The sequence below is a fragment of the Streptomyces sp. NPDC060049 genome (assembly GCF_042736715.1).
Taxonomy (GTDB): domain Bacteria; phylum Actinomycetota; class Actinomycetes; order Streptomycetales; family Streptomycetaceae; genus Streptomyces.
This window is the reverse complement of sequence record NZ_JBHWVV010000008.1, coordinates 1-57,671: the sequence shown is the minus strand read 5'-3', so window position 1 is coordinate 57,671 and position 57,671 is coordinate 1. Positions and strand designations below refer to the sequence as shown.

Annotated in this window: 44 protein-coding genes and 2 pseudogenes (1 of these 46 running past the window's edge); 17 read left to right on the top strand and 29 right to left on the bottom strand. The window is 72.5% G+C overall.

The window, feature by feature from the left end; all coding sequences use genetic code 11:
* On the bottom strand, positions 1–1,121 hold the 5' portion of the coding sequence (locus ACFWBY_RS16715; protein WP_385332261.1) for a M14 family zinc carboxypeptidase. Its footprint begins 130 nt before the window's first position; 1,121 of the gene's 1,251 nt are visible here — the first part of the coding sequence; its start codon is at positions 1,119–1,121; the stop codon falls past the left edge of the window.
* A 300-nt stretch (positions 1,122–1,421) separates the two neighbouring features.
* On the opposite strand from ACFWBY_RS16715, the gene ACFWBY_RS16710 reads away from it, so the two are divergent.
* Together ACFWBY_RS16710 and ACFWBY_RS16705 are read left to right on the top strand one after the other, a co-directional pair.
* A complete protein-coding gene (locus tag ACFWBY_RS16710; RefSeq protein WP_385332258.1) occupies positions 1,422–8,366 on the top strand; it encodes a ricin-type beta-trefoil lectin domain protein in 6,945 nt (2,314 codons plus the stop codon).
* Positions 8,363–8,857, top strand: a complete 495-nt coding sequence (locus ACFWBY_RS16705) for a hypothetical protein (protein ID WP_385332255.1) — start codon at positions 8,363–8,365, stop codon at positions 8,855–8,857. Before ACFWBY_RS16710 ends, ACFWBY_RS16705 begins: the two co-directional genes overlap by 4 nt.
* Before the next feature lie 104 nt (positions 8,858–8,961).
* On the opposite strand, the gene treY is transcribed toward ACFWBY_RS16705, so the two are convergent.
* A complete protein-coding gene (gene treY / locus ACFWBY_RS16700) occupies positions 8,962–11,184 on the bottom strand; it encodes a malto-oligosyltrehalose synthase (RefSeq protein WP_385332253.1) in 2,223 nt (740 codons plus the stop codon).
* Positions 11,185–11,266: 82 nt separating this feature from the next.
* Between treY and ACFWBY_RS16695 the strand changes: the two genes are divergently transcribed.
* Positions 11,267–12,538, top strand: coding sequence for an MFS transporter (locus ACFWBY_RS16695; RefSeq protein ID WP_385332251.1), 1,272 nt, complete (start codon positions 11,267–11,269; stop codon positions 12,536–12,538).
* Here ACFWBY_RS16695 and glgX read toward each other — a convergent pair.
* Positions 12,523–14,637 carry a glycogen debranching protein GlgX gene (gene glgX / locus ACFWBY_RS16690; RefSeq protein ID WP_385332248.1) on the bottom strand — a complete coding sequence of 705 codons (2,115 nt, stop codon included), beginning with the start codon at positions 14,635–14,637 and terminating at the stop codon, positions 12,523–12,525. The two genes, ACFWBY_RS16695 and glgX, sit on opposite strands and share 16 nt — an antisense overlap.
* 330 nt (positions 14,638–14,967) lie before the next feature.
* On the opposite strand from glgX, the gene ACFWBY_RS16685 reads away from it, so the two are divergent.
* The 3 genes and pseudogenes from ACFWBY_RS16685 to ACFWBY_RS16675 form a co-directional block, all read left to right on the top strand.
* Positions 14,968–16,239 (top strand): SAV2148 family HEPN domain-containing protein, encoded by a 1,272-nt coding sequence (locus ACFWBY_RS16685; protein ID WP_385332246.1) that lies wholly within the window; start codon positions 14,968–14,970, stop codon positions 16,237–16,239.
* Between the two features lie 50 nt (positions 16,240–16,289).
* A complete protein-coding gene (locus tag ACFWBY_RS16680; RefSeq protein WP_385332243.1) occupies positions 16,290–17,024 on the top strand; it encodes an exonuclease domain-containing protein in 735 nt (244 codons plus the stop codon).
* Positions 17,025–17,138: 114 nt separating this feature from the next.
* Positions 17,139–17,405 (top strand): annotated as a pseudogene (locus tag ACFWBY_RS16675) (DUF2867 domain-containing protein); the annotation flags it as partial.
* Here ACFWBY_RS16675 and ACFWBY_RS16670 read toward each other — a convergent pair.
* Positions 17,314–18,060 (bottom strand): hypothetical protein, encoded by a 747-nt coding sequence (locus ACFWBY_RS16670; RefSeq protein ID WP_385332240.1) that lies wholly within the window; start codon positions 18,058–18,060, stop codon positions 17,314–17,316. The pseudogene ACFWBY_RS16675 and the gene ACFWBY_RS16670 overlap by 92 nt on opposite strands.
* Before the next feature lie 23 nt (positions 18,061–18,083).
* Positions 18,084–18,950, bottom strand: coding sequence for a phosphotransferase enzyme family protein (locus ACFWBY_RS16665; protein ID WP_385332238.1), 867 nt, complete (start codon positions 18,948–18,950; stop codon positions 18,084–18,086).
* Between the two features lie 163 nt (positions 18,951–19,113).
* Here ACFWBY_RS16665 and mgt point away from each other — a divergent pair.
* A pseudogene (gene mgt / locus ACFWBY_RS16660) lies at positions 19,114–20,414 on the top strand (macrolide-inactivating glycosyltransferase).
* Positions 20,411–20,965 carry a DUF1697 domain-containing protein gene (locus ACFWBY_RS16655; protein WP_385332235.1) on the top strand — a complete coding sequence of 185 codons (555 nt, stop codon included), beginning with the start codon at positions 20,411–20,413 and terminating at the stop codon, positions 20,963–20,965. Before mgt ends, ACFWBY_RS16655 begins: the two are co-directional and overlap by 4 nt.
* Before the next feature lie 38 nt (positions 20,966–21,003).
* Here the strand turns inward: ACFWBY_RS16655 and ACFWBY_RS16650 are convergent, their stop codons facing one another.
* Positions 21,004–21,861, bottom strand: a complete 858-nt coding sequence (locus tag ACFWBY_RS16650; RefSeq protein WP_385332233.1) for an aldo/keto reductase — start codon at positions 21,859–21,861, stop codon at positions 21,004–21,006.
* A 44-nt stretch (positions 21,862–21,905) separates the two neighbouring features.
* Here ACFWBY_RS16650 and ACFWBY_RS16645 point away from each other — a divergent pair, with 44 nt between their 5' ends.
* The gene (locus tag ACFWBY_RS16645) at positions 21,906–22,907 is read left to right on the top strand and encodes a ketopantoate reductase family protein (RefSeq protein ID WP_385332230.1); all 1,002 of its coding nucleotides are present in this window, start codon (positions 21,906–21,908) and stop codon (positions 22,905–22,907) included.
* Positions 22,908–22,932: 25 nt separating this feature from the next.
* Here the strand turns inward: ACFWBY_RS16645 and ACFWBY_RS16640 are convergent, their stop codons facing one another.
* From ACFWBY_RS16640 to ACFWBY_RS16575, 14 genes are all read right to left on the bottom strand, one after another.
* A complete protein-coding gene (locus tag ACFWBY_RS16640) occupies positions 22,933–23,724 on the bottom strand; it encodes a sirohydrochlorin chelatase (protein WP_385332460.1) in 792 nt (263 codons plus the stop codon).
* 64 nt (positions 23,725–23,788) lie between these two features.
* Entirely contained in the window at positions 23,789–24,688 is a 900-nt protein-coding gene (locus ACFWBY_RS16635) for an ABC transporter permease (RefSeq protein WP_385332228.1), read from the bottom strand.
* Positions 24,675–25,469 (bottom strand): ABC transporter ATP-binding protein, encoded by a 795-nt coding sequence (locus ACFWBY_RS16630; protein WP_385332226.1) that lies wholly within the window; start codon positions 25,467–25,469, stop codon positions 24,675–24,677. The genes ACFWBY_RS16635 and ACFWBY_RS16630 overlap by 14 nt, the downstream gene beginning before the upstream one ends.
* A gap of 37 nt (positions 25,470–25,506) precedes the next feature.
* Entirely contained in the window at positions 25,507–26,649 is a 1,143-nt protein-coding gene (locus ACFWBY_RS16625; RefSeq protein WP_385332223.1) for an aliphatic sulfonate ABC transporter substrate-binding protein, read from the bottom strand.
* Between the two features lie 211 nt (positions 26,650–26,860).
* Entirely contained in the window at positions 26,861–28,201 is a 1,341-nt protein-coding gene (locus ACFWBY_RS16620; protein ID WP_385332220.1) for a sulfate adenylyltransferase subunit 1, read from the bottom strand.
* Positions 28,202–28,203: 2 nt separating this feature from the next.
* A complete protein-coding gene (cysD, locus tag ACFWBY_RS16615; protein WP_385332218.1) occupies positions 28,204–29,142 on the bottom strand; it encodes a sulfate adenylyltransferase subunit CysD in 939 nt (312 codons plus the stop codon).
* On the bottom strand, positions 29,139–29,684 hold the full coding sequence (gene cysC / locus ACFWBY_RS16610) for an adenylyl-sulfate kinase (RefSeq protein ID WP_385332216.1): 546 nt from the start codon (positions 29,682–29,684) through the stop codon (positions 29,139–29,141). The genes cysD and cysC overlap by 4 nt, the downstream gene beginning before the upstream one ends.
* 53 nt (positions 29,685–29,737) lie before the next feature.
* Entirely contained in the window at positions 29,738–30,451 is a 714-nt protein-coding gene (locus ACFWBY_RS16605; RefSeq protein WP_385332214.1) for a phosphoadenylyl-sulfate reductase, read from the bottom strand.
* Positions 30,448–30,627: a DpnI domain-containing protein gene (locus ACFWBY_RS16600; protein WP_214956597.1), complete on the bottom strand. Its 180-nt coding sequence runs from the start codon at positions 30,625–30,627 to the stop codon at positions 30,448–30,450. Before ACFWBY_RS16600 ends, ACFWBY_RS16605 begins: the two co-directional genes overlap by 4 nt.
* The gene (locus tag ACFWBY_RS16595) at positions 30,624–32,336 is read right to left on the bottom strand and encodes a nitrite/sulfite reductase (protein ID WP_385332211.1); all 1,713 of its coding nucleotides are present in this window, start codon (positions 32,334–32,336) and stop codon (positions 30,624–30,626) included. Before ACFWBY_RS16595 ends, ACFWBY_RS16600 begins: the two co-directional genes overlap by 4 nt.
* A gap of 205 nt (positions 32,337–32,541) precedes the next feature.
* On the bottom strand, positions 32,542–32,625 hold the full coding sequence (locus ACFWBY_RS16590) for a putative leader peptide (RefSeq protein WP_312847410.1): 84 nt from the start codon (positions 32,623–32,625) through the stop codon (positions 32,542–32,544).
* A 193-nt stretch (positions 32,626–32,818) separates the two neighbouring features.
* Positions 32,819–33,382: a GNAT family N-acetyltransferase gene (locus ACFWBY_RS16585; RefSeq protein WP_385332208.1), complete on the bottom strand. Its 564-nt coding sequence runs from the start codon at positions 33,380–33,382 to the stop codon at positions 32,819–32,821.
* Between the two features lie 37 nt (positions 33,383–33,419).
* Positions 33,420–34,673 (bottom strand): GAF domain-containing protein, encoded by a 1,254-nt coding sequence (locus ACFWBY_RS16580; protein WP_385332457.1) that lies wholly within the window; start codon positions 34,671–34,673, stop codon positions 33,420–33,422.
* A 362-nt stretch (positions 34,674–35,035) separates the two neighbouring features.
* The gene (locus ACFWBY_RS16575) at positions 35,036–36,679 is read right to left on the bottom strand and encodes an acyl-CoA dehydrogenase family protein (RefSeq protein WP_385332206.1); all 1,644 of its coding nucleotides are present in this window, start codon (positions 36,677–36,679) and stop codon (positions 35,036–35,038) included.
* A gap of 17 nt (positions 36,680–36,696) precedes the next feature.
* On the opposite strand from ACFWBY_RS16575, the gene ACFWBY_RS16570 reads away from it, so the two are divergent.
* Entirely contained in the window at positions 36,697–37,812 is a 1,116-nt protein-coding gene (locus ACFWBY_RS16570) for a YihY/virulence factor BrkB family protein (protein WP_385332204.1), read from the top strand.
* A gap of 52 nt (positions 37,813–37,864) precedes the next feature.
* Here the strand turns inward: ACFWBY_RS16570 and ACFWBY_RS16565 are convergent, their stop codons facing one another.
* Positions 37,865–38,272 carry a VOC family protein gene (locus ACFWBY_RS16565; protein ID WP_385332201.1) on the bottom strand — a complete coding sequence of 136 codons (408 nt, stop codon included), beginning with the start codon at positions 38,270–38,272 and terminating at the stop codon, positions 37,865–37,867.
* Positions 38,273–38,534: 262 nt separating this feature from the next.
* Positions 38,535–39,404 (bottom strand): TetR family transcriptional regulator, encoded by an 870-nt coding sequence (locus tag ACFWBY_RS16560; protein WP_385332199.1) that lies wholly within the window; start codon positions 39,402–39,404, stop codon positions 38,535–38,537.
* A 409-nt stretch (positions 39,405–39,813) separates the two neighbouring features.
* Here ACFWBY_RS16560 and rsgA point away from each other — a divergent pair, with 409 nt between their 5' ends.
* A complete protein-coding gene (rsgA, locus tag ACFWBY_RS16555) occupies positions 39,814–40,920 on the top strand; it encodes a ribosome small subunit-dependent GTPase A (protein ID WP_385332197.1) in 1,107 nt (368 codons plus the stop codon).
* 73 nt (positions 40,921–40,993) lie between these two features.
* On the opposite strand, the gene ACFWBY_RS16550 is transcribed toward rsgA, so the two are convergent.
* From ACFWBY_RS16550 to ACFWBY_RS16540, 3 genes are all read right to left on the bottom strand, one after another.
* The gene (locus tag ACFWBY_RS16550; RefSeq protein ID WP_385332194.1) at positions 40,994–41,371 is read right to left on the bottom strand and encodes a PPOX class F420-dependent oxidoreductase; all 378 of its coding nucleotides are present in this window, start codon (positions 41,369–41,371) and stop codon (positions 40,994–40,996) included.
* 83 nt (positions 41,372–41,454) lie between these two features.
* The gene (locus ACFWBY_RS16545; protein ID WP_385332192.1) at positions 41,455–41,946 is read right to left on the bottom strand and encodes a DUF456 domain-containing protein; all 492 of its coding nucleotides are present in this window, start codon (positions 41,944–41,946) and stop codon (positions 41,455–41,457) included.
* A gap of 24 nt (positions 41,947–41,970) precedes the next feature.
* Positions 41,971–42,948: a helix-turn-helix domain-containing protein gene (locus tag ACFWBY_RS16540; protein WP_385332454.1), complete on the bottom strand. Its 978-nt coding sequence runs from the start codon at positions 42,946–42,948 to the stop codon at positions 41,971–41,973.
* Positions 42,949–43,148: 200 nt separating this feature from the next.
* On the opposite strand from ACFWBY_RS16540, the gene ACFWBY_RS16535 reads away from it, so the two are divergent.
* The 4 genes from ACFWBY_RS16535 (at position 43,149) to ACFWBY_RS16520 (ending at position 50,941) form a co-directional block, all read left to right on the top strand.
* The gene (locus tag ACFWBY_RS16535; RefSeq protein WP_385332190.1) at positions 43,149–46,940 is read left to right on the top strand and encodes a S8 family serine peptidase; all 3,792 of its coding nucleotides are present in this window, start codon (positions 43,149–43,151) and stop codon (positions 46,938–46,940) included.
* Between the two features lie 106 nt (positions 46,941–47,046).
* Entirely contained in the window at positions 47,047–48,540 is a 1,494-nt protein-coding gene (locus tag ACFWBY_RS16530; RefSeq protein WP_385332188.1) for a protein phosphatase 2C domain-containing protein, read from the top strand.
* 66 nt (positions 48,541–48,606) lie between these two features.
* On the top strand, positions 48,607–50,349 hold the full coding sequence (locus tag ACFWBY_RS16525) for a pyruvate dehydrogenase (protein WP_385332185.1): 1,743 nt from the start codon (positions 48,607–48,609) through the stop codon (positions 50,347–50,349).
* 184 nt (positions 50,350–50,533) lie between these two features.
* On the top strand, positions 50,534–50,941 hold the full coding sequence (locus ACFWBY_RS16520) for an ATP-binding protein (RefSeq protein WP_385332451.1): 408 nt from the start codon (positions 50,534–50,536) through the stop codon (positions 50,939–50,941).
* A 34-nt stretch (positions 50,942–50,975) separates the two neighbouring features.
* Here ACFWBY_RS16520 and ACFWBY_RS16515 read toward each other — a convergent pair whose 3' ends face one another.
* Together ACFWBY_RS16515 and ACFWBY_RS16510 are read right to left on the bottom strand one after the other, a co-directional pair.
* On the bottom strand, positions 50,976–52,043 hold the full coding sequence (locus ACFWBY_RS16515) for a DUF2637 domain-containing protein (RefSeq protein ID WP_385332182.1): 1,068 nt from the start codon (positions 52,041–52,043) through the stop codon (positions 50,976–50,978).
* A 258-nt stretch (positions 52,044–52,301) separates the two neighbouring features.
* Positions 52,302–53,156 carry a (2Fe-2S)-binding protein gene (locus ACFWBY_RS16510; protein WP_385332448.1) on the bottom strand — a complete coding sequence of 285 codons (855 nt, stop codon included), beginning with the start codon at positions 53,154–53,156 and terminating at the stop codon, positions 52,302–52,304.
* Positions 53,157–53,271: 115 nt separating this feature from the next.
* On the opposite strand from ACFWBY_RS16510, the gene ACFWBY_RS16505 reads away from it, so the two are divergent.
* On the top strand, positions 53,272–53,934 hold the full coding sequence (locus tag ACFWBY_RS16505) for a GntR family transcriptional regulator (protein WP_385332180.1): 663 nt from the start codon (positions 53,272–53,274) through the stop codon (positions 53,932–53,934).
* A gap of 59 nt (positions 53,935–53,993) precedes the next feature.
* On the opposite strand, the gene ACFWBY_RS16500 is transcribed toward ACFWBY_RS16505, so the two are convergent.
* Positions 53,994–54,770 (bottom strand): hypothetical protein, encoded by a 777-nt coding sequence (locus tag ACFWBY_RS16500; protein ID WP_385409669.1) that lies wholly within the window; start codon positions 54,768–54,770, stop codon positions 53,994–53,996.
* A 200-nt stretch (positions 54,771–54,970) separates the two neighbouring features.
* Positions 54,971–56,650, bottom strand: coding sequence for a PucR family transcriptional regulator (locus tag ACFWBY_RS16495; RefSeq protein WP_385345162.1), 1,680 nt, complete (start codon positions 56,648–56,650; stop codon positions 54,971–54,973).
* A 254-nt stretch (positions 56,651–56,904) separates the two neighbouring features.
* On the opposite strand from ACFWBY_RS16495, the gene ACFWBY_RS16490 reads away from it, so the two are divergent.
* Positions 56,905–57,671: FAD binding domain-containing protein (locus tag ACFWBY_RS16490; RefSeq protein WP_385345165.1), on the top strand; the 767-nt coding region annotated here is incomplete at its 3' end.

The following is a 57,671-nucleotide window of genomic DNA, read 5'->3' as shown; positions in this document are numbered from 1 at the left end:
AGCCGGTCCAGCACGGGCGCCGCCGGATGGCCCTGGGCGCGCAGGACCCGCAGCAGCATCGCCGCGGGGCGCAGCGAGAGGCGGCGGCCGAAGGCGTCGATGCTCCCGATGTAGGCCGCCGTGGCCTCGGCGGGAGCCTGGACGCCCGTCCACTCGGCGGTGATCCGGGGGATCAGCGCGAGCGTCCAGTCCACCGCGCGCAGCAGGGCCGAGGCGCCCGGGTCCGTACCGTGGGCGGCGCCCTCCCGCAGCGCCGAGACCCGCGCCGCGTCGGCGGTGAGGCGCACGGCCAGCAGGCACAGGGCGCCGCGCGGGTCGGGGTGCGGTGCCGGGTCGTCCACCAGGTCCGAGGCCCACATGGGGACCTCGACGATCGCCGTGGTCCCGGCGTGGTGCCAGGTGCTGAGCCGGGTGTCCTCGGGGGGGAAGGCGCCGGCGGCAGCGGTCCCGGGCTCGGGCATCACGAAGATCCCCGCACCGGGGGAGGGCCAGCCCGAGGCGTCGCAGGCGCTGGTCTCGACCGGGATGCGCAGCTCGGCGGCCGATGTGCCGAAGGGTTCGGCGAGGCCCGGTATGTCCCGGGTGAGCTGGATCCACGAGCCGCCGAGGTCGGTGCCGTGGAGGGACACCTGCAGGACGGGGCGGAGCTCGTCGATGAGGGCGGTCAGGGCGAGCGTCTCGGGGGGCAGACGGTCGGGGGCCAGTAAGGACGGGGCCCACTCGGGCTGTTCGGGGCCGGGGGGCCGGAAGAAGGTGCGGTGGTAGTCGAGCAGGGAGTACGGGTGGGGCGTGCGGTGCAGGGCCGCGCCGTCCGGATCGGCACAGAGCAGGAAGTGCCAGTCGGCGCCGTCGGCGGGTTTGCGGACGAGGCGCCGGGCGAGCGCGAGGGCGGTGGCCCCGCCGACGGGTTCGTTGGCGTGCGCCCCGGCGACGACGAGCACGTCGCGCGGGTGGCCGGTGCCGACGGAGAGCAGCCAGAGCGGCTCTCCGGCGCGGGAGGTGCCGGCCTGGCGCAGGCGGACCGCGCCGGGATGCTCGTTCGCCAGCGCGCGGGCGGCCAGGGCGAGTTCGCGGGGGGTCGGGTAGCACATGTCGCGGATGAGGGTCACAGGGAATGCCATGCCCGCCGCGCACGCCCGCTACTGCTCCGGACGTCCCCCACTTGCGCGCCCACCCGACCGGAAACCCCTGGCCAAGGCCCTGCACCCGGTGGGGCCGGCCTCGTCCGGTGAGTCGAGTGATCTGCCTCATAAGGCACTTGTGTGGTGGCTGAGTCCTTTCGGCGTCCCGGACAATGATCGTTGTCGATGTGTCAGTTCCCTGCCCTGCGTGGGATTCCGCGGGCAGAGGTTTTGGGGGGTAACGTGTCGCCGTTCTCGGCGAGTAGATTCCGCCTGCCCGGAAACGGGAGAGCGATCGCCTTGCGCGGTCGCCTGGCGAAGCGCACCGGAGTCACGCTCTCGGTGCTGTTGGTGGTAGGCCTGCTGCCCGCGACGGCTTGGGCGGCACCGCCCGGAAGTCGCAGCGGGGTCGAACTGCCCGGGCTCGAACAGAGCGTGAAGGCGAAGCTCGACAAGGTCGAGGCCGCCAAGTTGGAGGGCTGGTCCGGGGCGCCCGTCGCCCCGCCCGCGGAGTACGAGCCCACGAAGGTGACGCCTCCGGCGGCGGGTTCGGCCGACGTGGCGCTCGCGGCGGGCGCCGGAGGCCAGCTGGTGCAGGCCGGCACGCTGCCGGTGAGCATAGGCAAGGCCTCGCCGACGGAGACGAACCCGACGCCGCCGGACCCGTCCGGCACCTGGTCGGTGTCGGTCGAGGCGCGCGCGGTGACCGAGGCGGCCGACGTGGACGGCGCGATCATCAAGGTGGTGCCGCCGGCGGGCGGTTCGACCCCGGTCGACGTCCAGCTGGACTACAAGAAGTTCGAGGACCTCTACGGCACCGAGTGGTCGACCCGGCTGAAGCTCAAGCAGCTCCCGGAGTGCTTCCTGACCACCCCCGACCTGCCCGAGTGCACCACCGGGAAGGACGTGCCGAGCACGAACGACCCGAACACCGGCACCGTCCGCGCCACCGTCGACCCGGCCGCGACGCCGGGTCAGGGCATGCGGACCATGGCGGTCGGCGGCGGCCCGATGGTGCTGGCCGCCTCCGACTCCGCGTCGGGCGCGGGCGGCACCTACAAGGCCACCTCGCTGAGCCCCTCCGGCTCCTGGGCGGCGGGCGGCAGCAGCGGCGGTTTCACCTGGAGCTACCCGCTCGCGACCCCCGCCCCGCCGGCCGGTCCCGCTCCCAAGATCGCGTTCTCGTACTCCTCGCAGTCCGTGGACGGCAAGACCTCCGTCGCCAACGGCCAGGCTTCCTGGATCGGTGACGGCTGGGACTACCACCCGGGCTTCGTGGAGCGCCGCTACCGCCCCTGCTCCGAGGACCGCAAGGCCACGCCGAGCAAGCCCAACAACGACAACTCCACGGACAAGAAGAAGTCCGACCTCTGCTGGGCCGGCGAGAGCGTGGTGATGTCCCTCGGCGGCAACACCACCGAACTGGTCCTCGACCCCGCGACCGGGCAGTGGATCCCCGCCTCCGACGACGGCTCCAAGGTCGAGCGCAAGACGGACACGGCCGTCGCCAACGGCGCGAAGGACGGCGAGTACTGGATCGTCACCACCCGTGACGGCACCCGCTACTTCTTCGGCCGCCACGACGTGGACGGCGCGGGCACCCGCGCGGTGACGAACTCGGTCTTCACCGTCCCGGTGTTCGGCAACCACCCGGGCGAGCCCTGCCACGCGACCGCCTACGCCGACTCCTCCTGCACCCAGGCCTGGCGCTGGAACCTCGACTACGTCGAGGACCTCCACGGCAACGCGATGATCGTCGACTGGGCGAAGGAGACCAACCACTACGCCAAGAACGAGAAGACGAAGGAGAAGGTCTCCTACGTCCGCGGTGGCCACCCGACCCAGATCACCTACGGTCTGCGGACGGCCAACCTGAGCGGCGCCCCCGCCGGCAAGGTCGAGTTCACCGTCGACGAGCGCTGCGTGAAGGAAGGCTCCGCGAAGTGCTCGGACACCGAGTTCGAGTCGAAGAACTACGCGGACAAGCAGCCCTGGTGGGACACCCCCTCCACGCTCCACTGCAAGGCCGACGCCAAGAACTGCTACGTCGCCGCGCCGACCTTCTGGAGCCGTAAGCGGCTGACCGCCGTCACGACCTACGGCCAGCGCACCGAGGGCTCGACCGCGCTCTCCCTCGTGGACCGCTGGAACCTGACCCAGTCCTTCCCGCGCCAGCGCACGGACACGCACCCGCCGCTGTGGCTCGAGTCGCTCATCCACACCGGTTACGGCACCACCAAGGACGCGAACGGCAACCAGGAGGGCACTCCGCTCCCGCCGGTGTCCTTCCTCGCCAACGTCCAGGACATGCCCAACCGCGTCGCGAAGAGCGCCACCGACGCCACCCCGGACTTCGACCGCCTGCGCGTGGAGACCATCCGCAACGAGTACGGCGGCGAGGTCTACGTCGACTACTCGGCCCCCTGCGCGGTGGGCGGCTCGCACCCGAAACCGGAGGAGAACACCACCCGCTGCTATCCGGTCCACTGGTCCGCCGACGCGGAGGCCGAGACGCCGCCGCTGGAGTGGTTCAACAAGTACGTCGTCGAGAACGTCGTCGAGAAGGACCGCGTCGCGCGCCAGCCCGACGTCACCACCAGCTACACCTACGAGGGCGACGCCGCCTGGGCCAAGGACACCGACGAGTTCACCAAGCCCGAACTGCGCACCTACAACCAGTGGCGGGGCTACGCGAGCGTGGTGACCCGGACCGGCGTCACGGCCGACACGGGCAAGGACGACGCCACCGAGCAGTCGCAGACCCGGAGCCGCTTCTTCCGCGGGATGTCCGGGGACGCGGGCCGCGCCAAGGTGTTCGTCAAGGACTCGGCCGGCGTCGAGACCCTCGGTGAGGACCTGCCCCAGTACGTGGGCCGGACCGCCGAGAGCATCACCTACGACAAGGCCGGCGGCAGCGTCGTGTCCCGGCGGCTGGACTGGCCGTGGAGCCAGCGGACGGTCTCGCGGCCGCGCGAGGGCACCACCCCGCTGGAGGGCTTCCGTACCGGCACGTCCCGCTCGGACGGCATCCGCGCCGTCAGCCAGGGACGGACCCGGATCCTGCGCAGCGAGAAGACGTACGACACCACGTACGGGCTGCTGCTCACGAGCCAGAACGCGGTGCTGGAGTCGACGGGCACCGGTTGGGCGACCTCCGACCCGTCCTGCACCACCACGTCCTACGTGCACAACACGGCGAAGAACCTGATCGGCCTGCCGCAGCGGATCCGGGCCACCGCGGGCGACTGCTCGCAGAGCGCCACCGCGACCGTCCTGGCCGACAGCCGCACCTCCTACGACGCGCTCGACGCCTTCGGAACCGCGCCCGTCAAGGGCCTGGCCCGGCAGGTCGACACCCTCGACGGCGCGGGCACCGGATGGGTCACCTCCGCGCGCGACGAGTTCGACGCGCTGGGCCGCGTCGTCAAGTCCTACGACGCGGCGGGCAACACCTCCTCCGTCGTCTTCACCCCGGCCACGGGCGTGCCGTTCAGCACGAAGATCATCAACGCGGCCGGCCACACGGCCACGACCAAGACCGACCCCGGCCGCGGCTCGGTCCTCGAGCAGACCGACACCAACGGCCGCAAGAGCAGCTCGGCCTACGACAACCTCGGTCGCAACACGGCCGTCTGGGACCCTTCCCAGAAGCCCGGCACCGACAAGGCCGCCGCCACCTTCGAGTACCAGTTCGCCGAGCACGAGGCCCCGGTCGTGACGACCCGGACCCTCCAGGACAACGGCACCTACGCCCGGTCGACCGCGATCTACGACGGTCTGCTGCGCCCCCGCCAGACGCAGACGCAGGCCATCGGCGGCGGCCGCCTGGTCTCGGACACGCTGTACAACGCGAACGGCTCCACCCGCCAGAGCAACAACGGCTACCACGCCGAGGGCGAGCCGGACGGGAAGATCTTCGTCCCGGAGACCGTCTACCAGGTCCCGAACTCCACCAGGACCGCTTACGACGGCCTCGGCCGCGCGGTCCGCAGCACCACGCTCCACGAGGGCGTGGCACAGAACTCCACCACCAACTGGTACCAGGGCGACTTCACCCTCAGCCGCACCGGCATGTCGGCGGACGGCACCGCCCCGCTCAAGGGCAGCCGCGCCGTCAAGACCTGGACGGACGCGCTGGGCCGCACCACCCTGATCCAGAACTACACGGCGACCGACCTGACCACCTGGTCCGACACCGCGTACGCCTACGACGTGCGCGGCAAGCTGGCCAAGGTCACCGACCCGGCGGGCAACAACTGGACCTACGCCTACGACGCCCGCGGCCGCATGACCTCCTCGGACGACCCCGATCTGGGCAAGGGCAGCATCGGCTACGACAACCTGGACCGGCAGGCCTGGTTCAAGGACTCCTCGGGCCGCGCCCAGTACGTCACCTACGACGTCCTGGGCCGCAAGACCGCGCTGCGCGACGACGCCGCGGACGGCCCCCTGGTGGCGTCCTGGACGTTCGACACCCTGCCCGGCGCAAAGGGCCAGCCCGTCGCGTCCACCCGCTACTACGACGGCAAGGCCTTCGTCAGTGAGGCGACCGGCTACGACACCGAGTACCGGGTCACGGGCACGAAGATCACGATCCCGGACGTCCCGGCCGCCAAGGGGCTCGCGGGCACCTACGCGTACGGCGTCGGCTACACCCCGACCGGCAAGGTGCAGTCCACGACCCTGCCGGCCACCCCGGGCGGCCTCGCGGCCGAGAAGCTGATCACCCGCTACAACTCCGACGGTCTGCCCCAGACCATGTCGGGCCTGTCCTGGTACACGGCCGAGACGGTCTACAGCCCGTACGGCCAGGTCATGCGCACGGCTTCGGGCAAGGCCCCGGAGCGGGTGTGGACCACCAACCTCTACGACCGCAACAACGGCCGGATCACCGACACCATCACCGACCGGGAGACCGCGAGCCCCAACCGGATCTCGGCCCTGTCCTACGGCTACGACGCGGCCGGCAACCCGACCTCGATCACCGACACCCAGCCCGGCGGCCGCACCGACCGCCAGTGCTTCGCCTACGACCCGATGGGCCAGCTGACCCAGGCCTGGACGGGGAAGACCGCCGACTGCGCGGGCCCGTCGCTCGCCGACGTCACCCCGGGCCCGGACGGGGACGGCTACTGGAAGTCGTACTCCTTCGACTCCGTCGGCAACCGCACCAAGCTCGTCGACCACGACCTGACGAACGCGGCGCTCGACGACGAGACGACCTACACCTACGGCGTCACGGTCCCCGGCAACGGGGCCCAGCCGCCGGTCACCACCCAGCCGCACACGCTGAACAAGACGGTTTCGACCGTCAGGAAGGCCGGTTCCACCACCCAGTCCCAGTCGAGCTACGGCTACGACAGCGCGGGCAACACGACCCGCCGCACCATCGGCGCCGACACACAGGCCCTGACCTGGGACCGCCGCAACAAGCTCACCTCGGCCACCAGCCCCGGCGTCGGCGCCGTGGCGGTCACCGGCCTCGCGGGCAAGTGCCTCGACGTCGCCGACGGTTCCACCGCGGACGGCACGGCCGTGCAGCTCTGGCCGTGCAACGAAACCCGCGCGCAGCAGTGGCGCCTGACCGGCGACACCGTCCGCGCACTGGACAAGTGCCTCACGGCGGACGGGCTGTACGCCCGCCTCGCCACCTGTGACGGCAGCGCCAAGCAGAAGTTCACCTACCGCACCGGAGACAAGACCCTCTACAACGCGGCGGCCAACGGCTGCGTCACCGTCCCCAACGACAACCCGGCCGACGGCAACGACCTGCACATCTTCACCTGTGCCACGAACGCCGCCGCCCAGCAGTGGACGTTCGCCGACAACACCACCAGCTACCTCTACGACGCCGCGGGCAAGCGGCTGATCGAGGAGACGGGCAGCTCCCGCACCCTCTACCTCGGCGAAGCCGAGATCACCGTGGACAAGGCCGGCCAGGCCGTCAGCGCGTCCCGCTACTACACCAGCCCCGGCGGGCCGACGACCGTCCGCACCACCGAGGGCAAGGCCACCGGCCACAAGCTCAACGTGCTGCTGACGGACCACCACAACACGGCCACGGTCACGGTCGAGCAGAGCCCCGGGCAGAAGATCACCCGGCGCAAGAGCGACCCGTACGGAAACCAGCGCGGCGCCGTCGCGTCGAACTGGCCCGGCAGCCGCGGCTTCCTCGGCACCGGGGTCGACGACACCAACACCGGGCTGACCCACATCGGCGCCCGTGAGTACGACCCCACGACCGGCCGCTTCATCAGCGTCGACCCGGTCAACGACATCACCGACCCGCTCCAGATGAACGGGTACGCCTACGCGAACAACAGCCCGGTGGCCCGCCTGGACCCGACGGGCCTGTGGAGCTGGGGCGGCCTCCTCAAGGGCGCCCAGGACGCACTCAAGGGCGCCTACCACGGGGCCGTCGACTGGGTCGCGGAGGCGACCGAGGTCTTCGCCGTCTTCACCGGGGACGGTGCGACCGCCAGCCGACTGAGGGCCGACCGCGAGGGCGGACGGCAGGACTACGGCAAGCAGACGCTCAGGAACCTGGGCGGGCAGCCGACCAACACCGTGCCCTACCGGATCGGCTACACGGTCTCCAAGTGGCTCATGCCGTTCACCCCGGGCTCGGGGATGGCGATGGGCGCCGCGAACGCCGGAGCCAGGGCGGCGGTCAAGACCGTCCCCAGGCTGGAGAAGCTGGTCTTCCCCGCCTCCAAGATCTCGGACAGGGGATGGGGGAAGGTCGGGAGCCTCACACCGCCGCCCTCGATCGTGCACGCGCCCGGTCCGGGGTGGACCGTGTCGGGACAGCTGAGCAAGGCCGACGGGATGGTGGAGGAGTTCGCTCTGAAGGGCGCGGTCGACTCCGGCTACACCAAGGCCACCAAGGGCCGCTCCTACGTGGGCGGCGTGCACACCGAGACCGGTCAGATCGGCCTGGCGAGTTCGGGCGGGACCAGGGCTTCGAAGGAGGCCATGAGCCCCGAGGACGCGTCTTACTGCGCGGAAGGCAACGTGGTGCGGGCACTGGGAGGGGACGCGACGAAGGTCATGTTCACCAATGCCTACCACGTGGTGCTCGACGACGCGGGCAAGTTCATGACGGAGCTCAAGCCGGTCTGTACGAAGTGCCAGGTCGACTACCCTAGTAGCGCCCAGTTCATCCCGGGGATCAAGCACGTCTGGTTCCTGAAGGACGGCCTCAAGGCCCCGTGGAGCCTGGGCCGGATCTGGGAGGGTGAGTGAACGCGGTAGAACTGGTCCGCATCGAGGCGGGACTGCACGACTGGGCCGCCATGGAGTGCGGGTGCGGCTATCGCGCCGACCACATTCCCGGGGACCTGATCAAGACCCTGGAGGGGGAACCGCCGTCGGGACAGGGACACGACTGGGCCGACAATCACGCCTTCATCCAGTCGAACCTGATGGAACCGGCCGTGGCGACGGCCGCCATCGCTGTCGCCGCACTGGCGGGCGATCCCGGGCCCGTCTTCCGCAAGCAGCTCATCACCCTGCTGGGCATCCTCGCCACGGGTGAGCAGGAAGACGTCGCGGAGGCCTGTGTCGACGTCATCCGCGGTGCGACCTGGATCCTCTATGAGGAGCTGTTCGCCAACCGCTCGATCGTCGCCGCGGCGGAGTCCTACGACCTCCTCGGCCTGATGGACGAGCAGAGCGACCGGCTGCGGGCGTTCCACCGCGTGGTCGGAGCGAACCTGCCGGAGTACCTGCGCTAGACACCGGGCCCGCGGGCCGGCAGACGGACGAGAAGGCGGCGTCCCCGTTTCGTACGGGGGCGCCGCCTTCCCGTCTGTCCGGCCTCCTCGGGCCCGCGCCCGTGCTACGCCCGGCGGACCAGTACCGCCACCGGGGCCGCCGCCAGCAGCCCGGCCAGCGGGACCTCGCCGGTGAAGGACGGGCCCGTGGTGTCGAGGGAGGTCCAGTGGCCCGGGGGCAGCGGCAGGGTGGTGGCGCGCCAGCCGCCCGCCGCCGCGAGGCGCAGGGACAGCCGGGTGACCACCACCACCAGGTCCGCGGAGCGCGCGTACGCCACACAGTGCTCCGCCGCCGGGCCCCGGGCAGGGAGCGGGGCGTAGCCGGTGAAGAGCTCCGGTCGGTCGCGGCGCAGGCGCAGCAGCGCCGAGGTCAGGGCGAGCTTCCGCGCCGCGAGGGTGCCCGGCTCCGGGCGGGCGTCCGGTTCGGCCGGCCGGCGGTTGTCCGGGTCGACCAGGGCCCGGTACTCGCTCTCGCAGCCCTGGTAGACCTCCGGGACGCCCGGCATCGTCAGGTGCAGAGCCGTCATGGCCAGGACGTTGTCCCGGGCCGCCGCCGCCACCTCGGGCGGGTCCTCCCGCAGATCGGGTACGTACCCCGCGACGCCCGCCTCGTACCGCTCGTCCCGCTCCGTCCAGCTCGTGTGCAGGGCCGCCTCGCGGACGGCCTTGAGCAGGGCCCCGGTCAGCCGCTCCGTCCGGTCGGGTACGGAGCCCAGGCCGAAGGCGCTCTGCCGGGCCACCCAGGCCAGCTGCGGATCCGGACCCGCCGCCGCGCCCTCCTCGTCCGCGAGCTCCGGCGCCTGGGACAACACCGCGATGCGGGCCCGGACATCGGCGCTGCGCTTGGTGTCGTGCGTGGACAGGACCGTCCCGGAGGCAGGCCAGTCGCGGTCCAGGTGCGCGCAGTACGCGTGGAACTCCTCCGGGGAGACCGCCGGACGGCCCGGATCGCCGCCGACCTCCGTGGCCGACAGGAGCGGGGCCCAGCGGTAGAACGCCCGGTCCTCCAGGGACTTCGCGCGCAGGGCCGCCGAGGTCTGCGCGAATCGCGCGGCGAACACGCCGTCCTGCTCGCAGAGTTCCCGTACGGCGGCGACGTCCTCGGCGCTCGCCCCGGCGACCTCCGCGAATCCGTCGGCGCCCGGGTACGGTCGGTACGCCGGGTAGGCGACGAGCAGTTCGCGCGCCGCACGCGCCGCCCCGGGGCCCGCGCGGCGCTCCAGAACCGCCAGCTCCGCCGCCAGGTCCACGGTCAGCACCTCCCGCGTGGAGCGCTCCGCCGTCTCCTGCCAGTCGGCCGCCCCGGTGGAGTCCCGGTAGCGGCGGGCCAGTTCCTCCGCGCCCGCCGGATCGACGAAGAGGCCGTCCACGTGGCGCAGCGCGTCGTAGCCCGTCGTACCCGCCACCGGCCAGGCGGCGGGCAGCCGTTCGTCGCGGGCGAGGATCTTCTCGACCACGATCCAGCAGCCCGGTCCGGTCGCACTCCGCAGTCGCTCCAGGTACGCGCCGGGGTCCGCGAGGCCGTCCACGTGGTCGATGCGCAGCCCCTCGACGACGCCGTCGCGGACCAGCTCCAGGATCTTCGCGTGCGTGGCCGCGAACACCTGCGGATCCTCCCCCCGGACGCCGATCAACTCGGAAATCGTGAAGAAGCGGCGGTAGTTGAGGTCCGTGCGGGCCTCCCGCCACCAGGCGGGGCGGTAGAACTGGGCGGCCAGCAGCCCGGCCGGCTCCAGTGAGGCGGTACCGGCCCGCAGCGGGAACTCCAGCTCCCCGTGGCGCAGCACGTCCCCGTCGGCCTTGAAATCGGCGGCCTCGGCGGGCCCGGGCAGCAGCGGCAGCAGCACCTGCCCGCCGCCCGCCTCCCAGTCGATGTCGAACCAGCGCGCGCGGGGGGAGTCGGGTCCGTCGCGCAGCACCTCCCACAGCTGCCGGTTCAGCCGCAACGGCGAGGGCACCGCCATGTGGTTCGGCACGATGTCGAGCACCAGCCCGAGCCCGTGCGCGCGGGCGGTGGCGGCCAGGGACCGCAGGCCGGCCTCCCCGCCGAGCTCCGCCCGCACCCGGGAGTGGTCGGTGACGTCGTACCCGTGCGTCGAGCCGGGCACCGCCTCCAGTACGGGGGAGAGGTGGAGGTGGGAGACGCCGAGCGAGGCGAGGTACGGCACCGACGCCCGCGCGTCGGCGAAGGTGAAGTCGGGGCGCAGCTGGAGGCGGTAGGTCGACGCCGGGGTGGCGGCCGACGGAACGTCGGATTCCGTGTGCGTGCGTGCGGACGGCTGGCTCATGAGAACGTACGTACCCAGGATGCGGGATTCCGTGCCATTACCCAATGCATCCGAGTGACTGCACCGGGTTAGCGTTGCTCAAGTGTTCGGAACCGTCACCACCTATCGCAAGGTCATCGCCCTGACCGGGCCCCTTCTCCCGCTCGTGTCCTTCCTCGCCCGACTGCCCGTCGCGATGTCGCAGTTCGGAAGCGTTCTGCTGGTCGCCGAGACCAGCGGATCCCTCGCCACCGCCGGCATGGTCGGCGGCACCCTCTCCGCGGGACAGGTGGTCTTCGGGCCGGTCCTGGGCCGGCTCGCGGACCGCCACGGACAGCGTCCCGTCGTCCTGGCCGCCGCCGCGCTCAACGCCGTCGCGACCGCCGCTCTGGTGGCAGGGGCCCTTTCGGGCCTCGCCACCGTCCCGCTGGCCGCGATCGGAGCCGTCACGGGCGCCTCCGTACCGCTGATCGGACCCCTCGCACGCACCCGCTCCGTGGCCCTGGCCCACCGGGCCGGGGCCGACGAGGGCGTCGTGGGCGCCATCCACTCGCTCGAAGGCACCCTCGACGAGGTTTCCTTCGTCATCGGGCCGGCCCTCGTCGGCCTGGCCACCCTCGCGCTGCACCCGGCCGTCGCACTCGGCGGCGCGGCCGCCCTCGTCGCCGTCTTCGCCACCCTCTTCGCGCTGCACCCGACCGCCGCCGTCACGGCCGGGGCCTCCGCGCGGCTGCGCGCGGTCAAGGACCGGGCCCAGGTCCGCCCGCCGGCCGTGGTCTACGCCGTACGGGGCTCCCTCGCCCTCCAAGGCGCCATGTTCGGCGCCTGCCAGGCCGGAATCGCCGCCCTCACCGCGCAGTTGGGTGTCCCCGGCCAGGCCGGCATCGTGTACGCCGCCATGGGCGTCGTCAGCGCCGTCGTCGGGCTCTCGCTCGGCGTGCTGCCCGCCCGCTTCGGGCTGCGGCTGCGCTGGCGGGTGGCCACGGCCGCCGCGCTGGTGCTCTCCGTGCCGCTGCTCTTCACCGACTCCCTCTGGCCGCTGTACGCGGTCGTCACCGTCCTCGGGGCCGCCTATGCCCCGCACCTGATCACCGCCTTCGCGCTCACCGAGCGGTCGGTGGAGCCGTGCCGACTCGCGGAGTCCATGGCCTTCGCCGCGAGCTCGCTCGTCGCCGGACAGGCCGCCTCGCTCGCCGTCTCCGGGCGGCTCGCCGAGTGGTACGGGCCCGCCGCTGCCTTCGCGGTGGCCGTGGGGGCCGCCGCGCTGAGCCTGGCCCTGGCCCTCGTCACGCGGGTGCCGGGTGCCCGGGCGCACACCCCCGGGGCACCCGCTGCGGCCGACCCCGCGCAGGCCGGCGCCTACGCCGGTCGCTGAAGCACCACGAGGCACCGTCCCGTCAGGGCCACCCGGTCCCCGGCCGCGTACTGCGGCCCGGTTCCGGGTGGCAGCACGTCCGCCCGCGCCGTGTCCACGACCAGGCGCCACTGCGCGCCGTGTCCGGCCGGGATCGTGAAGTCCTGCGGGTCGGCCCCCGCGTTGAACATCAGCAGGAACGAGTCGTCGGTGATCCGCTCGCCGCGGGTGCCGGGCTCCGAGATCGCCTCCCCGTTCAGGAACACCGTCAGCGCCCGCGCGCTCTGCGCCTGCCAGTCACGGGCCCGCATCTCCTCGCCGTGCGGGGTGAACCACGCGATGTCGGACAGCTCGTCGTGCGTCCCCTCCACCGGCCGGCCGTGGAAGAACCGGCGCCTTCGGAACACCGGGTGCTCGCGCCGCAGGCGCACCATCATCCGGGTGAACTCCAGCTGCGCGGGCGCTGGTTTGCCCGGTTCGGGCCAGGCCACCCACGCCACCTCGTTGTCCTGGCAGTAGGCGTTGTTGTTGCCTCCCTGGGTACGGGCGAACTCGTCCCCGTGACTGATCATCGGTACGCCCTGCGAAAGCATCAGCGTGGCCGTGAAGTTGCGCATCTGGCGTTCGCGCAGCTCGTTGACCGCCGGGTCCTCCGTCGGCCCCTCCACCCCGCAGTTCCACGACCGGTTGTGCGTCTCGCCGTCCCGGTTGCCCTCGCGGTTGGCCTCGTTGTGCTTCTCGTCGTAAGAGACCAGGTCGTTGAGGGTGAACCCGTCGTGGCAGGTGGTGAAGTTGATGGAGGCCAGCGGCCGCCGCCCGTCGTCCTGGTAGAGGTCGGAGGAGCCGGTCAGCCGTCCCGCGAACTCCGCGAGCGTGCGCGGCTGCCCGCGCCAGAGGTCCCGTACGGTGTCGCGGTACTTGCCGTTCCACTCGGTCCACAGCGGCGGGAAGTTGCCCACCTGGTAGCCGCCCTCGCCCAGGTCCCACGGCTCCGCGATCAGCTTGACCTGGCTGACCACCGGGTCCTGCTGGACGAGGTCGAAGAACGAGGACAGCCGGTCCACCTCGTGGAACTGGCGGGCCAAGGTGGCCGCCAGGTCGAAGCGGAAGCCGTCCACGTGCATCTCGGTGACCCAGTAGCGCAGCGAGTCCATGATCAGCTGGAGGACGTGCGGGGAGCGCATCAGCAGCGAGTTCCCGGTGCCGGTGGTGTCCATGTAGTGCCGGGGGTCGTCCGCGAGCCGGTAGTACGAGGCGTTGTCCAGGCCCCGGAAGGACAGCGTCGGGCCCAGGTGGTTGCCCTCGGCGGTGTGGTTGTAGACCACGTCGAGGATCACCTCGATCCCGGCCTCGTGCAGGGCGCGGACGGCCGACTTGAACTCCAGCACCTGTTGGCCCCGGTCGCCCGAGGCGTAGCCGTTGTGCGGGGCGAAGAAGCCGATGGTGTTGTAGCCCCAGTAGTTGCTGAGACCGTCGTCCACCAGGCGGTGGTCGTTGACGAACTGATGGACCGGCATCAGCTCCAGCGCCGTCACCCCGAGCTTGGTCAGGTGCCCGATGACCGCGGGGTGCGCGAGAGCCCCGTAGGTGCCGCGCAGCTCCTCGGGGAGGTCCGGATGGCGCATGGTCAGGCCCTTCACGTGGGCCTCGTAGAGCACGGTGCGGTGGTACTCGTGGCGCGGCGGCCGGTCGTTGGCCCAGTCGAAGTACGGGTTGACCACGACCGAGCTCATGCTCTTGGGCGCCGAGTCGAGGTCGTTGCGGGAGTCGGGCCGGCCGAAGTGGTAGCCGTACACCTCCTCGCCCCAGTCGACGCTGCCCGCCACGGCCCGCGCGTACGGGTCCAGGAGCAGCTTCGCCGCGTTGCAGCGGCGTCCGCGCTCCGGTTCGTAGGGGCCGTGCACGCGGAATCCGTAGCGCTGCCCGGGCATCACGCCGGGCAGGTAGGCGTGCCGGACGAACGCGTCGGTCTCGCGCAGTTCGACCGCGGTCTCCGAACCGTCGTCGTGCAGCAGGCACAGCTCGATGCGTCGGGCGGCCTCCGAATAGACCGCGAAGTTGGTGCCGGCGCCGTCGTACGTGGCACCGAGCGGGTATGCCTGTCCCGGCCAGACTTGCATGAAAAACGACTCTTCCCGTGGGTGTTGGGCGGATGTTCGGGCTGATCCGGGGTGGACCACGTCATTGGCAGATCTTCCCCGAAAGAGGGGTCTCGCGCGGGGACTTGGGAGGGTCCTACCGGGTGACCGGAAAGCTGATAGGAGGGTTGGCGGACCACGGGTACATAGGACGAATCCGATGATGGGCGCATCGGATAATGAGTCAACGGACGGCCGGTGTGCGGCCCTCGGGCAGCACGGGGTCCCATCGGGCTGCAGGGGGCCGTGCGCGCGGAGTACCCTTCCGTGATCACTTCAGACGGGCGTCCAGACGCAGGAGGCGGTGCACGGGTGAGCTCGGGAGGTCTGGAGCTGCCCCCTGGTGACAGCGGTCACGAGGGCGGCCCGGCGGACGCCGCGGGCCAGGCGCCCGGCGGGATGCCCGCCGGAGCGGTGTCGCTGGCCCCGCCGGAGGCCGGGAGGGCGCCGGCCGGAGCCGGGGCCGAGCTGGACTGGGGCGCGGACGCCTGGAGCGAGGTCCGCACCCGGGCCCAGCGCGCGGGCCGTGCGTACATCTGGCTGAACCTGATCGAACAGCGGCTGCGGTCGGTGGTGGGTGCGGTGCTCCGGCCGATCTACGAGCCGGTGCACGGCGGCGACGACTGGGTCGTCGCGGCCGCCGGGCCCGCCGGCCAGGAATGGGTGCAGCGCGCGGTCGCCGTACGGGAGGTCAGCCGGCGCAAGGGCTACCTGCTGGACTCCGCCGACGACAACGTGCTCAGCTTCCTGACCCTGCCGCAGCTGCGCGAACTCATGGTCCAGCACTGGCCCTGCTTCGAGCCGTACTTCGACGACCGGCGCGAGATCGAACAGGCGCTCGACGAGCTGGAGGTCACGCGCAACGTCGTCTCGCGCAACCGCGCCCTGTCCCGGGCGGTCCTGGAACAGGCCGAGCGGGCGTCGGCGCGGCTGCTGGAGGTGTTGGGCGGCGGCGCGGGCTCGCCTTCGGCGGACCGGCTGCCGATCGACGCCGTCGAGGACCTGGTCGGCGACCGGTACGCGGACGTCATCTCCGTCCACCCGGACCGGGTGCGCCTACAGCGCCAGCTCCCGGCGGAAGACCTGTTCGGCGGCGCGCGGCGGCTCGACGCCATCGGCATCGGGCTCAACCTGCTCGTCCAGAACTTCTCCGGCCGAAGACTCGTACGCCTCGCCGAGGCCGGCTGCCCGGTGCGGCTGCTGTTCCTGAACCCGGCGAGCAGCGCGGTCAAGCGGCGCGAGCGGGAACTGGGGCTGCGCAAGGGCGAGCTGAGCCGCTCCGTGGAAATGAACATCCTGCACGTGCGGCGGGTGCGGGCGGGTCTGCGCGACGCGTCGGGCTTCGAGATCCACGTCTTCGACGAGACGCCGCGCTTCACGGCGTACCTGGTGGAGGGCGAGGCCTCGGGCATCGCGGTCGTGCAGTCGTACCTGCGCCGGGCGCGGGGCATGGAGGCGCCCGTCCTGGTCCTGCGGGGCGGCGGTCGCGGTCCTTCGCGCGAGCGTGACGCGGACCACGGTCTGTTCCCGACGTACCGTGAGGAATTCGAGTCGATCTGGCAGGACTCCCGGCCGGTGTCGTGACTGTCAGTGCCGCGTGGCAGGCTGAAACCCGTTGACCGGAGGTACGGGGCATGGACGGGGGGCGCGTGATGGGGGACTGGCACGGCGGGCCGATGGTGGCCTTCGACCTGGAGACCACGGGGACCGACATCGAATCGGACCGCATCGTGACGGCGGCGGTCGTGGCGGTCGGGCCGGACGGGCAGGTGGCGCGGGAGCGGACCTGGCTCGTCGATCCGGGGGTTCCCATCCCCGAGCAGGCCTCGGCCATCCACGGCATCTCCACGGACCGCGCGCGCTCCGAGGGGATGGCGGCCGGCCCCGCGATCGAGGAGATCACCCGGACGCTCTTCGAAGCGCTGCGCTCGGGAACGCCGCTGGTGGTGATGAACGCCCGGTACGACCTGACCCTCCTGGACCGCGAGTGCCGGCGGCACGGCGTCCAGCCGCTGGGCGAGCGCTGGCGGGGCAGGCCCGCGCCGGTCATCGACCCCCTGGTCCTGGACAAGCACGCGGACCGCTACCGCAAGGGCCGCCGGAACCTCCAAGCCCTCTGCGAGCACTACGGCGTGACCCTCGACGCGGCGCACGACGCGGGCGCGGACGCGCTGGCGGCGGCGCGCGCGGCGCGGCGGATGGGGGCGACTCACGCGGCGATAGGGACGGTCGCGCTGGCGGACCTGCACGACCTCCAGATCCGCGCGGCGGCCGAGCAGGCGGCGTCCCTGCAGAGCTACCTGCGGCGCACCTCGGACCCCGAGGCGATAGTCGAGCGGGCCTGGCCCGTGGTGCCGTACAGGGTCTGACGCTACGGCCGTAGCCGTAGCCGTAGCCATGGCCTACGGGTACGGCTCGGGCTTTCGGCTACCGCAGCAGCCAGTCCCGGGTCAGTTCCATGACGTCGGCGCGGCTCCGCGTTCCCCTTCACGTCCGTCTACCAGACGCACGACGAGTGGGCGGCGGAGACGGCCAACCGGACCGTGCACGGGGTCATGCACATCGGCTGGGTCCCGGACGGGGACGGCGGCTACCACGGCCGGATGGCCGTCCTGGTGAAACCCAACGGCCTGCTGGGAGCCGTCTACATGGCGGGCATCAAACCCTTCCGGTACCTGGGGGTCTACCCGGCACTGCTCCGCGGGATCGGCCGCGAATGGCAGGCCCGCACCGGCTCCGCCCCGCTCTGATGCACGAGGGCGGCGGCGGTCGGTCCGGCCACTGGTCGCGGTAGACGACGTGCAGTCCGCTGCCGGTGGCGAGCGCGCCGTCGCCCGGGCGCAGCCGCGTGCAGTAGTGCTGGTGATCGGGGTGGGCGAGGACGTAGCCGGGAGCCCGGTGGGCGACATCGGCGAAGAGCCACGCGGTGTCGGCGAACAGCGCGGCGCTCCCCGTCATGAACAGCGTCCCGGCGTGGACGCGCTGGTGGAACCTGTCCCGGTTCTCCTTGTGGTGTCGCTGCGGCCGGGGGTCGACCGCGGGATCGGCGCGGGCCTGTCCGGGGAGCCGCGCCGTCTGCGGCCGGCCCGGGCCCAGCCGTGCCCGCAGCTCCTTCCAGCGCGAGGGTGCGAACTGGAGCGAGTGGTGAAGGAGGACGAGGTCGAGCCCGGGTCCTTCCGTGTCGGGGTGGGCGCGCCGCAGCGGGACGTGGACCAGGGAGCGCGGCGAGGTGGCGGCGAGCGCCCACAGGCCGGCGATGAGCTGAGCGGCCCCCTGGTCGACCTGGGCGTGCAGGTACCAGCGCCCGTCCGCCAGGGCCGCGCGGGCCGGCGGCCGGGCCGGTCGGATCACCTTGAACTGTGCGGGGCCGAGCCGCGCCTGATGGATCGTGAGGGGCACTTTCATATGCGGAGATCGATACGGCACCGCTAGAACGGATGCCATCGGGTTTCCGTGTCGCCCTCGCGCAGGGAGTCGACCCGGCGGCGGAATTCGGCCAGGGCCTTGGGGTTGGCGGGGGCGTGCTGGGAGACCCAGGCGCAGCTGGCCGTCTCGCGGGCGCCGCGCAGGACCGCGCAGCCCTCCCACTCGCGCACGTCCCAGCCGTACGTCGTCGCGAAGGCCTCGTAGGACTCGGCGGGCAGCCCGTACCGGTCGCGGGAGAGCGCCATCACCACCAGGTCGTGCTCGCGCAGGTCCGAGGAGACGGTCTCCAGATCGACCACGACCGGCCCGTCCGGGCCCACGTGGACGTTGCGCGGCAGCGCGTCGCCGTGGATCGGGCCCGGCGCGAGGTGCGGGGTGAGGGATGCCACCTGATCGGCGTACCCGTCGCGGCGGGCCCGCAGGTACGCCGCGTCCGCCGGGTCGATCGCCCCGCCCGCCAGCCGCAGCCAGCGCTCGACGCCGCCCAGCAGATCCCGCGGGGGCAACGCGAAGGGCGGTGCGGGCAGGGCGTGGATCCGCCGCAGCAGGCCCGCGAGGTCCTGCGGTCCGGCCGGGCGGACCGCGTCGGGGAGCCGGTGCCACAGCGTCACCGGGTGCCCGTCCACCAGCCGGGGCCTCGGCTCGGCCGCGCGGACCGCGGGGATCCCGCACGCCTCGAACCAGCCCGCCACGGCGAGCTCCCGCTCCGCGCGCGGGAGCAGTTCCGCCTCGCGGCCGACCTTGGCGACCAGTCCGTCGCCGCCGAGCGCGAAGACGGCGTTCTCGCCGAGGGCCAGCAGCTCGGGCGGTCCGGTCCGGCCGGTGAGGCCCGCCGCCGTCAGTGCTTCCCTGGCCCGTGCCTCGTCCATGCCGTGCTCCGCCGTCCGTCCGTTGCGCCCGCCCGGGGACCGGTGGGTCCTCAAGTGCTCTGACCGGCCGATTCTCGCACCCGGCCGCTCGCGCCCGGTCCGGACGCGCACCCGGCCCCGGCCCGGATCCGGCCCGGCTCCGGGTCCCGCGTCTCGATTTCGGTTGCACGAGACGTATCGTCTCGTTATCTTCGAGTCATGACCTCCACCGCGAAGCCCGCCCACATCGCCATGTTCTCCATCGCCGCCGCCGGCCACGTCAACCCGGGCATCGAAGTGATCCGCGAACTCGTCGCGCGCGGCCACCGCGTCAGCTACGCCATCCCCGCCTCCTACGCGGACAAGGTCGCCGAGACCGGCGCCACCCCCGTGATCTGGAACTCCACCCTGCCCACCGAGGAGGACCCCGAGGCCTGGGGCACCGAGCTCATCGACAACATCGAGCCCTTCCTCGACGACGCCGTCCAAGCCCTCCCGCAGCTCGCGGCGGCCTTCGAGGGCGACGAGCCGGACCTCGTCCTCCACGACATCACCGCCTACCCGGCGATCGTCCTCGCCCACCGCTGGAAGGTCCCCGCCGTCTCCCTCTCCCCGAACCTGGTCGCCTGGACGGGCTACGAGGAGGAGGTCGCCGCGCCGATGACCGCCGCACTGCGCGCCTCCGAGCGCGGGCGCGCGTACTACGCCCGCTTCCGGGCCTGGCTCGACGAGAACGGCATCGACGAGGACAGCGACCGCTTCGTCGGCCGCCCGCGCCGCAGCGTCGTACTCATCCCGCGCGCCCTGCAGCCGAACGCCGACCGGGTCGACGAGAGCGTGTACGCCTTCGTCGGCGCCTGCCAGGGCGACCGCGGCGCCACCCAGGGCACCTGGACGCCCCCGGCGGCCGCGGCGGGGAAGAAGATCCTGCTGGTCTCGCTCGGCTCCACCTTCACCCACCGGCCGGCCTTCTACCGCGCCTGCGTCGAGGCCTTCGGGGACCTGCCCGACTGGCACGTCGTGCTCCAGATCGGCAAGTTCACCGGCGAGGCCGAGATCGGCGCGGTCCCCGCCAACGTCGAGGTCCACCGCTGGGTTCCCCAGCTGGACATCCTGCGCCGGGCCGACGCCTTCATCACCCACGCGGGAGCGGGCGGCAGCCAGGAGGGGCTGGCCACCGGCACCCCGATGGTCGCGGTCCCGCAAGCCGTCGACCAGTTCGGCAACGCCGACATGCTGGCCGCCCTCGGCGTCGCCCGGCACGTCCCCATGGCCGAAGCCGACGCCGCGACCCTGCGCGAGGCCGTCCTCACCCTGGTCGCCGACCCGCAGGTGGCCGCCCGGGCGCGGTCCGTCCGCGCGCAGATGGCCGCCGAGGGCGGCACGCGGCAGGCGGCCGACCTCATCGAGGCGGAACTGCCCGCGCCGGCCGCCCCCGTAGCCCCGGCCGGATTGTCAGTGGACGGTCCTATCGTTCGGGCATGACCAATCGGAAGTACGCGGTACTGCTGCGGGGCATCAACGTCGGCGGGAACAAGAAGGTCCCGATGGCCGAACTGCGCCAGGTCCTGCAAGGCCTCGGCCACGAGGACGCGCAGACGTACCTGCAGAGCGGCAACGCCGTCTTCAGCAGCGCCACGAAGAAGACCCCGGTGGCCCTGGCCCGCGAGCTGGAGGCCGCCATCGAAGCCCACTTCGGCTTCCGGGTCGCCTGCCTGGTGGTCGACGGCGCCCACCTGAAGGCCGTGGCCGACGCCTGCCCCTTCCCGGCCGCCGAGCTGGAGGGCAAGCAGCTCCACGTCACCTTCTGCTCCGAGCAGCCGGCCGGGTCCCGCTTCGCGTCGATCGACGCGGCCGCGTACCTCCCGGAGGAGTACCGCGTCGGGGACCGTGTCGTCTACCTCTACGCACCGGACGGCCTGGGCCGCTCGAAGCTGGCCGAGGCCCTCGCGAGACCGGCCGTGGTCAAGGGTCTCGACGTGACCACCCGCAACTGGAACACGGTCGCCAAGCTGGTCGAGCTCACGCGGGACTGACGCGCACGGGACCGGGAACAGGACCGGGAACGGACGGCTCAGTCCGTCAGGGCGTCCAGCAGGGCCACCTCGCGCGCGGTCAGCCGTACGGCCGCCGCGTCCAGGTTCTCCGCCAAGTGGTCGGGGGAGCCCGTTCCCGGCGTGGGGCACAGGACGGGGGAGTGGCGCAGGAGCCAGGCCAGGGCGATCTGGCCGGTGGACGCGCCGTGTTCGGCGGCGACCGCCGTCAGCGCGGCCGCGCCCTCGCGGGTCAGGGCGCCGCTGCCCAGCGGGTAGTACGGCAGGAAGGCGATCCCGCGGGCCTCGCACAGGGAGAGGAGCTCCGCCGAGGAGCGGTCCAGCAGGTTGTACGGGTTCTGGACGGAGGCCACCGGGACGAGGGCCAGGGCCTCGCGCAGCCGGTCCGCCGTCACCGTGTTCAGCCCGATGTGGCGGATCTTGCCCTCCGCCCGGAGCTCGGCCAGCGTGCCCAGCTGGTCCGCCACCGGGACGGCGGGGTCGAAGCGGTGCAGCTGGTAGAGGTCGATCCGCTCCAGGCGGAGCCTGCGCAGGCTCGCCTCGCACATGGCCCGCAGCTCCTCGGGCCGGCCCGCGGCGTGCCACTGGTCCGGCCCGGTGCGCACCACGCCGCCCTTGGTGGAGACCACCAGCCGCTCCCCGTACGGGTGGAGGGCCTCGGCGACCAGCTCCTCGGCCAGGTGGGGGCCGTAGTTGTCGGCGGTGTCGATCAGGGTGACGCCGCCCTCGACGGCGGCGCGCAGCAGTGCGCGAGCCTCGGCGCGGCCCGCCCGCGGGCCCCAGTAGCCGGCGCCGACCAGTCCGCCGGTACCGAGACCGAGGCGGCGTACGGGAAGGTCCCCGCCGAGGAGGAACGTGTCGTCCGCGTGTCCGGGCATGGCCCGACAGTAGCCCGGTGGCGCCGATGTGCCAGGCTCGGGGGATGCGTTACATCATCATCGGCGCCGGGGCGATCGGCGCGACCATCGGCGGACGGCTGGCGGAGACGGGCGGCGAGGTCGTCCTGGTCGCGCGCGGCGCCCACGCGCAGGCCCTCAGGGCGGACGGGCTGCGGCTCACCACGGCGGACGGGGAGCGCGTGCACCGGCTGCCCGTCGTCGACGGACCGGCCGAGCTCGGCGAACTGCGGCCGGACGACGTGCTGTTGCTGACGGTCAAGACCCAGGACGCGCTCGCCGCGCTCGACGCCTGGGGCGACGCGGAGGTCGCGGGCGGCGGGACGGCGGCCCAGCGGCTGCCGGTGCTGTGCGCGCAGAACGGCGTCGAGAGCGAACGCCTCGCCCTACGGCGCTTCGCGCGCGTGTACGGGGTCTGCGTGTGGCTGCCGGCGACGTTCCTGGAGCCGGGGGTGGTTTCCGCGCTGTGCGCGCCGTTGACCGGGATCCTGCACCTCGGAAGGGCGGCGGGGGGCGTTGACGCGCGGGCCCGGCGGATCGCGGCCGACCTGGAGAAGTCCGGATTCGAGGCGCCGGTCGTCGAGGACGTCATGCGGTGGAAGCACGCGAAGCTGCTGGGCAACCTCGGCAACGCGATCCAGGCGACGACCGGGCCCGAGCCGGACCCGGCGAAGGCGGCGCTGATGCTGCGGGCGGTCCGCGAGGCGAAGGCGGCCTTCGCGGCCGCCGGGATCCCCTACGCCTCCGACGCCGAGCAGTCGGCGGCCCGCGACGGCAAGGTGGAGCAGCCGGCGGGGGTGCGGGGCGGCTCGTCCTGGCAGAGCCTGGCGCGGGGGACGGGCTCGGTGGAGGCGGACTACCTCAACGGGGAGATCGTCCTGCTCGGGCGGCTGCACGGGGTCGCGACGCCGGTCAACGACACGCTGCGGCACGCGGCGAACATCTTCGCCCGGGAGGGGCTCCCGCCGGGCGCGATGTCCGTCGAGGACCTGACGGCGCTGGCCGACGAGGCCGAGGCACGGGTTTAGGCCGTCTCGGACCCCGGCCCGGGCGTCAGGCCGTCAGGGCCGGGACACGGGCGGGCGCGACGGCGGCGGCCTCGTAGCGGCGCAGCAGCAGGCGGGCCAACTCCGGGGAGGGACCCAGGACCGAGGCCACCACGTCGGCGCCCGCGGCTTCGGCGCCCGCCGCGATGCGGTCCGGCAGTCGGCCGGGGGCGATGACGTACGACGCCACCGCGATCCGCCGGACACCCTCCGCGCGCAGGGCCCGTACGGCGTCTTCCGTACGGGGGAGAACAGCGGAGGCGAACGCAGGCCGCACGGCACACCAACCGGTGCGCCGCCACTCCCGCGCGGTTTCAGCGATCACTGCGATCGCCTCCGGGTCCGAGGAGCCGGCGGACGCGAGCACCACACCGGTGGTGGCGCGGTCCGCCGGGGTGAGTCCGGCCTCCCACAGGCGGCGTTCGAGGTTCGCCAGCAGCAGCGGGGACGGGCCGAGCACGTCCGCGGTCCGGACCGCGAGGTCCGGCAGGTGGGACGCGGCCCCGGCGAGCACCGCCGGGATGTCGGACTTCGCGTGGAACGCCCGCGTCAGGAGCAGTGGGAGCGCCACGATCTCCCGTACGCCCGCCAGGTGGAGGGCGGCCATGGACTGGCCGACGGTCGGGCCGTCGAAGTCGAGGAAGGCCGTCTCCACGCGCAGTCCCGGCCGCAGCGCCCGCACCCGCCGGGTGAGGGCGTGCACGGTCGCCGCGTGCCGCGGGTCGCGGCTGCCGTGGGCGATGACCAGCAGCGCCGGCGGACCGCCGGCCTGACCGGCCTGACCGGCCTGACCGTTCAGACCGGCCCGACCGGTGACGGCGAGCTGCCCGCTGTGGCTGGGGCCTTGTACGGAGAACACGGGACTAGCTCTTGACCAGCAGGCCGCGGGTGCGCAGCACCCACCGCTCGACGGGACTGAAGATCAGGAGGTCGATCGCGATGCCGACGACCAGGATCAGGATGATCGCGAGGAACACGCCCGGCAGGTCGATGTTGTTGCGGCCGTTCTCCAGCAGCTGGCCGAGACCGAGGCCGAGGTCGGGCGAGCTGGCGATGATCTCGGCGGCCATCAGGGAGCGCCAGGAGAAGGCCCAGCCCTGCTTCAGGCCGGCGAGGTAGCCGGGCAGGGCAGCGGGCATGACGACGTGCCGAGCTCCGCGCAGGCCGGTGGCGCCCAGGGTGCGTCCGGCCCGCAGGAACAGCGGCGGGATCTGGTCGATGCCGGAGACGAGGCCGTTGGCGATGGACGGGACGGCGCCCAGCAGGATGACGGTGTACATCATCGTGTCGTTGAGCCCGAACCAGAGCACGGCCGGCGGTACCCAGGCGACCGAGGGCAGCGACTGCAGCCCCTGGAGGATCGGGCCGATCGCGGCGCGGACGAACTTCACCCGGGCGACCAGCAGGCCGAGCGGCGTGCCGATGGCCAGCGCCAGCAGGAAGCCGAGCAGACCGCGCGAGACGCTGGTCCAGACGACCTCCAGCAGGGTGCCCTTGAGCCACATGTCGGCCAGGCTGTCCCAGACGGAGGACAGCGCGGGGAGCTTCGTCTCGTCGGTGACCTTCGCCGCGACGAGGACCTGCCAGACGACGAGGACCAGGCCGACGGCGACGACCGGCGGAAGGATCTTCTTGACGAGGACTTCACGGAGCGGCGTGCGGTGGGTCTGGACGGCGTCGAGGGCGTCGAGTCCCGCCTCCAGGCCGGCGAGATCGTCGGTGCCGCCGTCCTTGCCCTTGGGCTTGATGTCAGTGCTGGCCATGGCGGCGGATCTCCCCACGCAGGTGTTCGGTGATCTCAAGGGACAGCTCCGCGACGTCCGCGTCCTCGATGCGGCGCGGCTGCGGGATGCCCACGGTCCACTCCTTCGCGACCCGGCCGGGCCGTGAGGACAGCAGGACCACACGCTGCGCGAGCCGTACGGCCTCGCGGACGTTGTGCGTCACGAACAGGACGGACAGGTTCGTCTCCTCCCAGATGCGGGTGAGCTCGCCGTGCAGGACGTCCCGGGTGATGGCGTCGAGCGCCGCGAACGGCTCGTCCATCAATAGGAGCTGGCTGTCCTGGGCGAGCGCCCGGGCCAGGGCCACGCGCTGGCGCATGCCGCCCGACAGCTCGTGGACGCGCTTGCCGTAGGCGCCGCCGAGGCGGACCAGCTCCAGCAGCCGCTCGGCCTCCGGCCTGCGCTCCGCCTTGGCCACCCCGCGCAGGCGCAGGGCGAGTTCGATGTTCTTGCCCGCGGTGAGCCACGGGAAGAGGGCGTGCTCCTGGAACATCAGGGCCGGCCGCCCACCGGGCGTCTCGATGGCGCCGGCGGTCGGCTTGTCGAGCCCCGCGACCAGGTTGAGCAGGGTGGACTTTCCACACCCCGAGGCACCCAGGATGGTGACGAACTCTCCGGGAGCGACATCGAGGCTGATGTCGTCCAGGACGAGCTGCGATCCGGCCGGGCCGGAGAAGGACTTCGAGACGCGCTCGATACGGGCGGCGTGCGTCTGCTCCGCTACGGTGCCCTCGGCAGCCTTGGCAAGCGTGGTGGCCATGGTCGTCACCTCCTGGGGGATTCGGGACGGGGACTGGTTACTTGGTGCCGAGACCGGCGTCGGAGACCTCGGGCTTGCCGGCCGCCTTGAGCACCTTGTTCAGGAGCGTCAGGTCGTAGATGCCGGCAAGGTCGGGCTCCTCGATGAGCCTGGCCTTGACCGCCCATTCGGACTCCGTCTTGAGCGTGCTCGCGAGCGGGTCGTCGGTGACGAGGATGCTGGTCCACGCCGGGTCGATGATCTTCGCGTCGAGCGGCTTGCCGCTGTCCGCCGCGAGCTTCGCGTTCGCCGAGGCCTTCGCCTTGTCCGGGTTGGCGTTGATCCACTCGTTGGTCTTCACCGTGCCCTTGAGCACGGCCTCGACCACGTCCGGGTGCTCCTTGAGGAACTTCTGCGACACGATGATGTTCGTGATCACGAACTTCTTGTCGGGCCACAGGGAGGTCTCGTCGAGGAGGACGGCGCCGCCGTCGGAGACCAGCTTGGAGGCCGTGGGCTCCGGCACCCAGGCGCCGTCGATCGAGCCCTGCTTGAAGGCGTCCGGGGTGACCTTGTTGTCCGTACGGACCACGGAGACGTCACCCTTGCCGGACTCCGGGTCGACCGACCAGCCCCGCGAGGAGATCCAGTTGAGGAACGCGACGTCCTGCGTGTTCCCCTTCTGCGGGGTGGCGATCTTCTTGCCCTTGAGGTCGTCCAGGGTCTTGATCTTGTCCGGGTTCACGACCAGCTTGACGCCCCCGGAGGCCGAACCCGAGATGATCCGCAGGTTGGAGCCCTTGGACTTGACGTAGCCGTTGATCGACGGCGAGGGGCCGATGAAACCGATGTCGAGAGAGCCGCCGTTGAGGGCTTCGATCTCGGACGGGCCGGCGTTGAAGGACTGCGGCTTGATCGTGGTGGCGCCGAGCTCCTTGGCGATCAGGCCTTCCTGGAGACCGACCAGCGCGGTGGCGTGCGTCAGGTTCGGGAAGTAGCCGATGCGGACCTCGGAGGCCGACAGCTTCTTGCCGGAGTCGGCCGCGGCGTTCTTCGCGGAAGCGTCGTCCTTCGAGGCCTCGGAGCCGTAGCCGCAGGAGGCGAGCGCGCCGATCAGGAGCGGGAGGGCGGCAGCGGCGGCGATGCCGCGGCGAAGGCCATTACGGGAAAGCGCAGAACGGGTGGTACCGATGGCAGGCACGGGAGGGCTTCCTCTCGTAGCGTCGTGTCACGACGCACGTCTTCGTTTACGGAGCGGGGGCAGGTACGGCTCGTGGGGGGTGTGGGCGCGCATGCGGTGCGCGTACGTCATCACGCACATCGCCCCACCCCTCCCTGGCCGCTGCCGAGCGCGCCGCTGCCCACTCGGCCGCCCTCCTTCGCGAAGGTGGAGTACATGTCGGTGGGCATGATCAGAAGTCCCACCCTTCCTCATCGGCCTGGACGGTCGTCTCGGCCGTGGAGGCGAAGGACTCGCCGACCATGCCGGCCGCCAGGGTCGTGCCGTCCGCCGGGTCGATCAGCAGGAAGGACCCGGTGCGGCGCGAGGCGGCGTACGTGTCGAGCGCGAGCGGCTCGGCGGTCCGGACGACGACCCGGCCGATGTCGTTGGCCACGAGCTGCCCGGGGTTCGGGTGCTGGGACAGGTCGTCGAGGGTCAGCCGCGAGGGGATCTCCTTGACGATCGCCTTGACCGTGCGCGTCGTGTGCTTGATCAGCACCCGGGCGCCGACGGCCAGGGGCTGGTCCGCCACGTGGCAGACCGTCGCCTCGACGTCCTGCGTGGTGGCGGGAGCGCTCGCGGACGGCGCGATCAGGTCGCCGCGCGAGATGTCGATGTCGTCCTTCAGGCGCACCGTCACCGACTGCGGGGCCCAGGCGATGTCGACGCTCTCGCCGAGCGCGTCGATGCCCTCGATGACCGAGGTGCGGCCCGACGGCAGCACGGTGACGGCCTCGCCGACCCGCAGCACGCCGGAGGCGATCTGGCCGGCGTAGCCGCGGTAGTCGGGGTGCTCGGCGGTCTGCGGACGGATCACGTACTGCACCGGGAAGCGCGCCGGGCAGGCGGTGAGGTCGTGGCTGACCGGGACGGTCTCCAGGTGCTCCAGGACCGTGGGGCCGCCGTACCAGTCCATGTTGGCGGAGGGCTCGACCACGTTGTCCCCGGCCAGTGCCGAGATCGGGATCGCGGTGATCTCCGGGACGCCCAGGTCGGAGGCGTACGCGGTGAACTCCTCGGCGATCTTCGCGAAGACGGACTCCTCGTAGGCCACCAGGTCCATCTTGTTGACGGCCAGCACCACGTGCGGGACCCGCAGCAGTGCGGCGACGGCCGCGTGACGGCGGGTCTGCTCGATCACGCCGTTGCGGGCGTCGACCAGGACCACGGCCAGGTCGGCCGTGGAGGCGCCGGTGACCATGTTCCGGGTGTACTGCACGTGCCCCGGGGTGTCGGCGAGGATGAACCGGCGCCGGGCCGTGGCGAAGTAGCGGTACGCGACGTCGATGGTGATGCCCTGCTCCCGCTCGGCCCGCAGGCCGTCGGTGAGCAGCGCCAGGTCGGGGGTGTCCTGGCCGCGCTGGGCGGAGACGGCCTCGACGGCTTCGAGCTGGTCCGTCAGGACCGACTTGGAGTCGTGCAGCAGGCGCCCGACGAGCGTGGACTTGCCGTCGTCGACGGAGCCGGCGGTGGCGAAGCGCAGCAGGGTGGTCGCCGAAACATCGGCGAACTGCTCGGTGGTGGAGGTCATTTCTAGAAGTACCCTTCGCGCTTGCGGTCTTCCATCGCGGCCTCGGACATCTTGTCGTCGGCGCGGGTCGCGCCCCGCTCGGTGAGCCGGGAAGCGGCGATCTCGGTGATCACGGCGTCCAGCGTGGTGGCGTCGGAGTCGACGGCACCGGTGCAGGACATGTCACCGACGGTGCGGTAGCGGATCAGCCGGGTCTCGGTGGTCTCGTCCTGCTTGGGACCGCCCCACTCGCCGGCCGTCAGCCACATGCCGTTGCGCTTGAAGACGTCGCGCTCGTGGGCGAAGTAGATCTCCGGCAGCTCGATGGACTCGCGGGCGATGTACTGCCACACGTCCAGCTCGGTCCAGTTCGACAGCGGGAAGACGCGCACGTGCTCGCCCGGCGCGTGGCGGCCGTTGTAGAGCTGCCACAGCTCGGGGCGCTGGCGGCGCGGGTCCCACTGGGAGAACTCGTCGCGCAGGGAGAAGACGCGCTCCTTGGCGCGGGCCTTCTCCTCGTCGCGGCGGCCGCCGCCGAAGACGGCGTCGAACTTCAGGCTCTGGATCGCCTCCGTGAGGGGGACCGTCTGCAGCGGGTTGCGGACCCCGTCGGGGCGCTCGCGCAGCTTGCCGGCGTCGATGTACTCCTGGACGGAGGCCACGTGCAGGCGCAGGCCGTGCCGGGCGACCGCGCGGTCCCGGTAGTCCAGGACCTCGGGGAAGTTGTGGCCGGTGTCCACGTGCAGCAGGGTGAAGGGCACCGGTGCCGGCGCGAACGCCTTCAGCGCCAGGTGCAGCATGACGATCGAGTCCTTGCCGCCGGAGAAGAGGATCACCGGCTTCTCGAACTCGCCCGCGACCTCGCGGAAGATGTGAACGGCTTCCGACTCGAGGGCGTCGAGGTGCGACAGCGCGTAGGGCGCGTCCGTCCCTTCGTGGACGTGTGCGACGGTCGTCGTCATGCCAGACCCCTCTCGGTGAGCAGCGCGTGCAGGGCCGAAGCCGACTCCCGCACGGACTGCGTGTGCGACTCGATACGCAGGTCCGGGGAGTCCGGAGCCTCGTACGGGTCGTCGACCCCGGTCAGACCGGAGATCTCGCCCGCCGCCTGCTTGGCGTACAGGCCCTTCACGTCACGCTCGGAGCACACCTCGACCGGGGTGGCCACGTGGACCTCCAGGTACGAGGTGCCCTCGGCGGCGTGCCGCTTGCGGACGGCCTCCCGGCTGTCCGCGAACGGCGCGATCACCGGGACGAGCGCCTTGACGCCGTTGGACGCGAGGAGTTCGGCGACGAAGCCGATCCGCTGCACGTTGGTGTGCCGGTCCTCGCGGCTGAAACCGAGACCGGCGGAGAGGAACTCCCGGATCTCGTCGCCGTCGAGGACCTCCACGCGGTGGCCCTCGGCGCGCAGCCGCTCGGCCAGCGCGTAGGCGATGGTGGTCTTGCCCGCGCTCGGCAGCCCGGTCAGCCACACGGTGGCGCCCTGGTCGCTCACGCTCATCTGCTTCGTCTCCGTCGGTTCCGTACGTTCGGTGGTCGCGCTGCCGGCCGTCATCAGCCGTGCAGTCCGCACTCGGTCTTGCCGCGTCCGGCCCAGCGGCCGGCACGGGCGTCCTCGCCCTCGGCCACCCGGCGGGTGCAGGGGGCGCAGCCGACGGAGGCGTAACCGTCCATCAACAGCGGGTTGGTCAGGACGCCGTGCTCCAGGACGTACGCGTCCACGTCGTCCTGGGTCCAGCGGGCGATCGGCGAGACCTTGACCTTCTGCCGCTTCTCGTCCCAGCCGACCACCGGGGTGTTCGCCCGGGTCGGGGACTCGTCGCGGCGCAGGCCCGTCGCCCACGCGTCGTACGCCGTCAGGCCCTCTTCGAGGGGCTTGACCTTGCGCAGCGCGCAGCACAGGTCGGGGTCGCGGTCGTGCAGCTTCGGGCCGTACTCGGCGTCTTGCTCGGCGACGCTCCGGCGCGGGGTGAGCGTGATGACGTTGACGTTCATCACGGCCTCGACCGCGTCGCGGGTGCCGATGGTCTCCTCGAAGTGGTAGCCCGTGTCGAGGAAGACCACGTCCACGCCGGGGAAGGCGCGGGAGGCGAGGTGCGCGACGACCGCGTCCTCCATGGAGGAGGTCACGGCGAACTTCTTGCCGAAGGTCTCGGCCGCCCAGGTGAGGATCTCCAGCGGGGAGGCGTCCTCGAGGTCCCGGCCCGCCTGCTCGGCCAGCGCCTTGAGGCTGCCGGCCTTGAGACCGGAATCCTGAATGGTGGTCATATCTCGTCCCCTCCAGCGTCATTGGACTGAACGCCCCGGGCCAGCAGCCCGAGGTACTTCAGCTGGAAGGCTCGATTGCAGGCCCTGCATTCCCAGGCGCCGTGGCCCGTCTCGTTCGGGAACAGGTCCTCGTCGCCGCAGTACGGGCAGTAGAACGGTGCCGCGCGCTCGCTCACGAGAGGTCCTCGTCCTTCGCACGGGTCACCCAGGCGGCGAAGCGCTCGCCGCCCTCGCGCTGCTCCTGGAAGCGCGTGACGACCCGCTCGACGTAGTCGGGCAGACCGGCCGAGGTGACCTTGAGGCCGCGGACCTTGCGGCCGAATCCGGCTTCCAGGCCGAGCGCGCCGCCGAGGTGGACCTGGTAGCCCTCGACCTGGTTGCCGTCGTCGTCCAGGACCAGCTGCCCCTTGAGACCGATGTCCGCCACCTGGATACGGGCGCAGGCGTTCGGGCAGCCGTTGATGTTGATGGTGAGCGGTTCGGCGAACTCCGGCAGGCGGCGCTCCAGCTCGTCGATCAGCGAGGCGCCGCGCGCCTTCGTCTCGACGATGGCCAGCTTGCAGAACTCGATGCCGGTGCAGGCCATCGTTCCGCGGCGGAACGGGGACGGCTTGACCCGCAGGTCCAGCGACTCCAGGGCCGCGACGACCGAGTCGACCTTGTCGGCCTCCACGTCGAGCACGATCATCTTCTGCTCGGCGGTGGTGCGCAGCCGGCCGGAGCCGTGCCGCTCGGCCACGTCCGCGATCTTGGTCAGGGTGGCGCCGTCGACCCGGCCCACCCGGGGCGCGAAGCCGACGTAGAAGCGGCCGTCCTGCTGCTGGTGGACGCCTACGTGGTCGCGCCACTGGCCGCTGGGCTGCTCGGGCGCGGGGCCGTCGGTGAGCTTGCGCCCCAGGTACTCGTCCTCCAGGACCTGGCGGAACTTGGCGGGGCCCCAGTCGGCGACGAGGAACTTCAGCCGGGCGCGGGTGCGCAGCCGGCGGTATCCGTAGTCGCGGAAGATCGAGATGACGCCCTCGTAGACGTCGGGGACCTCCTCCAGCGAGACCCAGGTGCCCAGGCGCACGCCGAGCTTGGGGTTGGTGGAGAGACCGCCGCCGACCCAGACGTCGAAGCCCGGACCGTGCTCGGGGTGGTTCACGCCCACGAAGGCGATGTCGTTGATCTCGTGCGCCACGTCGAGCAGCGGCGAGCCGGAGACCGCGGACTTGAACTTGCGGGGCAGGTTGGAGAAGTCCGGGTTGCCCACGATGCGGCGGTAGATCTCGTCGATGGCCGGGGAGCCGTCGATGATCTCGTCGCGCGCGATGCCGGCGACGGGCGAACCGAGGATCACGCGGGGCGTGTCACCGCAGGCCTCGGTGGTCGAGAGGCCGACGGCCTCCAGGCGGCGCCAGATCTCCGGGACGTCCTCGATGCGGATCCAGTGGTACTGCACGTTCTGCCGGTCCGTGAGGTCGGCGGTTCCGCGCGCGAACTCCTGGGAGATCTCGCCTATGACGCGCAGCTGCTCGGTGGTCAGCCGGCCGCCGTCGATGCGGACGCGCAGCATGAAGTACTTGTCGTCCAGCTCCTCCGGCTCCAGGATCGCGGTCTTGCCGCCGTCGATCCCGGGCTTGCGCTGGGTGTACAGGCCCCACCAGCGCATACGGCCGCGCAGGTCGTTGGGGTCGATCGAGTCGAAGCCCGCCTTGGAGTAGATGTTCTCGATGCGTGTCCGCACATTGAGACCGTCGTCGTCCTTTTTGAACTGCTCGTTGCCGTTGAGGGGCGTGTGGTGTCCGACGGCCCACTGACCCTCACCGCGGTGGCGGCCGGTCTTACGGCGCGCGGCGGCGGCAGCGGGTGCGGCGGCTGCGGGCGTTTCGGGGGTGGCGGCCATGACGGTACGTCCTTCTTCAACGGCTCAAGGCAAGGGCAGGGGGAGTGGCGGCGGGACCCCTGGCACGGAGCGGATGTGGCTGATCGCCGCCGGTCAGGGCGGTGTACGGCCTACAGGGGACTGCGGTGTGCGGGTACGGCGGGCGGTGTTCGCGCGTCCGCGGCGGCAGCGGCGCGGAGCGCTGTCGCGGCGGTGCCGATTTCCGTCAGCGCGCCGGACAGATGGCGCTGGACATGCGGCCGAGGTCGACGTGCCGCCGACTCACCAAGGCAATTCCAGCTCCGTTCATGGCGGAAGCGTGGCATGTGGCGATTGGAGGAGTCCACTACTGTCCATGATGCGGACGAAGTCGTCTCGCATCACGAGATGCCCGTGACGGGCGTCACCTCGGGGACCCCGCTGGACCCGCCGACCCCATGGCTGTCCGGGGGCCGGTACGGGTCCTCGCGCGGGGCCGTACGGGCCTTCGAGCGGGTCGGCCGTTACGCGCCGGGCCAGGGGCCGGGGGTCGGGGCGGACTCCTTCGGCTCCGACTCCTCCTTGAAGACCTTGAAGCCGCGCCGCAGGTAGTTGTCCATCGCGGTCGGGCCGTCCTGGCTGCACGTGTGGAGCCAGACGCGCCGCGTCGGGGGCAGCTCCGGCCAGCGCTCGGCGAGCGACCAGGCCCGCTCGATGCCCACCGTGAGCAGGTGGCCGCCGATGCGCCGGCCCCGGAAGTCCGGGAGGAGGCCGAAGTACATGATCTCCACCACGCCGTCCGGCTGCGGATCGAACTCCACGTATCCCGCCGGCGTTCCCCGGTCGTACGCCACCCACGTCTCCACGCCGGGCCGCCCCAGCTGCTCCATCCACTGCGCGCGCGTCAGCGACAGCCGGTCCGTCCAGTGGATGTCGCCGCCCACCGAGGCGTAGAGGAAGCGGCTGAACTCCGGGGAGGGGACCTCCGAGCGCACGATCCGGATCTCCGGGCCGGGGACGGCCGCCGGGACCAGATCGGACGGAGAGGTCATTTCCAGGGACCAGGTGGTCAGCGTGATGGTGCTCATGTACGCCAGGGAACCACACGCGCCGGCCGCGGTTCCCTCAGGGCTCCGTCCGTCCCCGCCGGGCCCTGACGACCGCCGGAGCCGTGGAACGGGGCAGCAGGGCGGCCGGGTCCGCGGGGCGCACCAGCTCGACCTCCACGTCCTGCGCGAAGCGGTACGGGCGGTGGGCCAGCACGCCCGCCAGGTTGCGGCGCACCCGGGACATCTCCGCGCGGACCGTCACCGTGCGGGTCGGGTCGCCGAAGAGTTCGAGGGCGAGCTCGGCGGCCGAGCGGCCCTTCGGCGACTCCGCCAGCAGGAACAACAGCTCCGCGTGGCGCGGGGTCAGCTCCTGCGACCAGCTGCCCGCGGCCCCGTAGACGGTCGCGAGGCAGGCCCCGGGGCCGGCGAGGTCCAGGACGACCCGGGTGGCGGCCGCTGCGCCGGCACGGGTCTGCGAGACGCTCAGCAGCCAGCCGCCCGGCAGCGGCTCCACCAAACAGTCGCCCAGCTGCGGCACCCACACCCGACCCGGGCCGAACGACTTGGGCAGCGGGATCCGCTCCGTCGGCGCGAGCCCGGTGACGGCCGCCGTCCAGCCGTGCGCGTCGACGGCCAGCGCCTGCCCGGGCAGCCGTGCCAGCAGCGGGGCCGCCACGGACCGCAGCCGCTCCAAGGACTCCAGGTGGCGCACCCGGAGCTCCCGCTCCGCGAGGCGGGCCACCGAGGCCACCCATGTCAGGGTCGCCGGGTGCATGGTCGCCAGCGGCCCGCTGACGTCGACCACCCCGAGCAGCTGCCCGTCCCGCGGGTCGCGCACGGGGGCTCCCGCGCAGGTCCAGTCGTGGTGGCTGGACACGAAGTGCTCCGCGGAGAAGACCTGCACCGGTCTGCGGGTCACCAGCGCGGTGCCCACGCCGTTGGTGCCGACCACGGCCTCGTCCCAGTCGGCGCCGACCGCGAAGCCGAGCCGGTCCGCCTTGCGCAGGATCGAGGTGTGGCCCTCCCGCCACAGCAGCCGGCCGTCGGAGTCGGCGACGACCATGATGTGCAGGGCCTCGTCCAGGGAGGGCAGCAGCCCCTCGCGCAGGACCGGCAGCAGTTCCCGTAGCGGCGAAGTCTGGCGCCGCTCCTCGGTCTCGGCGGCGGACAGCATCCGGGAGCGGGTGTCGCGGTCCGGGTGGACCCCGCCCGCCAGCATCCGGCGCCAGGACTCGGCGATCTCCGGCCGCGGCGCGGCCGGCGGCCGGTCCCCGGCGAGCGCGGCCGCCCGTACGCCCTTGAGCAGGCGTGCGGCGTCCCGCGCGTCCATGGCCGAGATGCGCGCCACATCGACCGCACTGCCTGTGGTGTGGGCCACCGGAACCTCCCCGTGTGGAACAGCCGTACGACGGATCCCGCCCTCCGGGTGGTCCCGTCCCGTGCGCGCCGCCCTGCGGTGCGTCCGGCACGCCCGCCGGGCGGCTCCGAGTCAAAGGTTGCAACGTCATGCAACTCTCGCCAAGTCCCGGTCGCCCGAACGAAACTGTGCGGACGCCGCCGAGCGGCGTGACAGCTCCTTCCTCGGGGCTTTCGGTCCAGGGGTGGTGCCGAGTCGGCGCGGCGCCATCCCTGGACCAGGTCAACGGGCCCGGGTCTTCGCCCGCTGTGCTTCCGGAGGGTTGGGGCCCTGCGCTAGCCGGCGATCCGGGCCCGTTCCACCACCGCTCCCAGGTCCAGGCTGTGCGGCAGCGTGCCGAAGGCCGCGCCCCAGTCACCGCCCAGGCGCGAGGCGCAGAAGGCGTCGGCCACCTCCGGCGGGGCCCAGCGGACCAGCAGGGAACCTTGCAGGACCAGGGCCATCCGCTCCACCACCCGGCGGGCGCGCGCCTCGATGCCCTCCAGGTCCGCGAGCTCGGTCAGCAGGCCCTTGATGGCCGAATCCAGCCGGTGATCGGCGCCGCGTGCCTGCCCGACTTCCTGGAGGAAGGCGTTCAGCGCCTGCGGCTCGCGCTGGAGCGCGCGCAGCACGTCGAGGGCCTGGACGTTGCCCGATCCCTCCCAGATGGAGTTCAGCGGGGACTCGCGTAGCAGCCTGGGCAGTCCCGACTCCTCGACGTAGCCGTTGCCGCCCAGGCACTCCAGTGCCTCCGCCACCATCGGCGTACAGCGCTTGGTCACCCAGTACTTCGCGACGGGCACCGCGATGCGCAGGAAGGCCCGCTCCTGGTCGGTGCCGGCGTCGTACGCGGCGGCGAGGCGCAGGGTGAGGGTGGTGGCCGCCTCGGACTCCAGGGCGAGGTCGGCGAGCACGTTGCGCATCAGCGGCTGATCGATGAGCGGCGCTCCGAAAGCGGAGCGGTGCTCCGCGTGGTGAGCGGCCTGCGTCAGCGCCGCCCGCATCAGCGAGGCCGAGCCGATCACACAGTCCAGCCGGGTCGCCGCGACCATCTCGATGATGGTCCGCACGCCCCGGCCCTCCTCGCCCACCCTGCGCGCCCACGTCCTGTCGAACTCCACCTCGCTCGAAGCGTTCGACCGGTTCCCCAGCTTGTCCTTCAGCCTCTGGATCGCGAAGACGTTGCGCGTCCCGTCCGCGAGAACCCGCGGCACAAGGAAGCACGTCAGCCCGCCCGGCGCCTGCGCCAGCACAAGGAAGCCGTCGCACATCGGCGCCGAACAGAACCACTTGTGGCCCGTCAGCAGGTACTCGCCCGACGCGTCCAGCGGCACCGCCGCCGTCGTGTTCGCCCGTACGTCGCTGCCGCCCTGCTTCTCGGTCATCCCCATGCCGAAGAGCACGCCGGCCTTCTGCCCGGCCGGCCGCAGCCCCTCCTCGTACACGTGCGAGGTCAGCCGCGGCTCCCATTCGGCGGCGAGCTCGGGATCGGTCCGCAGCGCCGGTACCGCCGCGTGCGTCATCGAGACGGGGCATCCGTGCCCCGACTCCGCCTGCGACCACACGAAGAACCCGGCCGCGCGCCGCAGGTGCCCCGACGGCCGGCCCCACGCGTCGGTGAGCCCGGAGCCCACCGCGTGCCCGAGCAGCCGGTGCCACGAAGGGTGGAACTCCACCTCGTCGATCCGGTTCCCGTAGCGGTCGTGAGTCCGCAGCTTCGGCGGGTTCTCGTTCGCCTGGGTCCCCCAGTCCTGTGCCTGGCGGGACCCGGCCGACAGCCCGAGGTCCGTGAGCTCCCGCCTTACCTCCGCGGCGAGTTCGGGCGGGGCGTCCGCGAGGTGCCGCTCGACGCCCTCGCTCAGGGCCCGGTCGCCGCCGTAGACGTCGTAGCCCACGAGGGGCGGGGCCTGGTTGGTGACTGTGTGGGTGGTGGCTGCCATGCGGATACCGTAAGGACGTGCAGCCAGCAAAAGAAACAGTCGAGCGGATTCCAGGACGGCTCCACCGGGCCCGCGTCCTCTACCGCAACGTCTCCAAGCGCAAGATGGCGTGGCTGCTGCTCAAAGACACCGTGAACTCGTGCATCGAGTACCGGATCCTCGGCCTCGCGGCCGAGGCGGCCTTCTTCACGCTGCTCTCACTGCCCCCGCTCTTCCTCGGCCTGCTGGGCCTGCTCGGCTACGTGGACGGATGGTCGGGCGGGACGACCGTCGCCAGCATCGAGGAGAACATCCTGCGGGCGGTCGGCACCGTCCTGTCGGACCGGGGCGTCAACGACATCGCCAAGCCGATGCTCGACGACGTCACCAACCGGGGCCGCCCCGACCTCATCTCCCTCGGGTTCGCCTTCGCCCTCTGGTCGGGCTCGCGCGCCGTCAACGTCTTCATCGACACCATCACCGTCATGTACGGGCTCGACGGCCACCGCGGCATCGTCAAGACCCGGCTGCTCGCCTTCCTCCTCTACGTCATCGCCCTGCTGATCGGCGCCATCGTGCTGCCGCTGATGGTGGTCGGCCCGGACGCGGTCGTGCGGCTGGTGCCGTGGAGCACGGAGGTGATCGAGGTCCTGTACTGGCCCGTCGTCACCCTGCTCTCCATCGTCTTCCTGACGACGCTCTACCACGTGTCCGTCCCGGTCCGCTCGCCCTGGATCGAGGACGTGCCGGGCGCGCTGGTGGCGCTCGCCATGTGGGTGTTCGGCTCGTTCCTGCTGCGGATCTACCTCACCAACACCGTGGAGGGCCCGACGATCTACGGATCGCTCGCGGCCCCCGTCGCGGTCCTGCTGTGGATCGGCATCTCGGCCTTCGCGGTACTCGTCGGCGCGGCCGTCAACGCCGCCATCGACCGCGTCTGGCCCTCGGTGGCCACGGCGGCGGCGCGCGAGGCGAACGAGCGGGTCCGCGAGGCGGAGGCCGCCCAGCTCGTGGCGAGGGCGGCCGCCTGGCGGGCGCTGGCGGAGGGGGAGTCGGAGGACGACGATGGCGACGACATGCCCTCGGAGTTCCCCGAGCGCTGGTCGAAGTTCCTCCCGCCGGAGGACTACCACTCGCGCCTGCGCAAGCACTGACCACCGGCCGCGGCCGGGTCGCCGCAGTCGCCGGTTGGCGGGATCCGGCCGGTCAGGCGGGATCGGCCGGGGCGGCCGCCGCGAAGAGGGAGACCCCGGAGCCGTCCGGGTCCAGGACCACGGCGTAGCGCTGCCCCCAGAAGGCGTCCCACGGCTCCAGGTGGCCCTTGTGTCCGGCGCCCGTCAGCTCCGCGTACAGCGAGTCCACCTCGGCGGGGGAGTCGCACAGGAACGCGAGCCCCACCCGGCCGTCGCCCGCGGGCCGCTTCCACTCCGGGTCGAAGGAGCGGATGACCTCCTCGGTGTCCCAGCCGATCCGCAACCCGCCCGGCAGGACGGCCTCGACGTGCGGCTGGGACTCGGCCCCGGCGGGGACGTCGAGGCCGAGACGACGGTAGAAGGCGAGCGAGGCGGCCATGTCGGAGACGACGATGCCGATCATGTCGAGTCGGGGAGTCATGGCGTCAGCCTAGGGCTGTCCCGTATCCCCGGTGGATCGGCGCACGGCGTCAGATGCGGTGCATCTCCCCCAGCTACCGCTGGGAGGTGCCCCCGGGGCGGGGGGGCGTCCTCATGCTCGGCGCATCCGGTCGATTCGACAACGCTGCGAGGTGCCGTAGTTGTCGTCGTGCGCCCGCCGGGGATCGTGGGACAGCCCTTGGGGCTGTGACCGTGCGAGAAGGCGCGCCACGGCGGTCCGGTCGCGAACGACCGGACATCTGTCACCCTGCGTCCTCCTCCGGCGGCAGGTGCCGGTAGACCGTGGCCCGGGAGACGCCGAGGGCGGCGGCGATCGCGGTCGCCCCGCTGCCCGCCGCGTGCATCCGGCGGGCGGCCTCGACCATGGCCGGGCTCATCGCGGCGGGCCGCCCGCGCCGGCCTCCGGGAACGGGCCGCCCGGCCGGCCGGCCGGCCGGGGCGGGCCCGTCCAGCAGCCGCCGTACGCCGTCCAGGACGGCCGCGCGCAGATCGGGGACCGGGGCGTCCGCGAAGAGCGCCACCGGGTCGCAGAGCATCGCGATGGCCTGGGCGGCGCGCACCCGCTCCGCGAACCCCGGATCCGCGCCCGCGACGAGCGCGTTCGCCCGGAGCATGGCGTCGCGCAGGCGGGCGAAGGCCGGGCCGGGAGTGGCCGGGGCCATGTCCTGGAGGTTCAGGCGGAGCAGGTGGCGGTGTTCGAGCCAGACGTCGAGGACCCCCTCGATCGCGGCCCACCGTGCCCGGTCGGACCGGTCGGACCGGTCGGACCGCTCGGAGCCGCCCGGTCCGGACGCGTCCGGACCGGCGGCCGCCGCGGCGCGGGCCAGGGCCGCCGCCAGGTCGAGGAGCATCGGCTCGACCAGGGCGCCGAGGATGTCGGCCTTGCCGGGGAAGTGGTAGAGCACCGCCGGCTTGGTCACGCCGACCCGTTCGGAGATCTCCCGCAGCGAGGTCTCGTGGAAGCCGTGGACCGCGAACAGTTCCATGGACACCCGCAGGATCCGCTTCCTGGTGTCGGAAGGCGACTCGGTGATCGACTCGTCACGCGACGCGACGGAGACGCTCCGCGTCTCGTAAAGCGTCTCAGAATCTACGGTTCCGCGGTTCTCCATGCAGAACAGCTTAGTGGGCTCCGCGACTTGGAGTCGGATCCCCACGATCGCGCCTGACCGGCGGTAAGTCCGGTTCTTCTTCGGTGATTCCCTCCGGACGCTTCGTCAGGGGGCGTACGCCGACGCCGCCGACCGCAGGCAAGACCGGCCGTCCCGTGGCCCGCAAAAAGAACTGGCGCGCGCCCGAGAGGGCTTGTTACGGTGGGGCCGTTCCCGCCGATCGGCGCGGACCGCTCGTCAGCACGTATGCCGACCCGGAGGTGAGTTCATTGATGACTGTCATGGCGCAGGGCGCTGCCCGCACTCAGAAGACCATCAATGTCACTTCTGTGGTCTCCGGCTGACCTCACACTCCTCTCGCGTTCTGTAGCAGCGCGCACCGCCGGGGCCACCCTGTGAAGGGTTTCCCTTGTCTTTCTCTTCTTTCCCGCAGGCCTCGCTCTCGCACGCCCTCAGCCCCTACGGTTGGGACGACGCCTGGGCGGCCGAGTTCACGCCGTACGCCGAGCAGGGCCTCGTGCCCGGCCGGGTGGTACGGGTCGACCGCGGCCAGTGCGACGTCATGACGGCGGACGGCACCGTCCGCGCCGACACCGCCTTCGTCACCCCGCACGACCCGCTCCGGGTCATCTGCACCGGCGACTGGGCGGTACTGGAAGCACACGGCAATCCGCGCTACGTGAAGACGTACCTGCCGCGCCGGACCGCCTTCGTGCGGTCGACCTCCTCCCAGCGGTCCGAGGGGCAGATCCTCGCCGCGAACGTCGACCACGCGATCATCGCGGTGTCACTGGCCGTGGAACTGGACCTCGGCCGCGTCGAGCGGTTCCTCGCGCTCGCCTGGGAATCGGGGGCGCAGCCGCTCGTCGTCCTGACCAAGGCGGACCTGGTCCCGGACCCGGTCACCCTCGGACACCTCGTCGAGGACGTCGAGACGACGGCGCCCGGCGTCCAGGTCCTCACCGTGTCCTCGATGACCGGGGAGGGCACGGACGTGCTCGCCGCGGTCGTCGGGGGCGGTACGAGCGTGCTCCTCGGGATCTCCGGCGCGGGCAAGTCCACGCTGGCCAACGCGCTGCTCGGTGAGGACGTGATGGAGGTCCAGGAGACCCGCGACGCCGATGGCAAGGGCCGCCACACGACCACGACGCGCAACCTCCTCGCACTGCCGGGCGGCGGCGTCCTGATCGACACCCCCGGGCTGCGGGGCGTCGGTCTCTTCGACGCGGAGGCCGGCGTCGGGCAGGTCTTCTCGGAGATCGAGGAGTACGCCCGCGCGTGCCGCTTCCACGACTGCGCGCACGAGGCCGAGCCGGGGTGCGCGGTGACCGCGGCGGTGGCCGGCGGCGAGCTGCCCGAGCGGCGGCTGGAGAGCTACCGCAAGCTGCTCCGGGAGAACCAGCGGATCGTCGCCAAGACGGACGCCAGGCTCCGCTCGGAGCTCAGGCGGGACTGGCGGCTCCGCTCGGCGGAGGGCCGCGCGAACTACGCGGCCAAGCGCACCGGCCGGGCCTGACGAACACACGCCCGCGGCCTCCCCGGCACCGACCGGGGAAGCCGCGGGCGTGCCGCCGTGCGGCGGCTGATCCTCAGGTGTCGAGGCCCCAGGTGAGGACCCGGGTCGGGTGGATGCGGATCACTTCCGGGCCGAAGTGGGGGCCCAGGGAGTGCGGGCCGGTCTCCAAGGTGGCGCGGCCGCGGATCTCCATGCCCCGGACCTTCCACGGGCGGGTGCTCACCAGGTCGTCCACGACCAGGGACAGCCGGGGGTTCCCGGCGAGGTTGCGCCACTTCTTCGTCGTGCCCATCGCCCGCCCGCCCACCAGGACCGTCCCGTCGTCCTGCGGGAAGAACCCCACCGGGTTCGCCTGCGGCTGCCCGGCCGCGTCGACGGTCGCCAGCCGCCCCAGGTGCTGCGAGCGAAGGTATGCCAGTTCAGGCTCGCTGAAACCCTTGAAGTCCGTCATGCGGGAGACGATCCCAGCCCGCGCCGCCCGGCGCATCGGGCCGTGGACCTACGCCGAACGGCCCGGCAGGACGGCCGGGACGGCTACGCCCACAGCAGCGTGCCCACCCACGCGCCCACCACCAGCGGGCACGCGAACAGTTCCACCAGCACGCTCGTCCCCACCGCCCGCATCACCGCACGGACCGAAGCCCACGCCTCGCCGTGGGTGCCCAGCCGGCGCCGCTCGCAGAGGTAGATCCCGCCCATGAAGCCCGGGACCGTCCCGATCACCGGCAGCAGCACGAAGCCCAGTACCGCTCCCGTGCCCGCGGAGACGACCATCCTCCGGGTTACGCCCACGCCCCGGAGCCGCCGAGGGGGCAGCAGCCACTTCACCACCTGAACCACCAGCAGCAGCGCGGTCGCCCCCACGAGCAGCCCCCACGCCACCGTCGAGCGCTCGTGCAGCGCCCACCACAGCAGCCCGGCCCAGACCAGCAGGGTCCCCGGCGCGCCGGGGACCAGTACGGCGACCACCCCGAGCAGCAGCACCATCCCCACGAGGAGGACCTGGGGCAGCTGAGGCAGATCCATCTGCTCAGCGTGCCTGACCTGGGGCTACCGGGCCACCCAGCCCCGTTCGTAGGCGATCCAGCCCAACTGGAGCCGGGTCGTGACCCCGGACAGTTCCATCAGGCCCTTGACCCGTCGCTGCACCGTCCGCAGACCCAGCTCCAGATGCTTCGCCACGCTGGCGTCCGTCATGCCCGCAAGGAGGAGCGAAAGGATCTCGAGATCCGTGGCGTCCGGGCCGCCGTCCCCCTCCTCCGGAGCGCCGGAGGAGCCCAGCCGCAGGGGCAGCGACTCCCGCCAGACCGCCTCGAAGAGGCCCATCAGCGATTCCAGCAGACCCGACGCGTGCACCACCAGCGCGGCCGGTTCGGCGCCGCGCGCCGTCAGCGGCACCATGGCCAGCGCCCGGTCCGCGATGACCAGTTTGGTCGGAACCTGTCCCGTCACCCGGATGTGCTCACCGCGCGCCAGCGCCGTCGTCGCCTCCCGGATCCCGCTCGGCAGGGCCAGTACCTCCCGCTCGATGACCACCCGGTAGGCGACGCCCCGTACCGAGGCCCGCTCCTCCGCCTCGTTGTCCGTCCCCGTCACCACCTGCGGCCGGCCGCCGACCAGCGCGCACACCTCTTCCACCGCGCCCAGCTGGAGCTGGTGGAAGCGGTGGGCCACCGCGCTCGCGCCCGTCACCACCTCCACCAGGTCGTGCACGGCCGGCTCGGAGGCCTCCGCCCGGTACTCCTCGGCCAGCAGCGCCGCCGCCAGCTCCGCCTGCTCCAGCTCGTGACGCTGCTGGGTGAGCAGCGCGCCGAGCGCCACCCCGGGCGGGGCCGCCACCCACCGGCCCGGCCGGGCGGAGGACTGGGCCGCCAGCCCCTGGCGCTCCAAGTGGCGCAGGGCCCGCTCGGTCTGCGGCACCGGCAGCGTCAGCCGGTGCGCGAGGTCGGGTATCTCCGCCGCCCCCAGCGCGACCAGCGCGCGGTACGCCGACTCCTGTCCCTCGTCGAGGCCTATCGCACCCAGCATCCGGTCCACCCAACCCTCTCCACGGCGTCCCTGGCGGGAAGCGGCCACGGCGCAAACCCGCCGCCGACATCATCGCCGCACCCCCCGCCTCTCTGCCAAGGTGACGCCACCGCAGCACCAACATCCGCCGGTCAGAAGCCATTTACGCGGCGATTCGCCGCGCAATGCAGCACTTGGCCGGAATTCACCTGGGGAGAGCGATGCGTCCGATATCGCGTACCGCACTGGGAGCGGCCATCGCGGCCGTCCTGGCCGTCAGCGCCGTGGGCCCGTCCACGGCACAGCCGAGCGACGGAGCGTCGGGGACGGCGAAGAGACCCCTCACCGGCAGCGGCGCGGTGGCGCGGCAGCCCACCGCGCCCGTCACGGTGACCCTCGTCACCGGCGACCGCGTCCTGGTCTCCACCGATGCCGCGGGGCGCAGCGCCGCCACCGCGATGCCCCGCGCGGACGGCTCGCAGCCGCTCGTGCAGACCCGCCAGTCGGGCAAGGACCTGTACGTCTACCCCGAGGGCGCGGTCGCCGCGCTCGCCGCGGGCAAGGTCGACGAGGAACTCTTCAACGTCACCGGCCTGATCCGGCAGGGCTACGACGACGCGCACGCCGGGAAGCTCCCGCTCATCGCGGTCTACGAGGGCGCGGCGGGCCTGGCGCGCAGCGCCCCGCCGGTCCCGCGCGGCGCCGAGCGCTCACTCGTCCTCGAATCCATCGGAGGCGTCGCGCTCGCCGCCGACAAAAAGAAGGCCGCCGACTTCTGGTCGGACGTCACCGGGGCGGCGACCAGCGGCGGCGCGCGGTCCGCGGCCTCCCCTCCGCTGAAGAAGCTGTGGCTGGACGGCAAGGTCCAGGCGAACCTGGAGCGTTCCACCCGGCAGGTGAACGCGACGGCCGCGTGGGCCGCCGGCCTCGACGGTACGGGCACCAAGGTCGCCGTCCTCGACACCGGCACCGACCTGGAACACCCCGACCTCAAGGGCCGGGTCGCCGAAGCGAAGAACTTCACCGACTCGGACACGGCCGAGGACCGCCAGGGCCACGGCACCCACACCATCTCCACCGTCGGCGGCTCCGGCGCCGAGAGCGGCGGAGCGAAGAAGGGCGTCGCCCCCGGCGCCCGGCTGCTCAGCGGCAAGGTCCTCAACGACTCCGGCTACGGCCTGGACTCGTGGATCATCGCGGGCATGCAGTGGGCCGTCGACAGCAAGGCCGACGTGGTCTCCATGAGCCTGGGCGACCCCTCCCAGCTGTCCTGCGACGACCCGATGGCCGCCGCCACCGAGGCGCTGGCCAAGAGCGGCAACACCCTCTTCGTCATCGCCGCCGGCAACTCCGGCCCCGGCAACAACACCGTCTCGTCGCCCGGTTGCGCGCCCAGCGTGCTGACCGTCGGCGCCGTCGACCGCGACGACACGACCGCCCCCTTCTCCAGCCGCGGCCCGGCCGGCCTGCAGCACACCCTCAAGCCCGAGATCGCCGCCCCCGGCGTCGGGATCTCCGCCGCGAGCATGGGCGGCCGCGGGGTCTACGCCTACCAGTCCATGTCCGGCACCTCGATGGCCACCCCGCACGTCGCGGGCGCCGCCGCCATCGTCAAGCAGCGCCACCCCGACTGGACCCCGCAGCAGATCAAGGCCGCACTGGTCGGATCCGCCGCCACCGCGATCCCCGGCGACGTACGGGAGACCGGCGGCGGCCGGCTCGACGTCAAGGCGGCCGTCAACACCACGGTGATCGGCGCCTCCTCGCTCCAGGGCGGCGCGTACAACTGGCCGCAGGACCGCGGCGACCGCACCAGCGTCGAGGTCCCGTACACCAACCTGGGCGCCGAGCCCGTCACGCTGAACCTCTCCGTCGAGAAGGTCACCGGCAACGACGGCTCCGCCGTCCGCGGCCAGGTCGCCCGCCTGGAGAAGCGCACCGTGACCGTCCCGGCCGGCGCCACCGTCAAGGTGCCGCTCGCCCTGGACCCCTCCGCGAAGCTGGAGCGCTCGCAGTACGGGGACGTCGCCGGCCGCGTCGTCGCCACCGCCGACGGCGTGCGCGTCTCGACCCCCTTCTCGCTCTACGTGGAGCCCGAGACGGTCACCCTGCGCGTCAAGCTCGTCGACCGCGCGGGCAAGCCGGCCGCCGGCCCGTCCTCCCTGGACGTCATCGGCACCGACGACGCCTCCGGTGAGCGCCGCTTCAACGACGGCTCCACCGACCAGGTCTACCGGGTCCGCCCGGGCGCGTACTTCCTCTCGGCCTTCGTCGCCACCCCCGACGCCGGCGAGAACGCGACGATGACCGACTCGCTCACCTACCTCGGCCGTCCGCAGACGGAGGTCAAGAAGGACACGGTGATCGTGCTGGACGCCCGCAAGGCGGCCAGGCTGAGCATCGGAACGGACAAGCCCACCGAGGCGCGCGCCACCACCCTCGCCTTCGCCCGCACCTGGGACGACGCCTGGCTGCACGCGGGCACCGCCATGGGCGGGCGCACCATCCGCGGTTACTACGCCTCCGTCGAGGGCAAGGCGAAGGACGGCGCGTACGAGTTCGGCAGCTACTGGCGGGCGGCCGCGCCGCTGCTCTCCGAACTGAAGGCGGACGGCGGCCCGGTGCTGCACCCGCTCACGGCCTCCACGGGCAGCGACAACCTCGACGGCACCGGCAGCGCGCCGCTCGTCAATGCGGGCACGGGTACGGCCGAGGAGCTCGCCGCCGTCGCCGCCAAGGACGCGATCGTGCTGGTCAAGACGGAGGACGCCGCGCTGTACGAGATCGCGGGCAACGCGAAGGCGGCCGGCGCCAAGGCCGTACTCGCCTACCGCGAGGCGCCCGGCCGCTGGCAGGGCTCCACCGGCTACGCGGGCGGTTCGCTCCCGGCGATGTCCATCGAGGCGGCCGAGGGCCGGGCCCTGCTGGCCAAGCTCGCCGAGGCCCCCCAGGGCAAGGTCACGCTGAGCTGGAAGGCCAACGCGAAGAGCCCGTACGTCTACAACCTCGCCCAGATCGAGAAGGGGCAGGTCCACGGCGACCGCACCTACCGGGTGCGCGACCGCGACCTCGCCACCGTCGAGGCGGCCTACCAGTCGATGGGCGTCGCGGCCGACTTCATCGACATCACCGGGGCCTACCGGCCGCTCGGCAACGCCGTCTACTTCGGCAGCCTCGACACCGTCGCGGTGCCGGGCAGGCGCACGGAGTTCTACTCCGCGGGGGACTCGGCCTGGGAGCACCTGGTCTCCAGCAGCTTCCCGTGGGGCGAGTTCATGACCGACCAGCACCGCACGTACGAGGCCGGCTCCAAGCGCGCCGAGAACTGGTACGACGGGGTCGTCGGCCCGGTGGCGCCGCGCGACACCGAGGGCAGGGAACTGCTGGCCGCCGAGCGGCAGGGCAACCTGATCGGCTTCGCCTCCGCGATGTGGGGCGACACCGGGCACTACGCCCAGCAGGGCGGCTTCGGTGACCTCGGCAACGTCTCGCTCAAGCGCGACGGCGAATCGCTGGGCGACAGCGGCTACCCGTCCGGGGTCTTCGAGGTCCCGGCCGGGGAGGCCACGTACGAACTGACCCAGCAGCTCGAGAAGGTCGGCCAGCCCGCCCGGACCTGGCAGCGCTCACAGGCGGTCCTCACCTCCTGGACCTTCCGCTCGAAGCTGGACACCGCGCAGTACTCGCAGCCCCTGCCGATCCTCTTCCCGAGGATCTCGGCTCCGCTGGACGGGATGAAGACGCTGGCCGCGACCGACGGTCAGAAGATCGCCCTCGGGGCCGGCGGGCACGCGGGCTACACGCCCGGCGCGCTCAAGGCGGCCAAGCTGTCGTACTCGTACGACGGCGAGAACTGGACCGAGGCGAAGGTGAGCGCGAGCGGCGGGCAGTGGGCCGCGACCGTCGACCACGCCGGGGCCGCCGGCAAGCAGGTCACGCTCAAGGTCGAACTGACCGACACGAACGGCGCCACCGTCACCCAGACGGTCGCGCGGGCGTACGACATTCGCTGAGCCGTCCGACGAATACGAGGGGGGTCCATCGGACGGCGGTCCGATGGACCCCCCTTTTCGTGCGTTCGCCGTATTCCGGCCGCTCCGGAGCCCGACAATGGGGGCCATGAGTCAGCAGGGCGCGGACGACTGGTGGCAGAAGCTCTACTACGAGGACCCCGACGCGGGCCCGGACCCAGACCCCCGGGACACGTTGGACCACCGCTTCCGTTCGGCGGCCGTCCTGGTGGCCAGACCGGCGGTACCGGCCCCACGGCCGCCGGAGCCGGGCCCCGGGCCTTCGCCGCAGGACGGCCCCGGTCCCGCGCCCGCGCCGCGGGCCGCCTACACCGACTCGCTGCTGCCGCCCCCTCGGGACCCCCGGGCGGGCGGGCAGACCTGGTACGCGCTGGGTGACGTCGCCGTTCCGCCCGCGCTGCCCGCCGAGGACGAGGACCCGGAGCAACCGCCGGTCTCCGGGTGGGGCCTACGAGACGACGGGCCCGTCGCCGCCCCGACCGCGGAGCAGGCCCCGGAGCGGGCCCCGGCCGGGGCGGGGACCGGTGCGGGCCCCGGGCCCGGCTTCGACCCCGGGTCCCACCCCGGCGCCGGATCCGGCTGGGACTCCGGCTGGGACTCCGGCCCGGACTCCGCGGCCGGCTCCGAGCCGGGGGCCGGGGCCGCTACCGGATCCGCCCCGGGCCCCCTGGAGGGTCCGGCGACGAGCTTGGTGAAGGGTCCTGCGGCGGACCCGGCGGCGGGACCCCTTCCGCCGCGGCCGGAGGTCACGCATCTGGGGGACCGGCCCCCCACCTACTGCGCCGAACCCGTCGCGCTGCCCGCCGCCGATCCGGGCGGCCTCGACGCGCTGATCCCCGACACCGTGCTGGAGGGAGCCCAGTACGGCGGCTACACCCTGCGCGCCGCCTCCCTGCGCGGGGACTCCGCCCGGTTCCGCGGCGAGGCCCGGCGGGACTTCCTGCTCACCGCCCGCTTCGGCAGCGGCCCCGACGCCCTGGTCCTGGTCGTGCTCGCCGGCGGGGACCGGGCCGCGTCCGGTGCCGCCGAGGCCGCCGCCGAGGTGTGCCGGTCCGTGGCGGGGGCCGTCGGGCGGAGCCAGGAGCGGCTGGCCGAGGACATTCGCGCCGGGCGCCGCGAGGCACTGCGCTCGGGTCTCCAGCGGCTCACCGACCGGGGCTACGGGCGGCTGCGTGCCCGCGCCGCCGAGCTGGGGCTCCAGGAGGACGCGTACACGGCGGGGCTGCGCGCCCTGCTGCTGCCCGTCGATCCGCAGTGCCGGACCCGGGTCTGCTTCGGCGCGGGCTCCGGCGGGCTGTTCCGGCTCCGCGCGGGGCAGTGGCGGGACCTGGAGGAGGTCCCGCCGGCGGATGCCGGCGGGTTCCGCTTCCGCGCGTCCGTGGCCCGGCCGGGGGACACGCTGCTCCTGTGCTCCGGCGGCTTCGCGGACCCGATGCGGGAGGAGGAGCCCCTGTCGGCGGAACTCGCCGGCCGCTGGTCGCAGACGGACCCGCCGGGCCTCGCGGCCTTCCTCGCGGACACCCAGCTCCGCCTCAAGGGGTACGCCGACGACCGGACGGCCGCCGCGGTCTGGGAGGCGTGAGCGGGCGAACCGTGCGTGGATGGGAGGCGCACGCGGCAGAGCCGAACCGGAAAGGGCGCCCCCTCCATGGCCAAGCAGAACGTGGCGGAGCAGTTCGTCGACATCCTCGTACGCGCGGGCGTGCGGCGGATGTACGGAGTCGTCGGCGACAGCCTCAACCCCGTCGTTGACGCGATCCGCCGAACGGGCGGCATCGAGTGGATCCAGGTCCGCCACGAGGAGACCGCCGCCTTCGCGGCCGGCGCCGAGGCCCAGATCACCGGCCGGCTCGCCGCCTGCGCGGGCTCCTGCGGTCCCGGCAACCTCCACCTCATCAACGGCCTCTACGACGCCCACCGATCGATGGCACCGGTCCTCGCGCTGGCCTCGCACATCCCCTCCGGTGAGATCGGCCTCGGGTACTTCCAGGAGACCCACCCCGACCGGCTGTTCACCGAATGCAGCCACTACAGCGAGCTGATCTCCAACCCGAACCAGATGCCCCGGGTCCTGCAGAGCGCCATCCAGCACGCCATCGGCCGCAGCGGGGTCGGGGTGATCTCCCTGCCGGGCGACATCGCCTCCCTGCCCGCTCCGGACAAGAGCATCGAGCACGCGCTCGTCACCGCGCGGCCGACCGTACGGCCCGGCGACGGGGAGATCGAGAAGCTGGTCCGGCTGATCGACGAGGCCGACAAGGTCACGCTGTTCTGCGGCAGCGGCACCGCCGGGGCGCACGCCGAGGTGATGGAGTTCGCCGGCCGCGTCAAGGCCCCCGTCGGTCACGCCCTGCGCGGCAAGGAATGGATCCAGTACGACAACCCCTACGACGTCGGCATGAGCGGGCTGCTCGGCTACGGCTCGGCCTACGAGGCCACCCACGAATGCGATCTGCTGATCCTGCTCGGCACCGACTTCCCGTACAACGCCTTCCTCCCCGACGACGTGAAGATCGTGCAGGTGGACATCAGGCCCGAGCACCTCGGGCGCCGTTCCAAGCTGGACCTCGCGATCTGGGGCGACGTGCGGGAGACCCTGCGGGCGCTGAACAGCCGGGTGAGGGCCAAGACGGACCGCCGGTTCCTGGACCGGATGCTGAAGAAGCACGCGGACGCGCTGGAGGGGGTGGTGAAGGCGTACACGCGCAAGGTGGAGAAGCACACGCCCATCCATCCCGAGTACGTGGCCGCCGTGCTCGACGAACTCGCCGACGAGGACGCCGTCTTCACCGTCGACACGGGCATGTGCAACGTGTGGGCGGCGCGCTATCTTTCCCCGAACGGCAAGCGCCGCATCATCGGTTCCTTCAGTCACGGCTCCATGGCCAACGCCCTTCCGCAGGCCATCGGGGCGCAGTTCACCGATCGCGGACGTCAAGTGGTGTCGATGTCGGGCGACGGTGGTTTCTCCATGCTGATGGGAGATTTCCTCACCCTGGTGCAGTACGACCTCCCCGTCAAAGTGGTTCTCTTCAACAACTCATCGCTCGGAATGGTCGAGTTGGAGATGCTCGTTTCCGGCCTGCCTTCGTACGGAACGACGAACAAGAATCCCGACTTCGCGGCGGTCGCCCGCGCGGCGGGCGCGTACGGGGTCCGGGTGGAGAAGCCCAAGCAGCTCACAGCGGCTTTGAAGGATGCTTTCAAGCACAAGGGACCCGCCCTGGTGGACGTGGTGACCGACCCCAACGCGCTGTCGATCCCGCCGCGCATCAGGGCGGAAATGGTGACCGGATTTGCGCTGTCCGCCAGCAAGATCGTGCTGGACGGAGGGGTCGGCCGGATGATCCAGATGGCGCGATCCAACCTGCGCAACGTGCCCCGCCCCTGAGCCCGGATGCGTGCGGATTCCCCCGGCGGGCATGCATCCCGTAGGCCTGTTCGAGAGGCGGGCCGATTCGGGGTCGAGTGCATTCGGGAGGTACATCGCCGTGCGGGTGGGGGCGAAGACCGGAAAGCTGTGGAAGAGGGGGCGGCCGGTACCGCGTGAACCGTCCGTCGAGGACGGGGGAGCGGTGGACGCGCTGGGGATCACCCGTAGCGTGCGGCGGGCCGATCTCAAGGCGGTCGCAGAAGTCCGCCGGGCGTTACGGGAGTTGATGCGCCACCGGTGCAGGGCGGATGCGGCCGACGTGGCCGAGCTGCTGATCACCGAACTCGTGACCAACGCCCTCGTCCATACCGACCAGGGTGCCGAGGTCTCCGCGACGATCGCCGCGGACCGGCTGCGGGTGGAGGTCCGGGACTACGCGGCCCGCCGGCCCCGGCCGTACGTACCGTCCGCCGACGACGGTACGCACGGCAGGGGGCTGGTGCTGGTCCAGGCCCTGGCCGACGCCTGGGGCGTGGACGCGTTGGCACGGGGCAGCGGCAAGGTGGTGTGGTTCGAGCTCGAAGGGGCGAACGAGGCGGGGCCCGCCTGACGGAGAGGTCGGGCGGGTCCCGCACACGAGCCGGTCAGCCGAACTGCTGTTCCAGATCCTTCAGTTTCCGCTCGAGCGAGTCGAGCCGCGGAAGAGTCTGGGTGTCGTCCTCGGCGGTGAGGTCCACCGTCCGGGGGCCGCCGGCCGTGTCAGCGGATTCCGTTGCGCTCACGGCCTGGAGGGAGGGCCTTCGTCGTAGGGGCAGCTGTCCCGTTTCCGCTATGGCCGGCTCCGCGCCGACCGGCGCGGAGCCCGCTCCGGGGGCCAGCCCCGGCACGTCGACCTGGCGGGCGCGGGCCACGCGCCCGAACGCCCGGTTCTGCCGGCCGAGCGCCTTGATGTGCGCGCGGTCCAGGCGGTGTTGCTCCCGCCTGCGGTGCCGGTCCTGCTCCTTCTCCTTCTTGTCCTCGCGCACCTCGTCCACGGCCTCGTCGAGCGTGCGCACCCCTTCCAGCAGCATCAGCGACCACGCGCCGAAGGTCTCCCGGGGGGCCCGCAGCCAGCGCACCATCCGGATCTGCGGCAACGGCCGCGGGATCAGGCCCTGTTCGCGCAGTGCGGCCCGGCGGGTCTGCTTCAGGGCGCGGTCGAAGAGCACGGCCGCCGAGAGCGACATGCCGGAGAAGAACTGCGGGGCCCCGTCGTGACCGATACCGCGCGGGGCGTGCACCCAGTTGAACCAGGCGGCCGCGCCCGCGAACAGCCAGACCAGCATGCGCGAGCCGAGGGCCGCGTCGCCGTGGCTGGCCTCGCGGACGGCGAGCACCGAGCAGAACATGGCGGCGCCGTCGAGCCCGAAGGGGACCAGGTACTCCCAGCCCCCGGAGAGGTTGAGGTTTTGCCGGCCGAAGCCGACCAGCCCGTGGAAGGAGAGCGCGGCGGCCACCGCCGCGCAGCAGAAGAGCAGGACGTAGGAGGCGGTCCCGTAGACGGCTTCCTTGCGCCGCCGCCGCTCCTCGCTGCGCTCCCAGCTGTCCTCGGCCGCCGCGGCCTTCTCGCCTTCGCGCTTGCCCCGGGCCAGTACCGCCACTGCCGCAAGTACGCCCAGGATCAGCAGGCTGCCGGGCAGCAGCCAGTCCAGCGATATGTCGGTCAGTCTCATGCGGATGTCCCTTGACTCGCGTATGCGTCTGTTCGGCTTGTGGGCCGGTGCGGCTTTCCGGGCGCCATAGTGGCGCAGGCGGTGAGCCGTACACGCGGGTTTCGGGGCAAGAGGACGCCATCGGGGGGCGGAGCCCGCCGGATAGGGCGTTGCGGCTCGAACTCACGCTCGTACGCAGTGGTTTGAGTTCGATTCCGGGTCAGTCGGACGGGTGGGTTCAGCGGGTACCGGCCCGCACGGTCCGAAGGCGGCGCCGGGTCAGCCCGACGTCAGCCGTGCCACGCGGTCCGCGTCGCAGGTGCGGGGGCAGGTGGCGCAGGTGTCCTCGGGACGGACCGTGTAGAAGAAGCAGCAGCTCACCCGGTCGCGGGTGGGCAGTTGCCGGCCGCCCGGGCCTTCGAGCGTGCGGAAGCCCGCGCCGCCCGTGTACGGGAGCGTCGCGCCGGGGAGCAGCAGCTCCAGCTCGCGCAGGGCCCGCCGCTCCTCGGCCTCGCCGAGCAGCCGGCCGACGTACCAGAGGCCCTCGACGGCCTCGTCGGTCGCCATGCCCCACAGTGCGCGCCGCCCGCGCCGCATGCGCGGGCCGAAGCCGCCCAGGACCGGTTCGAGGTGCCGGGCCACCGCGACGCGTACCTCCTGGCGCAGTGCCTCCTCGTCGGGTACGACGCGGGCCCCGGGGAGTGCGGCGGCCGGGTCGTCCGGCAGGCAGGCGAAGGAGCCGGTGCGCACGGCCATGCGGCCCTCGGTCCGGTGGAAGGACACGGATTCCGGGGGCAGCAGGGGCACGCGCCGGTCGAGGAACCAGGGCGTGGTGATCAGCAGGCAGGCGGGCCAGGCGTACCGGTGGAACCCGAACCCCGCGACCACGTCGGTCCGGGCCTGGCGGCCGTGGTCCCGCAGGACCTGGGCGTCGTCCCAGGCCAGGAACGCGTCCAGTGCCCCGCCGCCCGCGGCGAGCTCGTCGGCGCCGACCCACCCCGCACCGCGGGGGGAGGGTTCGTGCGGGGCGAGCTCGGTGACGCGCAGACCGTCGTAGGCCCGGCCCAGCCGTGCGTAGGCCGACGCCATGGGAGAGCCGGCCGGGGCGTTGGCGTCTACGGGACTGACGGCCATGACGGTCATGGGGGCCACCGAATCACACGATCGTTAACAGGTAAGGCTTACCTTAGCTGAACTCCGGCGGCTTCGGGATACCCTCTCGTCAGGTCTTGACCCGTAGGAGGACCGAGTGCGTGATACGGCCCGAGCCCGGGTTCCGGCGCAGCAGACGGTGAAGGTGTCCCGCCATTCGGTGCGCGGGCAGATCCTCGACGCCCTGCGCGCCGCGCTCCTCGAGGGCGAGTTGGCGCCCGGGGAGATCTACTCCGGACCGGCCCTCGGCGAGCGGTTCGGGGTCTCCGCGACGCCCGTGCGAGAGGCGATGGCCCAGCTGGCGCTGGAGGGAGCGGTGGAATGCCTGCCGAACCGCGGCTTCCGGGTCCTGGCCCGTACGCCGCGGGAGCTGGCCGACCTGGCCGAGGTCCGGGCCCTGCTCGAAGTCCCCGTGATGCTGCGCCTCGCCCGCTCGGTGGCCCCCGAGGTCTGGGCCGCGCTGCGCCCGGCGGCGGCCGCGACGGCGCACGCCGCGGTCTCGGGCGATCTGGCGGGCTACGCGGACGCGGACCGGGCGTTCCACCGCGCGGTGCTGGCCCTGGCGGGCAACGGCCAGTTGCTCCTGGTGGCGGACGACCTCCACCGGCGCTCCCAGTGGCCCCTGCCGGGAGCCGCGCGGGCGCGCCGCGCGGACCTCGTCGCGGACGCGGCGGAGCATCTGTCGTTGCTGGACGCGCTGGCGGCCGGTGACCTGACGGTGGTGGAGTCCTTGGTACGGGAGCACTTCGCGGGAGCCTGACGAACGCCGGCGGGGCTGGAGGATCCAGCCCCGCCGGCGTTCGACGGCGTCGAAGGGGCTCAGGCCGCCGGGGCCGGGTGGAGTTGGTCCGCCAGCCAGGTGGGGATGCCACCCAGGAGGTGGAACAGCCGGCGTGCCTCCGCGCGCAGCCTGGCGGCCTCCGGTTCCGGTTCGGCTTCGGCCAGGGCGGCCAGCGCCGGGGCCGTGCCCACCAGGAAGCCCAGGTCCTCGCGGATCCGGAGGGATTCCGCGAAGCCCTTGCGGGCCTCGGCGACTTCCCCGTCCCGCAGGGACAGCGCGGCGAGGTGCCGCCACGTGAAGGACAGCAGGAGCGTGTCGCCGTGTGCCAGTGCCCCCGCGTGGGCCCGCTGGTACGCGGGCAGCGCCGACTGCGGGGCGTCCGCCAGGTGTTCGGCGACCAGGCCCCGCCGGAAGTCCAGCAGCGGGCGGGTCCGGGAACCCGGCGTCAGCAGCGCCGCCGCCCGGCCGAGCGCGGAGCGGGCCTCGTCGGCCCGGTCCCGTACGCCCAGCACGGTCGCCGCGTACGCCAGGTGGCCCCGCTCGCACGCGGCGGCGCCCCGGTCGCCGTCGTCCTGGGACACGGCCTCCGCCACGCGCAGCGCGTCCTCGGCCTCGGCCCAGCCCTGCCCGGTGAACAGGCAGCGCTCGACCAGGAGCGCGGTCCGCTGTACGGCGGCTCCGGCGTCGTACAGGTGCGGCGTCAGCAGGGCCGCCGCGTCGGTCCAACAGCCGCGCGAGCGCAGCCGCCATATCGCCCGCTGGAGGGGGTCGTCTCCCCCGGTAGTTCCGGCACCGGACATGGCGGTATCCGCCACATTGCCCTCCCCAAAGCAACCAAGCAGCACGTCGTTGAGCCCTGGGGCGAAATGAGAGCACGGATCGGCGGGTTCGGCCAAGGGGTCGGGTGAACTCTTTCACAAAGTCCGGACGGATCATCAGCCGGCACCGCTGCGGCTCCACCCCGCCCCCGCCCGGCCCCGACCGGCTCTCGGGGCCGGTCAGGAAGCGGATCTTCTCAGCTCATCCGCAGTGCCAGGAAGAAGTCGAGCTTGTCCTCCAGCCGGGAAAGATCCCGTCCCGTCAACTGCTCGATCCGCCCGACGCGGTACCTCAGCGTGTTGACGTGCAGGTGCAGCCGGGTCGCGCAGCGGGTCCACGAGCCGTCGCAGTCGAGGAAGGCCTCCAGCGTGGGAATGAGTTCCGCCCGGTGGCGGCGGTCGTAGTCGCGCAGCGGGTCCAGCAGCCGGGCCGTGAAGGCGCGGCGCACGTCGTCCGGGACGAACGGCAGCAGCAGGACGTGGGACGCCAGCTCGTGGTGGCCGGCCGCGCAGACCCGGCCGGGGCGCGCCGCCGCGACGCGGCGGGCGTGCCGGGCCTCCTCCAGCGCTCCGCGCAGCCCCTCGGCGGAGTGGACGGCGGCGCTGACGCCCAGCGTGAGCCGCCCGTCGTCGGCGAGTCCGGCCGCCAGGGGCTCGCGTACGGCCGTGAGCAGCGTCTCGGCGTGCAGGGCGGCGTCGGGCCCCTTCTCCTCCCCGGGCTCCCCGGCCGGCGCCGGCAGCGGTACGAGGGCGATCGCCTCGTCCCCGGCGTGCGCGACGGCGATCCGGTCCGCGGGCTCCGGCCCGGAGAGGGACGGGTCCACGAGGATCTCCTCGAGCAGCGACTGGGCGACGGGCCCGCCGGCGATGTCGCCGCCCTCCCAGTCCACCCGCGCCACGACGACCTGCCAGTGCGGGGCGGCCCCCAGCCCCGGCAGGAGCACCGGCGCGGCCACCCGCAGGCGGGCGGCGATCTCGGCGGGCGGCGCGCCCGTCTGGACCAGCTCCAGGATCTCCTGGGCGAGGCGGCGGCGCACGGTGCGGGCCGCGTCGCGGCGGTCCCGCTCCACGGCGATCAGCTGGGTGACGCCCTGGAGCAGGTCGAGGCGCTCGGCCGGCCAGTCGCCCGCGTCGGCCTCGACGGCCAGCAGCCAGTCGGAGAGCACGCTCTCGCGCACGTCACGGGCTCCCGGGCCGCCCGGACCCCGCCCGGCTCCCCTGATCGGGAAGAGGGAGTAGGTCATACCCTGGAGGGAGATCCGGTGCGGGCCCCTGCGGCCCGTCCGGACCGCCGCGAGGTGTTCGCTCGCCAGTGCCGCGCAGACGCCCGGCGCCAGCGGCTCCCCGGCTCCGGCGATCTGCCGGCCCGTGGGCGAGAGCACCCAGGCCCGGAGATCGAGGTCGGTGGTGAGCAGATCGAGCACCACATCGGGGCCTCCTCCGGCCGGACCCGAGGTCATGAGGCGGCGGTGGCGGTCCACGACGGCGGCGAGGTCGCCGGCGCGCTCGCCGGAGACCTGCCGGACCACATACTCGGTGATCGTGGCGAATGCAACGTCTTCGTTCACGGCGAACAACGGCAGCCGGTTGCGCAGACACGCCGTGACGAGGTCGTCGGGAATGTCGCCCAGCTCCGCCTCGCCGGCCGCGAGCCCCGCCACGCCGGCGCTCGCGAGGATTCGTACGAATGGCTCGGAGTCGGCTGAATTTCGTCTCCAGGCCAGGCCAGTGAGGACGAGTTCGCCTCCGGAGAGGTATCGGCTGGGATCACGCAGGTCGGTCGTCATGACCCCGCGGACCGTCCGGTCGAGTTCTTCCTCGCCGCCGAGCAGCCGCAGCCCCAGCGCCTCGGTTTCCAGCAGTGCGCGCAGCCGCATGATGTCGCCGCCGATCTGTCTCGAATGTTGCCGTTGGAAATCGGGCAGGTCGTCGCATCCTGCCTTTCATACGAATCTACAAGACGAGGGAGGCCGCCAGCCAACTCCTTCATGGTTTCGGTGACTGCACCCGGGGGACGGGCGGCCGGTGTACTGAGTCCACACCGCGTTAACAGCACGTGAACGACCAGTCGAGGGTCCTTAGGCCTCCTGGCTTGAAGTGAACGACCCGATGAAGAAGAAGAGAGCCGTACATGGACTTCCTTCGCCCCGCCAGCTGGGAGGAGGCGCTCGCCGCTAAGGCCGAGTTCCCCACAGCTGTGCCGATTGCGGGTGGCACCGATGTGATGGTCGAGATCAACTTCGACCACCGTCGGCCGGAGTACCTCCTGGACCTGAACCGCATCGGCCTGCTGCGGGAGTGGGAGGTCGGCGAGGACGTGGTTCGTCTGGGCGCCTCCGTCCCGTACACGCAGATCATGGAGAACCTCCGCACGGAGCTCCCGGGGCTCGCGCTCGCCTCGCACACGGTCGCGTCCCCGCAGATCCGCAACCGCGGCGGCGTCGGCGGCAACCTCGGTTGCGCCTCGCCGGCCGGTGACTCCCACCCCGCGCTGCTCGCGGCGGGTGCCGAGGTCGAGGTGGAGTCCGTACGCGGCTCCCGCCTGATCCCGATCGACGCCTTCTACACGGGCGTCAAGCGCAACGCGCTGGCCGCCGACGAGCTCATCAAGACCGTCCACGTCAAGAAGGCGGACGGCCCCCAGCAGTACTCCAAGGTCGGCTCCCGCAACGCGATGGTCATCGCCGTCTGCGCTTTCGGCCTCGCCCTGCACCCCGAGACCCGCACGGTCCGTACCGGCATCGGTTCGGCCGCGCCGACCCCGATCCGGGCGAAGGCGGCCGAGGAGTTCTTGAACGCCGCGCTCGAAGAGGGCGGTTTCTGGGAGTCCGGCAAGGTCGTCACCCCGTCGATCGCCAAGCAGTTCGGTGACCTCGCCTCCGGTGCGGCCAATCCGAT

What these genes read in the sequence shown, in the direction of transcription:
- treY (WP_385332253.1), bottom strand. Translation starts at nt 11,184, where the DNA reads ATGAGCCAGCCGTCCGCACGCACGCACACGGAATCCGACGTTCCGTCG.
- glgX (WP_385332248.1), bottom strand. Translation starts at nt 14,637, where the DNA reads ATGCAAGTCTGGCCGGGACAGGCATACCCGCTCGGTGCCACGTACGAC.
- ACFWBY_RS16680 (WP_385332243.1), top strand. Translation starts at nt 16,290, where the DNA reads ATGGACGGGGGGCGCGTGATGGGGGACTGGCACGGCGGGCCGATGGTG.
- ACFWBY_RS16670 (WP_385332240.1), bottom strand. Translation starts at nt 18,060, where the DNA reads ATGAAAGTGCCCCTCACGATCCATCAGGCGCGGCTCGGCCCCGCACAG.
- ACFWBY_RS16665 (WP_385332238.1), bottom strand. Translation starts at nt 18,950, where the DNA reads ATGGACGAGGCACGGGCCAGGGAAGCACTGACGGCGGCGGGCCTCACC.
- ACFWBY_RS16655 (WP_385332235.1), top strand. Translation starts at nt 20,411, where the DNA reads ATGACCAATCGGAAGTACGCGGTACTGCTGCGGGGCATCAACGTCGGC.
- ACFWBY_RS16650 (WP_385332233.1), bottom strand. Translation starts at nt 21,861, where the DNA reads ATGCCCGGACACGCGGACGACACGTTCCTCCTCGGCGGGGACCTTCCC.
- ACFWBY_RS16645 (WP_385332230.1), top strand. Translation starts at nt 21,906, where the DNA reads ATGCGTTACATCATCATCGGCGCCGGGGCGATCGGCGCGACCATCGGC.
- ACFWBY_RS16635 (WP_385332228.1), bottom strand. Translation starts at nt 24,688, where the DNA reads ATGGCCAGCACTGACATCAAGCCCAAGGGCAAGGACGGCGGCACCGAC.
- ACFWBY_RS16630 (WP_385332226.1), bottom strand. Translation starts at nt 25,469, where the DNA reads ATGGCCACCACGCTTGCCAAGGCTGCCGAGGGCACCGTAGCGGAGCAG.
- ACFWBY_RS16620 (WP_385332220.1), bottom strand. Translation starts at nt 28,201, where the DNA reads ATGACCTCCACCACCGAGCAGTTCGCCGATGTTTCGGCGACCACCCTG.
- cysD (WP_385332218.1), bottom strand. Translation starts at nt 29,142, where the DNA reads ATGACGACGACCGTCGCACACGTCCACGAAGGGACGGACGCGCCCTAC.
- cysC (WP_385332216.1), bottom strand. Translation starts at nt 29,684, where the DNA reads ATGAGCGTGAGCGACCAGGGCGCCACCGTGTGGCTGACCGGGCTGCCG.
- ACFWBY_RS16605 (WP_385332214.1), bottom strand. Translation starts at nt 30,451, where the DNA reads ATGACCACCATTCAGGATTCCGGTCTCAAGGCCGGCAGCCTCAAGGCG.
- ACFWBY_RS16595 (WP_385332211.1), bottom strand. Translation starts at nt 32,336, where the DNA reads ATGGCCGCCACCCCCGAAACGCCCGCAGCCGCCGCACCCGCTGCCGCC.
- ACFWBY_RS16590 (WP_312847410.1), bottom strand. Translation starts at nt 32,625, where the DNA reads ATGAACGGAGCTGGAATTGCCTTGGTGAGTCGGCGGCACGTCGACCTC.
- ACFWBY_RS16585 (WP_385332208.1), bottom strand. Translation starts at nt 33,382, where the DNA reads ATGAGCACCATCACGCTGACCACCTGGTCCCTGGAAATGACCTCTCCG.
- ACFWBY_RS16580 (WP_385332457.1), bottom strand. Translation starts at nt 34,673, where the DNA reads ATGGACGCGCGGGACGCCGCACGCCTGCTCAAGGGCGTACGGGCGGCC.
- ACFWBY_RS16575 (WP_385332206.1), bottom strand. Translation starts at nt 36,679, where the DNA reads ATGGCAGCCACCACCCACACAGTCACCAACCAGGCCCCGCCCCTCGTG.
- ACFWBY_RS16565 (WP_385332201.1), bottom strand. Translation starts at nt 38,272, where the DNA reads ATGACTCCCCGACTCGACATGATCGGCATCGTCGTCTCCGACATGGCC.
- ACFWBY_RS16560 (WP_385332199.1), bottom strand. Translation starts at nt 39,404, where the DNA reads ATGGAGAACCGCGGAACCGTAGATTCTGAGACGCTTTACGAGACGCGG.
- ACFWBY_RS16550 (WP_385332194.1), bottom strand. Translation starts at nt 41,371, where the DNA reads ATGACGGACTTCAAGGGTTTCAGCGAGCCTGAACTGGCATACCTTCGC.
- ACFWBY_RS16545 (WP_385332192.1), bottom strand. Translation starts at nt 41,946, where the DNA reads ATGGATCTGCCTCAGCTGCCCCAGGTCCTCCTCGTGGGGATGGTGCTG.
- ACFWBY_RS16540 (WP_385332454.1), bottom strand. Translation starts at nt 42,948, where the DNA reads ATGCTGGGTGCGATAGGCCTCGACGAGGGACAGGAGTCGGCGTACCGC.
- ACFWBY_RS16535 (WP_385332190.1), top strand. Translation starts at nt 43,149, where the DNA reads ATGCGTCCGATATCGCGTACCGCACTGGGAGCGGCCATCGCGGCCGTC.
- ACFWBY_RS16530 (WP_385332188.1), top strand. Translation starts at nt 47,047, where the DNA reads ATGAGTCAGCAGGGCGCGGACGACTGGTGGCAGAAGCTCTACTACGAG.
- ACFWBY_RS16525 (WP_385332185.1), top strand. Translation starts at nt 48,607, where the DNA reads ATGGCCAAGCAGAACGTGGCGGAGCAGTTCGTCGACATCCTCGTACGC.
- ACFWBY_RS16515 (WP_385332182.1), bottom strand. Translation starts at nt 52,043, where the DNA reads ATGAGACTGACCGACATATCGCTGGACTGGCTGCTGCCCGGCAGCCTG.
- ACFWBY_RS16510 (WP_385332448.1), bottom strand. Translation starts at nt 53,156, where the DNA reads ATGGCCGTCAGTCCCGTAGACGCCAACGCCCCGGCCGGCTCTCCCATG.
- ACFWBY_RS16495 (WP_385345162.1), bottom strand. Translation starts at nt 56,650, where the DNA reads ATGCGGCTGCGCGCACTGCTGGAAACCGAGGCGCTGGGGCTGCGGCTG.